We start from the raw sequence: 56904 nt of genomic DNA on the forward strand, positions 1-56904 counted from the left end.
TCCTCGCCCCGGTGCGGGCCCTGCGTTACGGCGCGGTCCTCGCGTGGGCCGTAGGCCTGGTCGCGATGGTGGTCTGGGTGGGGGAGATCGCGAACTCCTACCATCCGCGGTAGCCGACGGTCGCCGCCGAGACGAGAGGACCACGGGCGGCCGACGTTTCGCGCACGCCCGCCCTCGGGGTTCGGTTGATTTCGATGCGCACGGCGCGATCCGGGCTGCGATCCCGCACCGACAGCGGTGGATGATCCCCTCGACCATCGACCGCGCATCCGAGAACTTCCTGCCCGGACGTCCCGTCGGCTTCGGGAGCATCCCCTTGATCAACGACCACCGGGCATCGGAGAGCAACCGAAACCGCGACACGGGACCGAAGTTCCGGCCGGAACACTCAACCTTTGCCGGACACGCCACGGGGATTCCGGCCGACGGCTTCGGGTCAGGTCCGCTTGCGGCTCGCGATCTCGTCGGAGAGCCGCCGCACGTGGGCGGGGTCCGCGTCCCGGGCGAGGCAGACGTAGTGGTCCATGACGGCCGGCCGGTAGCGCACGGGCAACGTCTGTCCCGGGGCGAGTCGGGTGAGCTCGGTGATCGTGAGGTCTTCGTCCGCGATACCGCGGAAGGAGATGCCGTCGGCGGTCTCCACGTCGAACATCAGGACCACGCGTGGATTGTTGTTGACCTCCCGCCAGTCGACGAGAACGCCGAGCGCAAGCGCCCCCGTACGCAGATCCGCATTGCGCTTGCGCGCCTCACCGCTCAGGAGCGGGTTCGGGGCGACGCCCGGGAAGTCGGGCCCGACGCCGAGCGATTCCCGACTCAGATCGGGCCTGAGCCGCGCCATCAGATCGTCGAGCTTCTTCTTCTTCGAACCGAACATCCTGGCCCCTCCCTCACACCGGTGCCGGAATCTCGGCCTGGCGCTTCGCCCGCACCGCGAGTCTACGTCGCGGGTCGACGGCCGTGATCGTGCCCGTCGTACGGGCGGGCCGGATGCGAGTGGGACGACGACGGCCGTCGACCCCGAAGCCCGGTTCCCCGGTGGCGTCCTTTGTGTCCGTGTCACATTGCAGCCCATGCGCAGCGAGGAAACACCGCCACGAGGACGCTGCCGGCTTCACCCGCGCCTGGTGGTGCGACCCCGCACGCCCGCCCAAGGTCAGGGTCGCCGCCGCACTGGGATGGCTGCGCCTGGTCGACGACCCACCGCCCGAGGACCTGCGCCACGTCCTGGACGAGATCGTCACCAACGAACTCGGAGTCTTGATGGCCGAGGTGCCCTGGATACGACAGGTCGACGACCTCTCCGGCACAGGCCTGACGCGCACCCTGAACGACATGCTCCACCCCAACCCGCGCCCCACAGTCCCCACATTCCGCGACACCTGGAGAGCGCCCGAGGATTTCGCCGACCGCCTGCCCTCCTGAGGGTCGGCGGCGAGCCGTGTCCGCGACCTGCATCGCAACCCGGGCCACGCCTGACTCGGGGGCTCGCCCGGCTGTGGTCGCGCAGGTGCGGGGCCACGGACGACGCGTGGTCGTCCCATGACCCGGAGGCGTACATCGCGCCGGTCGTACGCTCGTCGGAGCGCGGGGCGGAGGACCGTGGCGGGCGTGGATCCGGTGGATGGGGCGGATCGGGCGTCGTGCATGGTGTGTTCATGGATCGGTTCGTGGGTCGGGCGCGGCTCGAGTGGTGGGCCAATGGTTCGACGTGTCTGGGGATGTACGACATCGACATCACCGTCACGGTCGACGCGGTCGGCGGGTGGCGGGGAACCGGTCGGCATGTCGAGGCCCTCGACACGACCGAACGTGAGGGCTGGGATTTCCTCATGGAGATGGATCCCCTCTTCTCCCTTGCGTTTCCCGGCGAGGATCGCGGCGGGATCGTGGTGCGAATCGTCGAGGCGGAGGACGGAGTCCTCACCTTCACGGAGGGGCTGGACGGGGAGGGCTCCGTGAACGTCACCTTCGACCTCACCTGAGTCCGGTCCTGCGACCGGGCCGCGGGGGCACGCACACGGTCGGAGCGCGTTCGGGATTCCGCGTGCCCCGGGAGCGGGGGCGGACCGCGGGGCCGACGGTCGGTCGGTGCCTGCTCCCGGGGTCCGACACGGTGTCCCCGACGGCCGGATCGAGCGCGAGCACGGTCGCGGCGACGATCGAGGCCCGCGCGTTCAGGCATTCCCGAGGATGTCGACGGTTCTCGTGTCGAGTTCGATCATCAGGTCGTCCATGCGGGCCCTCTGCTCGGTGGACAGGGCGAGTTCCCCGCCCCGGGCGAGGGCCTCCAGCGTCGCGGCGGCGAATCCTCGCGCGACGGCGCACAGGGCGTGGCACATCGCCTGCTCGCCGGCGTCGGGATCGTCACCGGCGCGATACAGCGCGATCCCGTGGGCCTCAGCCGCTTGTCGACCAGATTGGCGAAGGCCCGGGCGTGGCCGGAATCAGCCGGTACGCGTATCCCTCACGCCGCACGTGTCCGGCGGTCGGCGGCGGAAAGTGGCTGCCGAGCAGGAGGGTCGACGTATCGGCGAGCGAGTCGAGCAGCTCGTTGCGGGTCCTGGCGGCGAGTTCGGGTGCGATGTCCACACAACTGCAGAGCGCCGGATGCGACATCTGTACCGGGTGGTGGATGCTGTCGCCGGTGATCAGCGCGGTCTCACCATGGCTGCGCAGCTCGACCGCTACTTGTCCCGGCGTGTGCCCGGGGGTGGGGAGCAGGCGAAGGCCCGGTGCGATGTCCGTGCCCCCGTCCACGACGTCGACGAGGTCGAGCAGGCCCGCGTCCCGGACGGGGAGGACCGAGTCGCGGAACATCTGCCGGCGCGCCTCCTCCATCTCGACACCGGCCCAGTAGTCCCATTCGATGCGAGTGGTGAGATAGCGCGCGTTCGGGAAGGTGGGCACCCAGTCGTCGCCCTCGGCCCGCGTGTTCCAGCCCACGTGGTCGGCGTGGAGGTGGGTCAGGACGACGAGGTCCACGCTCTCCGGTGCGAAGCCCGTCGCCCGAAGTCGCGATTCGTAGTCGCTGTCCAGGTCGTGCCAGGCCGGGTTGGCGCGCCGCTTCCCGTTGCCGATACCGGTGTCGACCAGGACTCGCATGCCGTCCATCTCCACGGCGAAGCTGTGGCTCGCCAGGCGCAGGACGCCCTGTTCGTCGGCGAAGTCGGGGTGTAGCCAGGATGTCCGGGTCACGATGTCGGCGGTCGCCCCGGGCAGCAGCCACGGACCGGTCTGCGGAGGCAGGACCACCTCGTCGATGCGCCGGACGGTGTGATCGCCCACGGCCCACGAGAAAGCCCGGGGAGTGGCGGTCGGTTCGGTGTGCGAAGGCGTGAACACGGAACTGTTTCCTTACCTGTTGTGGGTCGCGAGGACGCAGGGGACGTGGGTGGCGGTGTCCGCCGGGACGGGTGCGGTGTTCTTCACCATTGGGCCATGGTGCGAGGGGCGGCCGGGTGGTGTCCGGCGGCCGCGCAGTGGCCCGGACAGCGCCGTCACCGCGATCCCGGCAAGTACCGCCACGCAGCCGGCGTAGGCCAGGGCTGCGGTACGCAGCCCGAAGCTCGCCGCGAGGGCGCCGGCCCCGATGGCGGGCAGGCTCATGGCCAGGTAGGCGAGTGCGTGATGGGAGGCGAGGGCGCCGCCCTTCCGGTGTGCCGGAACCGAGCCGATGACCGCGCGCAGCGCACCCTGGGAGACGGCTCCGAAGCCGAACCCCGCCAGCGCCGCCCCGGCGAAGAGCGGAACCGGGTCGGCGAGGTAGAGGGCGCCGAGAGACAGCCCGACCGCCGGTATCACCGCGCAGCTTCCCAGGAGGGCGGAGACATCCGCACGCATCCTGCGTGTGAAGTACACCGTCGGGGCGGCGACGGCCGTCAGGGTGAAGAAGACCATGCCGCCTGCGGACTCGGGTCCGCCGGGGGAGACGAGCCGGGTGAAGGCCGGGCCCAGGGACGAGTAGAAGCCACCGAGCGCCCAGACGGCGACCACGCCGGCACCGTTGAGCAGGAGAGCATGGGCGGCCGCGGGCGGCAGCGCCGGACGAGGCCGCATCGAGCGCAGCGCGCCCGGACGAGGGTGGGCGGTCTCGGACGTCCACGCGAGGGCGGCGGCCTGCGCGACGAACAGGGCGATCAGGGCCACGTACACCGTGATCGTCGGGTCGGGGGCGAAGCGCACCAGGAGGGTGGCTCCCAGGACGCCGGCCGCCATGCCGGTCACCGGAGCGATGCTGTTGGCCAGAGCGGAACGGCCGGGCCGAGCGGAGTTCTCCAGATCGAGAAGAGCCGCGCCTGCGGCGCCGGTGGCCGCGCCGGTGGCGATGCCCTGCAACACGCGGGCACCGATCAGGGTGGTCAGGCCGCCTGCCGTCGCGAACAGGGCCATGGAGGCGACCTGGACCGCGAGCGCGCCCATCAAGACGGGGCGGCGCCCGATGTGATCGGAGAGGCTGCCGGTCGTCAACAGCGCGATCAGCAGAGCCAGGGCGTAGGCGCCGAAGACCACGGTGATGTCGAGGGCGGACAACCGCCACTGCGCCTGGTAGCGGGAGTACAGCGGCGTCGGCGCGCTGGATGCGGCGAGCAGCGTGATCAGGATCGAAGCGTGCAACACGAAGGGCAGACGGCCCGAGGTGGGGGTGCGGGGAGATACGAGGCCCGCGGAGACGCTCTGCATGAGGGTCCTTCCCGAGCTAAAAGCAATCCATTTGCTTTTACCGACCGTATAGCCCTACTGTCGGTTAAAGCAAATGGTTAGCTTTTAGCGTCGGGTCATGGGCCGGTTCCCGCCCCGGCGCACCGCACGGATCCGGAAGGACCCCATGATCAGTGAACTCACTCCCCACGAGGCGGCCCGCGGGGCGCTGCGGGCGGGGCTCCCCCTGGGAGGCGACCGTCACGAAGGGGTGGCAACGACCGCCAACCACATCCACTCCGTCATCATCACGCTGCGCGAACTCGACTTCGGCGACATCCCTCCAGCGGCCTCCTACCGGGCCGGACGGGAGAACGTCGATGCAACCCTTTGAGCTGTCGCTCACCGAAGCCTCCCGAGCCCTGCGCGCCCGCGAGCTGTCCCCCGTCGAACTCGTCGAATCCGTACTGGACCGCATCGACGCGGTGGAAGGACGGCTCGGCGCCTATGTCACCGTCGCCGCCGACGCGGCCCGGGCCGCGGCCGTCCGGGCCGAACGGGAGATCTCCGGAAGCGGACCGCGCAGCCCGCTGCACGGAATCCCCATGGGGCTCAAGGACCTGATCGACGCGAAGGGAATGCCCACCACGGCGAGTTCCGACGTCCGGGCGGGGCATGTGGCGGAACGCGACAGCACGGTGGCCGAACGACTCGCCGCCGCCGGGGCCGTCCTCGTGGGCAAGACGCACACGCACGAGTTCGCCTACGGCCTGACCACGCCGCAGACGAACAACGCCTGGGACCACAGCCGGGTCGCGGGAGGGTCGAGTGGCGGCTCGGCGGTGGCTGTCGCCTCCGGCGGAGCGACCTTCGCCATGGGCACGGACACGGGCGGTTCCATCCGCGTTCCCGCCGCCCTCAACGGCGTGGTCGGCCTCAAACCGACCTACGGCCTCGTCCCACGCTCCGGCGTGACATCACTGTCCTGGTCCCTGGACCACGTGGGCCCACTCACCCGCACCGTCCAGGACGCGGCGCTGGTGCTGTCCGCGACGGCCGGCTACGACCCGCGCGACCCGGCGAGCGTGTCCGGCCCCGCAGCGGACCGCTTCCCAGGCGGAGGTGACCTGCGAGGACTGAAGGTCGGCGTACCGCGCAACCACTACTTCGACCGAGTCGCCCCCGAGGTGGAGGAGGCGGTGCGCCGTGCGATCGAGCGACTGGCGGAGTTCGGTGCGCAACTCGTCGACGTCGAGATCCCGATGGCCCGCTACATCCAGGCCGTGCAGTGGGGGCTGATGGTGCCCGAGGCCACCGCCTACCACGAGCGGTCGCTACGAGCCACGCCCGACCTGTACGCCCCGGACGTCCGCATCCTGCTGGAGGCCGGCGAACTCACATCCGCCGGCGACTACCTCCGCGCCCAGCGGGCCCGCACCATGATGCGCGACGCCTGGGCCCGCATGTTCGACGAAATCGACGTCCTTGCCGCTCCCACGGTGCCGATGACGGCCGCCAGGTCGGATCAGGACGCGGTCGAGTGGGCCGACGGCACGACCGAGGCCGTCTCCGACAGCTACGTCCGCCTCTGCGCCCCTGCCAACATCACCGGCGTACCGGCCCTGACCCTGCCGGTCGGTCACGACCGCGCCGGACTTCCCATCGGTATGCAGCTGATGGCACGGCCCTTCCGCGACGCGACGGTGCTCCGCGTGGGCCGGGTCTACCAGGAGGCGGCGGCCGGTACGGGGCGGCTCGCCCCGGTCGCGACGTGAGACGGCGGACGTCCCGGCCGCCACCGGTGGCACGGACGACCGCCGGCGACCCCGGTGGCCACCGGGGCCGGGACGCGTCGCGCGGCCGGTGAGCCGCACCCCCCGGAAGCTCCGGACGGGGGGACGACCTGGCACCAGAAGGCCGGTCTTCGATCCCGCGCCGAGCACCGGGACGCCCGGCGCCGCCGCCGTCCCGGTGGAACACCCGAATAGAACCACTATGCGAGCGTTTCCTCGGCGTGCCGCTACACGGCACCGGACGCCGCGGAGCCCGAGGCGGGATTGAAGACAGTCCCTGGAAGCAACTGATTCGCATTAGGGTGGATCGCATGAGCCCCAAGCCGATGGCCCGTCCCGGCGGGCGCAGCGCACGTGTGCAGGAGTCCGTCCATGCGGCGGTGCGTGAACTCGTGGGTGAGGTGGGCCGCGATGCGCTGACCGTCCCCATGGTGGCCGCTCGGGCCGGTGTGACCCCCTCCACGATCTACCGCCGTTGGGGCGACCTGCAGGAACTCCTGTCGGACGTCGCGGTCGAACGGCTGCGCCCGGAAACGGATCCGGCCGATCTGGGCAGCCTGCGCGCCGATCTCGACGCCTGGGCGGAGCAGTTCCTCGACGAGATGGCCTCTCCGCCCGGGCGCGCCTACATCAGGGACGCGCTGCTCGGCGACCCGGACGGCGCCAACGCCGGTCAGTGCTCGGCCTACGCCGCCGAGCAGATCGACGCCGTGCTGAACCGTGCGGTACTGCGGAAGGAGCCGGTCCCCGATACGGAGCTGTTGATCGATCGTGTGGTGGCGCCGATCATGTACCGCATCCTCTTCCGTCCCGGCCGGCTGGACGCCGAGTACGCGCGCGCGCTCGTGACGAACGCGCTGCACGGGTCCGAGGGGGGCGGCTCGCGGCGCACGTCGCCCGTTCGCGGTCCGGCTACGGCTTCGGCGGAAACCTGACCAGGTTCGCCGCAGAGGCGTCCCCCCTGGCGGGGTGGTGCGCGCACGACAGCGTTGCCGCGCTTGACGCGGAACTCGATCCAGGCGTGTCGTGGAAGCCCCTTGTGGTGTTGCTGAGGTCGCAGTTCAAGGCGTCGCCCCAGCGACATCACCCATCAAAGGACGAGGGCCCGCCCCGCGGCATCATGCGAAGATCACCAGTAAACGCGGACGAGCCCCTTACCCGGGTGCCCCCTCCCGACCGCCCTGGTAGCGTGCGTCGGCATGTCGGAACTGAAACGGCCTCCGCTCCAAGCGGATGAACGCACCGCGCTCATCGGCTGGTTGGACCTGCAGCGGCAGATCCTGCGTTGGAAATGCGAAGGGCTGAGCGACGAGGACGCGCGCCGCCCGGTCATCCCGACCTCACCGGACATGACGATGGCCGGTCTCATCTCCCACATGCGCTGGACCGAGCACATATGGCTGGAAGTGCTGTTCCTCGGCGGCGACAAGAAGCAGAACCCCGCATTCGACGAGTCAAGCAAGAACGCCGACTGGCACACCGACGCCCGCCCCCTCGCAGAACTCCTTGCGGAGTACGAGGCCCAGTGCACCCGCAGCAACGCGATCACTGCCGCGGCCGACCTGGACGACACAGGCCGCCACCCCGACTTCCGCGACGGCAGCGCCAACCTCCGCTGGATACTGATTCACCTCGTCGAGGAGACCGGGCGACACGCAGGGCACGCGGACATCGTCCGGGAGCTACTCGACGGCACGAAGGGCTACTACTAGCGCAGCTCCGCGAAGTGGGACTTCCCTCGGGAGCCAGGCCAACACGCCGCACGACCCATCCGGGAGAGCCCGTTTCCGGTGCTCTTCGCATGATGCCGCGCGCGGCGAACCCTCGTCTTCGCACTTCGAGACCTCGACCAGCGACATCACGCATCAAACCTCAGTAGCCGCCGGCCGGGTCGGAGGTGAGACGGCGTGCGCTGGTTCGGAAGTCGGGCATCCCGAGGTGCACGGTGGTGTGCCGGGCAGACACGTCGCGCATCGCGGTGAGCTTCTGCTCGGCGGCGGCGAGGCTTGCCTCGATCGCCGCGACCTCATCGAGCTGGCCCTGTTCCTTGGCCTCCCGGAGGCGGTCGACCAGGTTGGCGCGGATCTCCTCCAGCCCGGGCATCTGCTCGGGGTCGGGCCGCAGGACGGGGCAGAGGATGCAGGCTTCTCTGAACTGTCGGTGAATCGGGCCGTGTTCGGGCGACCTCATCCCCAGACGGCGATTTCGACGGTATCCGGCTTGGGGAACGGCATCGTTTCCCAACCCAATGGCCAGTCGCCCTCGCGGTGCAAGGATGAGCGTTCCACGTCCAAGAGGCGGGGGGACCGCACTCCATACGCAAATCCCCATTCAGAGCTTGAAGACGAAGCGGTGGCGCTTGTGCGCGAAGCCTTGGCGGTCCGCGAACATGTCGTAGGCCATGGCCTCGAGTTCTTCGGCCTCGTACGCGGCGACCGGCTTGAGGGCGCCGTCGACGGACAGAGTCTTGCGTTTGGTGTCGATGGTCTGCTCGTGTGTTTCGACTTCCGCCCGGGCCAGCTCGGCCAACCACCCGTCGAAATCGGCTTTCCCGGCGGGGCCGATGCGGTCGAGGAGGCCGATGGCGAGCGCGGTCTGCGCATCGATCGGTCTGCAATCGATGGTGAGCCGTCGGGCCGTCGCTTCGCCGACGCGCCGGGGCAGAGTGTAGGTGTGCAGTTCCGAGCCGCTCAGTCCCATGGTCGCGTAGTGCGGGTTCAACACGATGCCCGGACGGGCGACGACCACGTCGGCCCCCAGAGGAAGCATCACACCGCCCGCGCCCGCGTTGGCCTCGAACGCCGCGACGAGGACCTGTCCGGTGGTGGTGAGGATGGTGCGGCAGACGGCGTTGATGGCCGTGATGTTCAGCCACGCCTCCAACGCCGGTCGATCGGCGGCCTCGATGACGTTGAGATGGATGCCGTTGGAGAAGAACTCGGAACCGCCCCGCAGGACCAGCACCTTGGTGTCCCGGGCCGTTGCCTCGCGCAGCGCCGACAGGAGTCGTTCACACTGGCGTGTGCTCATGGCACCGTTGTAGAAGTCGAATGTGAGGTATCCGATGTCGCCCTCACGGCGGTACTCGATATCGGTGTACGGCGAGCACGTCGCTTCGGGCAGGGCCGCGACGTCCACGCCGTAATCGCCGCGCGCCAGCGTTTGCAGTGCGGGAAGCTTGCAGGCACGGGCCGTGCGTTCGGTCCTGGCGCGCATGTGTCCGATCCATACGCTGGAGTCCCGGGCCGCCACGCGCACGGCTTCGTGGTGCCGTGCCACGATCGTGCCCGGGAGTGCTCCGGCGACCGGGCCGTCCAAGCGCGCGTCGTAGAGGTAGGCGGACCCGGAACCGATGTTCGCGAGCACCCCCGGGAACCCGTCCGCCGCCGCGATCGATCGCACGATGTCCGGCCCCGGTGAGTCCCACCGGAACGCGCGGTCCGTTTGTGACATCGCCGGGCGCAGGCGAGCCGACGGCACCGCCTTCGGGTATCGCTCTGCCGGCACGGGGACGAATGCGGGATCCCCGACCTTCTCGGCGACCTCGAGAACGCATTCGACGGCCGCGTCGGCGACGAGCCCGTTGTAGACGGCCGACTTGCGTGCCGGAGGTTCGCTCATCGGGAACGTGCGCGTCGCCCAGATGGGCCCCGCGTCCATTTCCTCCACGGCCGACAGGGCCGTCACCCCCCAGAGCGGCTCACCGTCGGCGATGGCCCAGTCCAACGAGGAAGGTCCGCGATCGCCGACCGCGCCCGGGTGAATGACGACCGTGGGCCAGGCTCTCCAGACGGACGACGGGATGCGCGTCTTCAAGAACGGGCAGATGACGACTTCGAAATCCGCCGAGGCGACTGCCTGCAGAATGTCCGACTCATCGGCGACCACGGCGAGTCGCACCTTGTGGCCGGCCGCCCGAAGAGCCAGGTCGGCGCGTTGGGTCAGGCCGTTGTTGCCACTGGCGATGAGAAGGATGCGTCGCACGGCGTTTCCGTTCCATGTGTCGGATCGTCGGATCCGAACATTCGTCGAGGCCATGCGCCTGTGAACGCCCATGGCGAGCCTGTGATTCGCCGCCGCGTGCGTCCGGATGGGAATACCTCGGACGGCGGCGGCCCCCGTGAGCAGGGAGGCACCCGCGATTGCCGCAGGTCCCTGCACGGTTAACGCGAACCCCAGGGCCGTGGTCGCGGCCACCACGGCGATCTCGATCAAAAGGACGACGAACCATGGCCTTTACCCCGGGTCGCCGTCCATGCTCTCGGGGCCATGGGCGGGCTCGGTGGCGAAACTGGTCGGCATCGGCATCGGCGTCGGCACCGGCGTTGGCGTCGTCGGCGTGGTTGGCGTGGTGCCGGGATCGTGGTGATGGCAGTGGGTGCGGAGTGGGACGCGAGGTGGTGTTGTCGCGGCCCGGTCGTGGCGAGGTGCTCGTACCGCTACGTCCCGCTGCCGTGGGCGCGGGCCCGGAAGCCGGCCGGGGTCTCGCCCGTGCGATGGCGGAAGAACTTGGTGAAGACCGAAGAGTTCGGGAACCCGAGCCGGTCCCCGATCGCACCGGCGGGCAACTCGGTGTGCAGGAGCAGCCGTTTGGCCTCCAGTACGACGCGGTTGTCGATGAAGGCCTTGGCTCCCAGCCCGACGGCGGCGGTGCTCGCACGGGTCAGGGTGCGGACGCTGTAGCCCAGTCGCGCGGCGTAGTCCTCCACCCGGTGGGTGTGGCCGAAGCCCTCCTCGACGGCGCGTTGGAAGCGGCGGAAGGTCAGGTCCCCCGCGGTCGGGTTGCGCAGGCCGCCCGGTAGGTGGGCCAGCCGCAGTACGAGGACGGCGAGCAGGTGGCGGACGACGTCGACGTGCACCTCCAGCGGGAGGTTTCCCAGCCGGTGGTACTCGCTCGTGAGCATCTCCAGGGTGTCGCGCACCGGCGCCTGGGCCTCGGGTGCGGGGGCGAGCGGAAGCCGCCAGGCCCGTCGGTCGATGTGGGCGGCCGCGACGGTGGCCGCGTCCAGGAAGCCGGCCTGGAAGACGACGACCGTGCCCTGCGCAGCGGGTCCGGATCGGAGCCGGAGCACCTGTCCCGGTCGCACCCACAGCCAGGATCCGCTGTCCACCACACAGTCGGTGAGGTCCACCGCGCACGGCAGTCGACCGGTGCGCACCGTGATCAGCACGTGGAAGGCGGGGCGGACGGGCGCGTACGCCCCCACGCCGTGTCGGCCGATGCGCTCGGTCCAGCCGGGGAGGTCGAAGACCTCCACCCCGGGCGGCCCACCCGGGGTGGAGGGGAAAGGGATTTCCGCAACACCGTCGGTGTGTCCGTTTTTGCCCATGGTGTGTCCGAGACTAGCGCTTCTCGGACACCAGTGACGCCTAGCGTGAGCTGCGGAACGATCGCGAACGGGTTTTCCGGGGGCCGGTCGGACCATGACCGAAATACTCCGGCATCGGTGCGTGGCGCGCCCGGCCGGACCGAACCCAGGGAAGCGAACCGCATGCGACTGATCGTGGGAATGACGGGCGCGACCGGCGCCGTACTCGGCATCCGGCTGCTCGAGTTCCTGGCCGCCGACCCGGACGTGGAGACGCATCTGGTGCTCAGCCGCTGGGCCCGCACCACCATCGAACTGGAGACCGGCCGGTCCGTACGCGAGGTGGCGCAACTGGCGGACGTCGTACACGCCCCCGAGGACCAGGGTGCGAGCATCTCCTCCGGTTCCTTCCGTACCGACGGCATGGTGATCGTGCCCTGCAGCATGAAGACCCTCGCCGGAATCCGCGCCGGTTACTCGGAGGGGCTCGTCGGACGGGCCGCGGACGTGGTGCTCAAGGAGCGCCGGCCGTTGGTGCTGGTGCCGAGGGAGACGCCGCTGAGCGAGATCCATCTGGAGAACATGCTCGCGCTCTCGCGTGCGGGCGCAGCGATCGTGCCGCCGATGCCGGCCTTCTACAACCGCCCCGAGACGGTCGACGACATCGTCGACCACATCGCCTCCCGAGTCCTCGATCAGCTCGGCCGGTCCGCTCCCGCGGCCCGCCGCTGGGCCGGAATGCGGGCCGCGCGCACCGGCACGTCCGCCGCCTGACCCCGCTTTGGCCACCGCAGCGGGAAGCCGGCCCCCGCCGACCGTCGATCCGGTACCGGCGCACCACACACCCGATGAAGAAGGGACCTCTTCCCATGACCCAGCACGGCCCCGCGGTCGACTTCCGCGACTTCGTCGACGAACTCCTCGCCGCCGGGGACGCCGTGGCGATCGACCGCGCCGTCGATCCCCACCTCGAGGTGGGGGCGATCACCCGACGGGCATACGAAACGCGGTCGCCGGCGCCCCTGTTCGGCTCCCTCGTCGGGGCCGCCCCCGGCTTTCGGATCCTCGGCGCGCCGGCCGGGCTCGGCACACCCGGCGCACAGGAGTACGGCAGGCTCGCGGCGCACTTCGGCCTGCCGCGCCAGGCCCGCCCGCGCGACATCCTCGAGAAGCTGGTCGGCGCCATGCACGCGGCGCCGCTCCCGCCGGTCGTGGTCACCGAATCGCCGTGCAAGCAGAACATTCGGACGGGGGACGCGGTCGACCTGGAGGAGTTCCCCGTGCCGTTGCTGCACCAGGAGGACGGCGGACGGTACTTCGGGACGTACGGCTTCCACGTCGTGCGCAGCCCCGACGGCGGGTGGACCAGCTGGTCCGTCGCCCGCACCATGCTGCACGACCGCAACACCCTGGTCGGTCCCGCGATGCCGCAGCAGCACATCGGCATGATCCACGAGATGTGGCGCGCGCGGGGCGAGCACACGCCCTGGGCCATGGTGCTCGGGGCACCGCCCGCCGCCCTGGCCGCCGCCGGCATGCCCCTGCCCGCGCACGTCGACGAGGGTGGCTACGTCGGCGCGCTCACCGGCAGCCCGGTCGAAGTGGTGCGGACCGAGACGAACGGCCTGTACGTACCGGCCAACGCCGAGATCGTGCTGGAGGGATACCTCAGCCGTGACGAGACGGCGCCGGAGGGCCCGATGGGCGAATACCACGGGTACGCGTTTCCGGAGAGCAAGCCGCAGCCGGTCTTCCACGTGGAGGCGGTGACCCACCGCGACGACCCGATTCTGCCGGTCTGCGCCGCCGGCCTGCCGCCGGAGGAGAATCACACCGTCTGGGGCACGATGATCTCCGCCGCGGCCCTGGACCTGCTGCGCTCCGCGGGTCTGCCGGTCGATCTGGCCTGGTGTTCCTACGAGGCGGCCGGTTGCTGGATGGTGGTCTCCGTCGACCTGCGGCGTCTGCGCGAGATGCGCACCACGGAGGCGAAGCTGGTGCGGGCCGTGGCCGACGTCCTGTTCGCCTCGCACGTCGGCTGGCTGGTGCCCAAGGTCGTCCTCGTCGCCGACGACATCGACGTCACCGACATCGACCAGGTCGTCTGGGCCATGGCCACCCGCTACCACCCGGGTACGGGCGAGTACTGCTTCCCCGAGGCCCCCGGCATCCCGATGGTGCCCTATCTGACCCCCGAAGAGATCCGCTCCGGCAGGGGCGGCAAGTCGATCAGCAGCTGCCTCCTCCCGGAACAGTTCCACGGCACCACCCGCGGCACGACGGCATCCTTCCGCGGCTCCTATCCCCGAGAACTGCAACAAACCGTCATCGACAACTGGGCCGACTACGGCTACCGGTGATCCCGGCCGGGTCGACCGGTGCGGTGCCGGCTCGCCCTCCCGGGTCGACGCGGTGTGGTGCCGGCTCGCCCTCCCGGGTCGACGCGGTGTGGTGCCGGCTCGCCCTCCCGGGTCGACGCGGTGTGGTGCCGGCTCGCCCTCCCGGGGCCGTACGGGCCCCGGGATTCGGTGAGTTCCGTACCCGATCGACATCGGCTCCGCGACCTGCGTGCCGCCGACCAAAACGCCGGCTTGATCCTTGCGGGTCCGGGGTTCGCTGCCGGGGCACTCGACGGGCTTTCGCGTACGGCGGCCGCGATCGCGGGCGTGGGCATCGCCGGTGCGGCTCCTGCCGCGTATGGCCGGCTGGTTGGGTGGGGCCACCGACCCGGACGCCATCCTGCGCGAGCTGACGGCGGAGGAGGAACCGCGAGCTCTCGCGGCCGCTCGGTTGCTCGGTCTCGCGACGGGCGCGGCGCCGGCTTCTTCAGCGCCGTCTTGCGGATTCCGGTGATGACCCAACGTCCGTCCCGTTCGGCCAGGTCGATGGTGCGGTGCCGGGTGTAGGGGGTGTGCGGTGCCCCACGCCGCCGCGGGGGAGGTAGGTCTCGTCGGCCGCGGTGAACTCGACGGTGCTGTCCATCTCGGCTCCGGCCGTGGCACGGTCCTGGTGAACGGTGGACCGGTACCACGCGACGGCGTCCTGGCGGGTGGCCGGATGGTTCTCGCCGAACAGGGCTTCGAGCTTGGTGGTGTATCCCTGGGCGGTCAAACTCGTGGCGAATTCGGCTGAGGGCCGCCGTTGTCCCTGCGCGAGCGCATGTGCCGAAGCGGGCCCGCCGCAACGGAGTCGGCGGGGCGGGCACGGCTCCGGAGTGCCAGGGTGCCGCCGAGGAGGGCGCCGGTGAGGCAGGCGGTCAGGTGGCCGATTTCGGTGACGTTCGCGTGGGTGATGCCCTCCGGCCAGGCGAGTGCGTGCCATGCCAGGAGGGTGATCGCCGGGGCACGGGTCAGCCGTCGTCGACCGGTCAGGGCTATCGCCGCCAGGGCCGCGATCACCAGGTAGGACGGGCCGACGTCCGACATGTCGCGGAGGTCGGTCGGGGCGTCGTGGAGGGTGATCCGGGCGGCGAGCAGGCCCTGGCCGACCGCCGTGCCGGCCACGTGTCCCGTGGCCGCGATCAGGGCGGCTCGGCGATTGCCGAAGCGGTCGGTCAGTGCGGTCAGGGCGAGGCCGGTGACGGCGAGGTGCGACCAGCGTTCGGGTTCGAGTACGAATGCCGAGGCGGTCAGTGACTCGATCGGTCGGCCGCGGAGGTTGGTGAGGTTGGTCGAGGCCCAGTCGACCAGTGCGGCGCGGTCTGCCGGCCCGAGTACCCAGGTCTGGACGGCCGTGACCACACTCGCGGCCAACAGGTAGGCGATCGGCAGCAGCAGGGTGCGGGACCACCGGCCCACTGCGCGACGGAGCCGACCGGCGGCCGCCCGCGTCGGCTCGCGGATGGGCGCGGAGGCCGGGGTCACGGCGCGGCATGGGTGATCGGTCGTGACGATCGGGATCACTTCCTTCCGTGTCGGCGGGCGGGTGGCGGAAAGCCGGCGGGGTGGATGGGAAGGCGGTGGGAGGACGGCGCGGGTTCGACCCCTCGAACCTCGCAGTTCGCCGGGCCCGGGCGCGTCCGGCGGGCGACAGACCACGGCGGGTCTGTCGCGCGGGGGATGGCGGGGCCCGGCTACGACCTGAGGACGATGCGAAGGGTGGCCCGGAGACAGAAGTCACGTCCTGCTCGCGCGCGTAGCGTCGATGCGTGAACTCGACGACGCCGCAGGCGTACACCTCGAAGCAGGGTCCGCGTCGCCGGCTGCTCGTGGCCGTGGACGTGGCGATCGCCGGTGCGCTGGGCGTGGTCCTGTCGCTGGGTGTCTCCACGCTGACGTGGCACGGATGCCTGCCGGTGCCGGTGGTGTTCATGACGATCTGGCTCTTCGCGGGAGCATTCGTGCTGCGCCGGTTCGCGCCGCTCGCCGCGATGGTCGCCACGTCCGTGCTGCTGCCACCGCTGATGGCGACACCGTGGTTCCTGGCGGTGTGGATGCTCGCGGTCCTGGTCGCCTACGGGGCACAGGCTCGCTCGCGGCGGGTGGCGGCACTCGTGCTGGGGGGTTCCCTGCTGGGCGAGTTGGTGTCCAGCCTGGTGATGCAGGAGCTTTCGGATCGACCGATGATCGGCTTTCAGATCGTCATCGTGCAGTTCGCCGCGTGGGTCTGCGGGTGGGCGGCGGCCAGAGGCCGCGCGCACAACGAGGGCCTGCGCCGCCAGGCGGAGGAGCGGGCGGCGGCTCAGGTGGCTCGGGCGCGCCGTGCGGTCACCGAGGAACGCCTGGACATCGCGCGCGAGCTGCACGACGTGGTGGCGCACAGCCTGAGCGTCATCGCGGTGCAGTCCGGCGTCGGGAACCATGTCATTCACACCCGGCCGGCCCAGGCCGCCGCCGCGTTGGCGGCGATCGAAGAGGTCAGTCGGTCGGCGCTGGTCGAACTGCGCTCGCTGGTGGGGCTGCTCCGGGACGACGACGCGGCGGAGTATTCGCCCGGCGCGCTGGCCGACCTGGAGGGGCTGCTCGCGCGCAGCGCCCAGGCCGGGGTACGCGTCGACGCCACGGTGAGCGGTGGCCTCGATGAACTGCCGCACGGGCTGGACCGGGCGGCGTACCGGATCGTCCAGGAGGCGCTGACCAACGTGGCCAAACACGCGGGGACCGACCGGGCCCGGTTGACGGTGTCGGTCGAGGACGCCGGGATCGGGATCGAGGTCGTCGACGACGGCCTACGGCGGGTGGAGTCGAGGCAGGCCGAGCGGGCGTCGGTGGCGTCGGCTGCTTCCCATGGGCCGGCGACCTCGAAGGGGACGGCTGCCACGACAGCGGCGACCGCCCCGAACGGCTCGGCGATCGCCGGGAGTTCGGCCGGAGAGTGGCATCATCCGTCCGGCCACGGGCTGATCGGCATGCGTGAACGGGCCGCCCTATACGGTGGTCGGGTGAGCGTCGGGCCACGTGCCGAGGGCGGCTTCCGGGTCACGGCGTGGTTGCCGTTGCCGGGGGAACAGCCCGTTTACGCAGGCACGTTCGGCACGAGTGAGACGGGGGCGGCGTGACGATTCGGGTGTTCGTCGCCGACGACGAGAGTCTGGTGCGCGCGGGATTCGGCGTACTGATCGACTCCGACCCGGAGTTGACCGTGGTCGGTGAGGCGGGCAACGGGCGCGAGGCGGTGCGGCTGATTCGGGAGAGCCGTCCCGACGTGGTGTTGATGGATGTCCGGATGCCGCTGCTCGACGGCATCGAGGCGACCCGCGAGGTGATGGCCGACGGCGGTCCCCCCGGGCCCCGGGTGCTGATCCTGACCACGTTCGGGCTGGACGAGTACGCGTTCGGCGCGTTGCGCGCGGGCGCGAGCGGATTCCTGCTCAAGGACACCCGCCCGGCCGAACTGCTGGCCGCGATCCGGGTGATCGCCGCCGGCGAGGCGCTGTTGGCGCCGCCGGTGACGCGGCGGCTGATCGAGGAGTTCGTCAGCCGCCCCGCCGTCCGGCGGCAACCGCTCGCGAGCCTGGAGAGTGTCACCGACCGCGAGCGCGAGGTGCTGTACCTGATCGCCACCGGCCTCTCCAATGCCGAGATCGCCGCGCGGTTGTTCCTCGCCGTCGGCACGGTCAAGACGCACGTCAGCCGACTGCTGACCAAGCTGGGTGCGCGGGATCGGGCCCAACTGGTCATCGCCGCCTACGAGAACGGGCTGACGGGCGGTTCGGCGACGACTCCGGCGTGAGCGCACGGCGGTGGGGGACGCGTCGGGCCCGGTGCGGCGGACGTGCGGTGCGCGGTTTCCCGATTGGCGTCGACGCCGGCCGGCGCGCAGGGCACCCGGATGGAGCGACCGCGACGCGGTGGGCGGGCCGGCGGTCGTGAATCGGGATGTATGGCATCCCGATCATGCGGCTGGGCGACGGGCCGAGTGGGGGTTGCACCGCTGTCTGGTGCCGGCCTGGCTCGAAGACGAGGGGCCGGTGTCGACCGCGACGCCGGCGCCTGGTTCGAACTGCCGCCCGCCTACCTCAAGAAGCACGGCGAGGAGTCCGGTCGTCGGCACACCATCATCCCGGCAAGCGAGCACAGGGCCCTCATCGAGCCGTTGGAGCTTCTGCGGTCGCGCGGCTTCGAGGTCATTTTCCTGTCGCCGGGCACGAACGGCCGCGTCGAAGTGGAGGCGGTCCGCGAGCGGCTGCGGCGCCGGACCCGCTGCCGGTGTCATTGATGCACGTGAACGACGAGACCGGAACGGTGCAGCCGATCCCGGACTTGCCCCGGATCCTGCGGGAGACGCCCACGTTCCTGCACGCCGAGGCGGTGCAGGGATTCGGGAAGCTTCCGGGGGACCTCCCCGCCCCGATCGATTTGATCAGTGTCAGCGGTCACAAGATCGGCGCTCCCAAAGGGGTGGCGCGTTGCCGATGCGTCGCCGCGATGGGGATCGGATCCCGCTGACGCCCTTGATGTTCGCGGAGGGCAGGAGCGCAAGCTGCGTCCGGGGACCCTCCCGGTGCCGTTGATCATGGGTCTGGCGAAGGCCGAGGAGGTCTTCCGCGAGGGGCACGCGGTGTGGCGTGCGCTCCTGGTGCGGCCCGATTTCGTTCCTCTAAACGGGTCTCGATGGCTGAACCGGTCCCGATGGCTATGCGGGTCTCGGCTACACAGGCCTCGACGGCGTTGGCCGGAGGCGGCCAATAGCCGTCTTTTGCTTGCCGGTTGATGCCGCGGTGGTCCAGGCTTGATACAGCGTTCGGGGGTGGGAATGCGCACAGTCGCCGGTCGGTACCGGTTGGAGACACGAATCGGTTCGGGCGCCGCCGGGAGCGTATGGGCGGGCCGCGACACAATGCTGGACCGCGAGGTCGCGGTCAAGATCGTACGGGTCGTGGACGGCATCGACGACCTGCGCGACAGCCGCGCACGGTCGGAGTATCGCTTCGCGGCGCGACTCGAACACCCCAACATCGTGCGGATGCTCGACATATTCCAGACGGACGGCGAACTGTTCCTCGTCATGGAACTGCTGGACGGCGAGTCGCTCGACCACGTCCTGCTTCGACGCCGTCTCGACATCGGCCAGAGCTGCGCGGTCGGCGTGGCGCTGGGCACCGCCCTCGACGTCGCACACCGGGCCGGCATCGTGCACCGTGACGTCAAGCCGAGCAACGTCGTCCTCTGCCGCAGCGGCAGGGTGGTACTCCTGGACTTCGGCATCGCCGTGGACTCCGTGGTCGCACGCAACCGCACCGCCACCGGCCACGTGATCGGCACCCCCCTGTACATGGCGCCGGAGACGATCGCCGGGTACGACATCGGCGCCGGCATGGATGTCTACGCGCTCGGCTGCATCGTGTACCGCATGCTGAGGGGGCGCCTGCCCGAGGAGTTCGACGGACGCAACGTCGCCCGCGTCCTGATGGCCAAGGTCTCCCAGGACATCGCTCCGCTGACTCCCGCGGACGTTCCGGGCATCCCGCAGGCGCTCGTGAGGTTGGTGGGCCGGATGCTGGAGCGCGACCCGACCCGGCGTCCGTCCGCGAGCGCATGCGCGTCCGCCCTCGCCGAGTGGTCCGACGAAATCCCGCTTCGGGGTCTGCTCGTGGACATCGAACACACCACGCCGATCCCGGCGGGCGAACCCTCCTCCGTCGACCGCACGTCCTCCACGCCACGCACCTTCCTGGAGACGACAGGTCTGACCGTAACGGGCGTCAACAATCGGTCCGTCGGCGATCTGGGGGCCGTCGAGAGACCTTGGTGGGCCACACCCGGGCTCAGTCACGCACTACTCGACGAGGCCGGGCACGCGGAGGCGGGTGCGTCGCCGCACTCCACCTCACGGCTTCCTCGACAACCTTCCGTGGAGCGCATCGACAGTCGCTTCCACGAAGCGGTCGCCCTGGCGAAGCGGGGCGAGCTGTTGCCCGCCCTGCGGTTGCAAGAGGACATCGCCGAGCTGCGTGCCACACTCCTGGGCGCCGACCATCCCCTGACACTGGCCAGCCGCTTCTGGGTGGCGTGGTGCGTGGGCGCCCTCGGGGAACACGACCGCGCCGGTGCGCTGTTGCGCCGCGTCGCCGAACAGACGGAAACGAGTGCACTGACCGAAGCCACACGCACCGCGGTATCCGGGTCCCGTACCCGACGGGAGCCCGGACTCTGACCTTGCCGGATGGGGGAACATCGGATGCACCTTGAGATCATCGTCGACCACTCGGACCGGGAGGGCGAACTCCGCGCTCTGTACGCGTGGTTGCTGGCCGACGAGCGGCTCGCGACGACGGGTCCCGAGCTGGCCTCGTCGCGGCCGATCGGGGACGGCGAGATGGGGTCGGGTCTGGACCTCATCCAGCTCGGCATCGACGGGGGCCTCGGGATCGCCAACCTGGCGCTCGCCGTTGCGACCTGGCGCAGAAGCAGGGTCGAACCGCCGTCCGTGGAACTCAGGTGCGGCGAGGTGTCCGTCTTCCTGCGGGGCGCCGACGACGACGACGTCCGGCGCATCATCGCCGTCCTGGACGAATGACACGCCGGAGGAAGCCCACCGGGAACCCGTAACCATCCGGCGTTCACGACAAGGACGGGGAGAACCGGGTGCAGCAACCCCCCGACCCCGCGGCGTCCCGCGCGGTCCTGATCGGCACCGCCGGGTACGCCAACCTGCCCGAACTCACGGCGGTGACCCGGAACCTGGTCGCGATGCGCACGATGCTGTGCGACGCGGAACTGTGGGGACTGGCGGATGCTTCGTGCCGGATCATCGCGGACCCCGAGAAGCCGGCCGACATCGTCGACGGGGTGAGCGAGGCGGCGCGCGAGGCAAAGGACACCCTCGTGGTGTATTACGCGGGCCACGGACTCCTGGACGCCGACAACATCGATCTCCACCTCGCGCTGCGGCATTCGCGGGAGTTCCGCGGGTACACGGCCCTGTCCTACCACTACGTCCGTCAAGTCGTGATGCGCAGCCCCGCGAGGCGCCGGATCGTCATCCTCGACTGCTGCTACAGCGGCCGAGCGACACACACGTTGATGGGCGGCGCGACCGGCAACGACCTCGCCCAGCACGCGGTCATCGAAGGCACGTACGTCCTGACGTCGTCATCCCGCGACTCCGTCTCCCTCTCACCCGCCGGAGAGGTACACACCGCGTTCACCGGCGAGTTGCTCTCGATCGTGCACGACGGAATCCCCGACGGGCCGGACCTGATCGACCTCGAAACCCTCTACACACACCTCGACCGCCGACTGCGTGCCCGCAACCGTCCCCCTCCGCAGCGGTGCAATCACAACACCGCAGGCCTGTTGCCGCTGGTGTGGAACCGAGCCCGCCGGGCGCCCCGGAAGAACGCGATGTCGGCGGCGGACGTGGCCGCGCGCGCATGGGACGTCGGCATGCGTCTGGCCGATGTGTTGCGCGCGACCGGTCACAATCGCGAGGCCGCCGAGATCCTGACTCTCCTGTGGGACGCCCGGGACACCGACAAGCCACCCGACGATCTCCAGCTGCACCTGCACCTGTCGCAGCTGTTCAACGAACTCGGCCAAGTCGACGAGGCCGCGGAGGTTCTCCGGGAGGCCTACGTGAACCTCGACGAGAGTCACCCCCGCGACGTGCTCGCTCGGGTGTCGTTGGCCTTTGCCAGGCTCATACGCGAGCGCGGCGACTACGCGAAGGCATGCGACGTGCTGGAGTCGGCCGTCGAATCACTCGGCGACGCGCCGCCGGCAACGACCCGGGCACCCACCGCGGATGCGGGGTATCCGGGCGTCGGCGTGCATCCCGAGGTGGAGGAGACCGCGAGGCTTCGACCGCCCGCCGTCCCGAAATCGACCGACGTCCCACGTCTCCGGATGTGTGGGGCGTGCGGAGCCCCGGACTCGGGAAAACCGTTCTGCGCATCCTGCGGGACCGCGCGGGACAACGGGTGACCCCACTGCCGGCGACGGTGGCCTCGTACCGGTCAGACGCGCGGGTCGACGAGTACGGCGCGCTCGCCCGTCGGCGGGTGGGCATCATTCGCCGCCTTGGACCGGGCACCGGTTCAGGGCGATCCCCGGCACGAGCCCTACGGGCGCGGCTAAGTGTCCCGCAGGGCTCGTGCCGGGATGCTCCGCGGGGAACGCTTTGCGGCGCGGGCGAGGCGATCGCGCAGGCGGGTCAGCCGGTCGATCTCCGCGTCGAGCGCGGCAAGTCTGCGCTCGACCGTCAACGACGCGGCGGACTCCGCGCCGGGGAGTCCGTCGGGAGCGGCGCCTGCCGCGTCCGCGTCCCCACAGCGCGGCGCCGTGTCGTCCGCCAGCAGGTCCAGGCGAGACGCGAAGCCGCGCACGTCCTGCACCGTGAGCCCGAGCCGCAGCAGGTCCCGCACGACGCGGACGCGGGCGACGTCGGCGGCCTCGTACTCGCGCTGCCCCGACGCGCTGCGGGCGGGCGCGGGAAGCAGGCCGCGCTGCTCGTAGAAGCGCAGCGCCCTGGGCGTCGTACCGGCCGCCGCGGCCGCGTCCCCGATCCTCATGTCCCACCCGTCTCGTCCTCGGGTTACGGCTCCACCACGACCGTGCCGAAGTGCCGCCCTTCCAGTAGTTCCTGCAACGCCGCCGGCGCGCGGTCGATGCCCCGCACGCGAACGTAGGGGAAGCGGATCCGGCCGTCCCGCAACCAGACGCCGAACCGCTCCTCCCACTCGGCGGGCACGTCCGGGTGGTCGGCGCCGCGGTATCCGCGCACCGAGACCCCTCGGACGACGAGCCGATACGTGTCGATCTCCGCCGGCGCGCTGCCGCCCGCCCGGTCCGCGGACAGCTGCCCGGACAGCGCACCGAGCAGCGCGAAACGTGCGCCGGGACGGGCTGCGGCGACCGCGGCCGTCAGCTGCTCGCCGCCGACGGTGTCGACGACGACGTCCACTCCCTCGGGCGCCGCCTTCGCGAGCTGCTCGCCGATCGAAGCCGCCCCGCGCACCACGACCGCGTCGTAGCCGAACTCCGCCCGCAGCCGCTCCGCCTTCACCACCGAACCGGTGCTGCCGATCACGCGACCCGCGCCCGACAGCCGGGCGATCTGCCCGGCCAACACCCCCGTCGCTCCCGCCGCGCCGGTGACGAAGACGGTTTCGCCGTCGCGCACGGGAGCCAGCCGCGTGAGCGCACCGTATGCCGCCGACCCCGTCGACAGGTGCGCCACCGGGTCCGGGAGCCTGTCGCCCGCGACGGCGTATCCATCCGCGGGCAGCAACGCGAACTCCCGCCAGCCCGACAGGTGGACGACGGTCTCACCCGGTCGTGCCGACGCCCCCTCGCCCGCCGCGACGACCTCGCCGACCGCCGGGCCGAACAGCGTGTCGCCCGCGCGCAGCGGCGGCAGGGGAACGCCGTCGGTCTCGTCACCCATGAGGGTCCGCAGCCCCGGGAAGACGAGGAAGTATCGGTTCCTGACCAGGATTTCCCCGGGGCCGGGCTCCGCGACCGGCACCTCGACGACCTGGAGGTCGGCGGCCGTCGGCAGCCCCGTTGGGCGTACGGCGAGGCGGACCGCACGCGTGGTGCGGGGCAGGGATGTACTCATCGCAACTCCTCGACTTGCCGTCGTTCGATGCCGCGCCACGGCCGCTCCGCCGTGACGCCGTGGCGACGCTAAACCCTGACGTGCGGGTCAGAGGCAAGCCCGTGCGGTCGGCCCCGCGAACGCGGGATGTTCCCTCCGGTCGCGGCATGCCGAACTCGGCCGGAATGTCGGCCCCCAGAGGGGATGTACCTACGAGTCCAACGTCTGCGGCTCGCCGCACGACCGCCCCCGGGTGGTTGGTTCGTCGTGGTCCATCCGGCCGCCGGTCGCAGCGGAGCCGTGCCCGGATGAGGGCTGCCCGTGGGCGCCTCGAACAGGACAAACAATCACCTCCCGGAACTGGGCCGGACGCAGGTCGACTGCCGTGGCAGTTTCCGGGGCCTTGACGATGACGCTGCTTGCGGGTTCGCGATCGGGTCCTCGGCGACGCTGAAACTGTTCAACTTCCACTCCCGTTCCATACCGGCAACACCGCCGCGTCGCAGCTGGTGCCATCTACCTCACCGCGTCCGGCCGGCAGATCAACACGGCACAACCCGGCGGCCGCATCACGACCGATGCCTCCGCCTACGGCGGCACCACCAACGCCGAACGTCTCGAATTCGGCGGCGACTTCTGCCACGGCTGCGAAGGCATTGCCGCCGTCATCGGCGGTGTGGAAACGGGATTCGTCCGCGAACCCTCGGGCAGCCTGTAGAAGATGAGCGCTCGCTACGACCCCACTCTGGGCCGTTTCACCCAGCCCGACCCCAGCGGCCAGGAAACCGACCCCTACCGCCCACACGGCCGGCGATCCGATCAACCACGTCGATCCCACCGGGCCGGGCCTGAAGTCATGGGTGAAGAAGGGCTCGAAGATCTTCAGCAAGGCAGGTGCCGGATGCTACGTATTCCGCGCCGTGAGGGACACGGACAACCCGTGGGGCGACGAAGCCAACGATCTCAACCAATGCTTCGACCCGTACGCCGGCTACGTGGAGTGAAACAGAGATGCCCGACTCCCACAACAAGTCAGATCTGCTCGCACTGTCGGTCGTGATCTCCTTCGGGGTCACGGTCGTCCTCAACCTGGCGGAAGCGATCTGGGATCCTTCCGGCGCCGCCTGGCCCCTTCTGCGCCAGGTGTCCGCCGCCGTCTTCACCGTGCTGCTCATCGCCTACGTTGTCCATTGCGTCCGCCACCGGAGGTCGGCAACGTCCGGCGGCGGGCCGGGTGACACGGACAGAGCCAACTGAACGCATCACAAATATGGTGACCCTCGGAGTCCGGTCTTCACCCGTGCTCGAGAGGCGACCGGCACCGCAGCCCAGCGTCCGCCGTGTGTCTCCGCATCGCAACGAGGCGGAGACACACGACGGACCCGCCACGGGCCTGCGCCCACACGTCGCCACGCCTGTCTCTGCGAGGCGGGGGTCGTTCCCGGCACCGCATGGCCCCGCGTCCCGGGGCATGCCCTCGGTCCAGACTTTCGGCAACCGGACTCAGGGGGGTCGGTGGACGCTTCGACCGATGACCCAAGCGGGAACGTGCTCGCCGGCAGTATCGGCGGACCCGAGTGGATCGTGATGGCGTTCATGATCGTGTGTGTGATGGCCGCGATTGCGATCCCGTTGCACGTGAAGCGCCGCCGACGGAACTGACGGGTCTGCCCGTGGGCTTTCCGAGTTTGCACGCGCACGCTCTCTCCCGGCAGGACGATGCATTGATCGTGCGGGTCATGGAGATCGACGAACTCCGATTCACTGGCGAGCCGGGCCCGGGCGCGTCGGCCCCGCGCACGCGAGGATGTCCGAATCGGTTGCCGAAGCGGGCGTGGGCCGGGCACGCTTACTCGGTGATCGACCTTCCCGCCGCCGCGAGCGAAGCCGAGTACCGGGCGATCGCCTGGGCGACGATGCGGCGCGCCGCATGACCCCGGATCCGGCCCCGGACGGCGGCGTCTTCGAATCCGACTCCGGCTTCGAGCCGGTTCCGCTGGAACCGGGGCACCCCGCCTGGGTGTTCCCCGCCGTCGGCGGCGCCGAGGAGGAGGCCGTCCGACGCGCTCTCGACGAGGCCGACGCGCACGTGCGCGCGCTCGGCACGCACGTCGGCGTCTCCGCGTCCGTGCGCTACGAGTGCCAACACCTGGCGGACGTGACCCTGGCGAGCGTGCAGGGCGTAGTCGAACTCCCCGGCGTCATCTTCCTCGCCGCGCTCTACTTCCCCCGCCGTTGCGGGTTCGACCTGCGCTGGGGCCCACCGTGGGTGGTCGAGGCCGACATCACCCGGTACTGCCCGGCACCGGCGGACTGCGCCGGCCACCCTGTCGCCGACTCGTCCGGTGAACACGACACCCCACTCGCCGCCGCCCGGGCCTTCGCCGACATCACCCGATGGCTCCGCGACCGGGCACTCACCCGCACCCGGCCCCAGTGGCTCTCCGCCACGCCGACACCCGCGTGCCCGCCCTTCCCGGCACCATCGGCGCCTGCCGACGGTTGACGTGCGGGCGGTGCAGCATCGGACTGCTACGACCGGGAGACCGACGAAGACCGCCTCGCCCGGTGCGTAGGCGACAACGGATGCCGCCGATGCACGGCGCGGACCGACGAATACGACCACCTGGTCGTGGCCGCCGAACGCCACCGCAGCGCATGCCGACCTGACCTCCACCCCTTCGCGGTCGGACAACGGGGCGTGCACACCACCACCTGCCCCGTCGTCACCCAGACGATTCCCGACACTTACGCCACACCCACCGGCGACGCCCACGTCCAAGGCCTACGCGCCCTACGCACACACCCGCATGGACGAACGCCCCCCGTACCCGTGCCGTTCCACCCCCCCGTCCGCACCCCAGGCCCGCACCTGGATGGCGGACAGAACCGGCCCCAAAGGCGGACGCCTCTACGACCGCCGCCGGTGCGTCCCCACGCCGTGAGTCTGCGGACGGACGGACCTCGGCAGCCCCGTGGCCCGACGGTGAGCGGCTCAGTTCATGTCGATCCAGATCCGATCGTCGTCGCCGCGTGCGCGTTGGGATCACGCCGTCCACGATCGCGCCGTCGACGAAGACCACCAGGTCCTCGTCGTCGATCCACAGCACATCGTCGTCATCGGTGAACGCCGGCCGGATCACCCCGCCCGCGATCACCGGATCGAAGACGACATCCGGCTCGAACCGCGAGAACGACCGCAGCTTCGGGTAGACCGCCGAAGTCACGCCCGGGAACGGGACCCCCGGACCGGTGCGTGGTAGTAGTCGAGTTCCCACCGGGCCCGGTCGGGCGAGGTCCCGCGCGGCAGGGTGCGGATGCCCGTGGCGAACGTGACGTCGCGGTCGCCCATCAGGGCGAACACGACGCGAAGTACCCGGCCCATGGCGTCGGTCCTCTGGTCGTAGTACCACTGGGCGACCACGCCCTGGTCGTCACCGAGGAACGGGCGCTGGAGGAACTCCTGCACCTCGGCGGGCAGATTCCCCAACACCCCCGAGTTCCGCTCGTTCAGGCCCAGGTCCGCCACCACGGCCGGACGGGCCGGCGGCGGATCCCCGCCTGCGGGGCGGCGCGGTCGGAACAGGCGGGACGCCTTCGAGGGCTTGCGCTCCACCGGGTCCGAGTGGAACGACCGGTGCTCCAGGGCGTCGGGCTCGAACCGCAGGCGTTCCACCAGGTACACCCGCCTGCCCTCGCGGACGACGGACGCCGCCCGGCATGCGCCCAAGGGCCCGAACACGAAGGCCTCGGCGTACTCGTCGGCGTCCAGTTTCGCCCACCACGCCAGCTTCGAACCCGCCTGCGCCTCCAGGCGTTCGCGTGTCTTCGGGCCGAGCAGGTCCCAGCACTGCTCCCGGTCGAACCCTCCCGAGCCGACGGGCAGCTCCCCGGGCACGTGCACCTGCGGCACCTGTTCGACCGGCCCCCGGTCGAGCACCGGGCCGGCGACCTCGCCGGTGGTCCTGAGCGCGGGCAACAAACCCTGGTTCGACGGCAGCGGCGGCCGCGGATACCGCTCGGGACCCTCTTCACCACGCCACGCACCCGCCATGTCCTCTCCCCCTCCGTCGGCCCGTCCGCCCAGTCTGCGCGAAACCCCGTACGCCGCGCGTGGGTTCGACGACATAGGGTGACCATCGGTCGAAGAGGGACGCTCGTGGGCAGCTGTCAGAGGTCGACGAAGGGCAGCCGAGGCGGGAAGAGCTGCGGCAGCGATAGCAGCACCCGATCCGGCAGTCCGATCCCCTCATCGACCGGACACAGACACGTCCGACTGCCCTTCGACCATCCCTTCAACGTGCAGGCGATCATCACGATTTGTGACTTCGCACGCCGGCCGGCGGCATTCGCCGGGCGGCGCACGAGCCCTGCGGGGTCCCGGGCAGTGTGCCGAACCGACGACGGTTGTACGCGAGCCACCGGTAGGCGACCGCGACGGGACACGGCACGGGCGCGACGGACCGTTCGCTTCCGCGCGGCGTTCGCCCACCGGGGCGCGGGTCGGGCCTAGCCTGGTCGGGCCGCGTCCGGAAGTCCGGGCGCGGGTTCAGCAGTTGTCTGTGCTCTCATGGAGGTACCCGATCGTGGCAACGACCCGCACCGCGCACACCGAGTGGGAGGGCAACCTGGTCGACGGCAAGGGCCTGGTGACCCTCGACTCCTCCGGCATCGGCGAGTACCCGGTGTCCTGGCCGTCCCGGGCGGAGGCCGCGAACGGCAAAACCAGCCCGGAGGAGCTGATCGCGGCCGCGCACTCCGCGTGCTTCTCGATGGCTCTCTCCCACGGCCTGACCGGCGCCGGCACCCCGCCCACCAAGCTGGAGACCAAGGCGGACGTGACCTTCCAGCCGGGCACCGGCATCACCGGCATCCACCTGAGCGTGGTCGGCACCGTCCCGGGCCTGGACGAGGCGGGCTTCGCGAAGGCCGCCGAAGACGCGAAGGAGAACTGCCCGGTGAGCCAGGCACTGGCCGGCACCACGATCACGTTGACCGCCGACCTGGCCTGATCGACCCGGACGCGGGCCGCCGCCGAACGCGACGCCGCCCCCGCGAAACGCTCGGCCGGGAAGCCCCCGGCCGAGCGTTTCGCCAACCTCCCGGCGCCGGCCGATCGATCATCCGTGTTACGACGCCCCTGGAATTCGCCACCCGTGGCAAGGCATCGGCCTGGGGATTCGGGGCCGAGGCGCCGGGTCTCGGGGGCCGGGGGTGTCCGGGCGGGCGCGGCGTCGGCTCCTCGGACCGGATTACAGCGCCGACAGGTCGTCGGGGCGAGGGTGACGGTCGTGCGGCTGCCCGGTCGTGATCACGGGCCGATCGGCGACTCGCCCGCTGCCTGCCCGCCCGCCCGCCGGCCGGCCGGCCGGCCGGCGAGGACAGTGCCCGACGCGCATCGAGCACTTCGCCGAGCGGTTCAAGTCGGCTCGCGTCCAACCGGATACGCACGGACCAGAGACCGGAGGCGTCCTCGCCGTGGAAGGTCATACCGCCTTGGCCCGAGGCCTGCTCGGAGAACCGCACCGGCGGCGGGTCCCGCTCGGGCGCCGCGCCGACCCGTACGACGCCAGCCCTGCGGACGACAACGGGCCACTGCCCGGCCCCGCGCCGGTCGGGGCGCGATGCGCACCCGGCCCGGCGGCCGGCCCGACCATGGGTCTGCCTGGCCGAACACCGATCCGCCCCTGGGCCGGATGGGCGGTCGACATGCCCTCGACGCGGTGCATGGGTCGGGTGTGCGGTCGGGTGTGACAGCCCCATCCCGCCCGTGATCACCCCTGGAGAGACACACCGACTCGAACCCTGCTCGCCGCCCTCGTCCTGGCCGTGTCGGCCGCCTTCGCCGGCGCAGGACCCGCCGCCGCGGTCGGAGCCCACACGCCCTCGCCCACGGCCGCCGCGCCCCCGATCCCTCGATCCCTCGATCCCTCGACATCTTCAACGACGGCTACGGCGTCACGTCGGAGAAGGCGGACAACGAAGTACTGCTGATTGTGAGCGAGTCGGACGTCCTGGCGATCGTCTGGAGGTGCGCCGGTCGCGTGTGGTGCCGTGTGGTGCCGACCGGCGCCGCCGCCGACTCCACCAAACGCGGGTCAGCTCAGGGGGCGGGCCGGTGGAACGTGGTCAGGCGCTCCAGATGACGGCGAGCGCGATCGAACCGACGACCGCTGGAGCCGGGCACCACAACATGACGATTCGACTTCGGCGCTCGTCGAAGCATCGGGAGACGCGTGACATCGTGGCCCAGTAGGCGGCGAAGCCCAGGCACAGCATGAATCCGGCCCCGACGAGGTTGCCCGCGTGCCCGTGGAGCGTGGCCAGGATGAGGAAGACGTTGGTGAGGAATGCCCAGAACAGCCAATTCGTGGGCGGGCGTTTTCTCGCGTCTCCTGCGGCTCTGGCGCGGGCGGCCACCGCCTCCCAGCGGCGCGGGGGCGCGACTGCCGGCCCGGTTGTGGGGCGTTCATGTCGAGCTCTTTCGGCGTTTTCGTTTTCCTGCTCCACTCTGTTCGCGACTCGAGGTCTTGCCTGGGCCTGATGTCGCGCCGCGATGGTGACGGCGACGGCGGCAAGCCGCCGGCGCGTGGTCGCCGCGTCCGGCGGCCGGTGGTCGGGGTCCTTGGCGAGGAGATCGAGGAGGAGAACGTCGAGTTCGCGAGGGATGTGCCGATGCACTGACGCGGGTGTCGGTTCGCGGGTGAGGTGGGCCAGCGCGAGTGGCGCGAACTCGCCTGAACCGAAAGGCGGTTCGCCGGTGAGGAGTTCGTACACGACGCAGCCCAGGGAATAGAGATCGGCACGGTGGTCGCCGACCCGGCCGTTGATCCGTTCGGGGGGCATGTACGCGATCGTGCCGATGATCCGGCTGGCACTGGCGGACACCGCCTCGGTGTAACGGGCGATGCCGAAGTCGAGAATCTTGATGCGACCATCGTTCGTGCGGAACAGATTCGCGGGCTTGATGTCCCGATGTATCAGGCCCGCGTGGTGCGCGGCGCCGAGTGCGTCGCAGATCTCGGCAGCCCAGACCAGGCTCTGGTCGACACGGCAGGGGCCGTCGATCTTGAGGATGGCGGCGAGATCGCGACCGTGCAGGTGCTCCATCACCAGGAACAGAGTGCCGTCCACGTCCTGGCCGACGTCGTGCACGGTAACCACACCCGGATGAACCACAGCTCCCGCCGTGCGAGCCTCGCGCAGGAACATCTCCACCGAGCCGGGACGATCCTGCCCCAGGACGATCTTCACCGCGACTCGACGGTCGATGAAGAGATCGTGCGCACTCCACACCTGGCCCATGCCGCCGCTACCGACCAAGCGTGTCAATTCGTAGCGCTCCGCGAGGATTCTCCCGGCCGATAGTGTCATTTCCGCCCCCCTGGTGGGTGATCCTCCTCCAGTACGGGCGCGTGAGGGGAGAGAACGTCGAAACGGTCGGCGATTCGCCAGGCCCCGTGATGACGGGGGCGGAGCGAAGCGATCCGGGGGTTCGACGAACGGCGCCGCCCCGAGGCTCGCGCCGCCGGTGCCGGCACCCGGTGGTCGACGGCGGTTGTTTCGGCCGCGTCGGCCGACATGGATGACGACGATGGTCAATCTGGTGTCGGTGATCTCGTACATCACCCGATACCGGCCCACCTGCATGCCGCCGCAGGTCGGGGGAGTCGTACTCGAAGGTGCCCTCGGGGCGGGGCTCGTCGGCCAACAGGTCGACGGCGTCCATGCGTTGACGTAGGCCGTCCGCGTCGTCCTCGAGGAAGCGGGCGGCCGTGTCGATGGCGGTCTCGTCCCAGACGATCGCGTGCCTCAAGCGCGGTCCAGTCCGAGCCGGGCGCGCACCTGGTCGTGCGGGACCCCGGCGGTGGCCTGCTCGGCCTGCCGGGCGCGGTAGCGGGCGAGGGCGAGTTCGTCCTCGAGGTCGGCGGGCTCCTGGGGGGTTGATGAGCACGGCGGCGGCTTGGCCGTGGTCGGTGATGGTGTGATGCGCTCGCGGGCATGGGACGCGCGGCGCACCAGCGATCCGAACCTGGCACGAACCTCGGTGATCGGCAGCGTCTCACTCATGTACGGAACTGTGCACTTCACGCCGGTTCCCTGGGTGAGTTCTGTCGACCGAGCCGGTGTGAAAAATCCGGCCCGGCCGGTGGGACGCGGATAGCCGGCGGTGGTGACCGCCGCTCCGAAATGTCGGTCGACGTCATAAACCGGACGTGGACATGAATCAGACCGGCCCCACCCCACCCCGCCCCCAGCCGCCGCGCCCACGCAGGTGCCGCCCGGCTACCGCGACCACGACGTGTTGCGGAAGTTCCCGGTGATTCCGGCCCGGATGGCGCGCCGGCATGTGAGCGCGGCGGATTCGGGTTCGTCGGGTTCGCTTCCGGCACGCTGCCTCTCGCTCGGCCCGAGTGGGTCGAGCACCGGTGGAGGTGGTCGACCGGAACTTCGGACAGGCTCGTGCACGGGCCGGCCGTCGTCGTGCGGCAGCACGGTGGGGACGGCTCAAGGGCCGGTTCTCCGGCTCTTCGCTAGGGCAGACGGTCCAGGACCCAGAGGGCGATCTCCACGGTGATGGATGCGTGCGCGGTGGTGGTGGAGGAGAGCAGGAAGTCGTCCAGCTCGCTCTCGTCCGGGGCCAAGGCGTCGATGTCGGTATACACGTCCTCCTGCCGGTCGAGGTCACGGATCGCGACCGCGCTGACCGAGGGGACGAAGCAGATCGACTCGGCACCGGGTTCGAGGTCGACCTTGCCGGTCCGCCGCAGCTTCTCGGCGACGATGCCGAAGGTCTCCAGCGTGCCGCCGGGGGCGCCGTCGAGCTCGGGCAGGTTGTCGGTGACGACGCGCTTCTCGGAGAGCAGGCCCTTGAGCCGGGCCGTCTCCTGCTCCGAGCCGCGGGACTGGGTGCGCAGGGTGGTGCCGGTGAACCAGCCGGAGGTGACCTTGACGGCGTCGATGCCGGCTTTCACGCCGTTGCCGGTTCCGTTTCCGGTGCCGTTGGCGACGCCGATCTTCCGCGGCCGCATCGGCCAGTGGCCCACGCGCTGGAGGGCGTGGAGGAACTCGGTGCGCAGCACGTTTTCGCGGGGGGTGTCCTCGGTGCCTTCGATGTGGCGCCACAGGAGCTGGCGGGCAGCGGGGCTGTTGATCTGCTGCGACAGGGCCGGTGTGGCCTTGAGGAAGTGGGCCAGGGCCTGGAGCGAGATGGGGATCCAGGCGCCGCGGTGCGGGCTGTCGAAGGAGACGTACACAGCGGTCTGGTGGTCGATGCGCTGGATCTCCAGTTCCGCGAGCGCGTAGCGGGTGACCAGGCCGCCCATGCTGAATCCGCCGACCGTCAGCGGCTCGTCGCCCTGCCGTTCGGCGGTCGTCCGCATGATGCAGGCCGTGGCCGCCTTGGCGTTGTGCAGGATGGAGGCGCTGCGGTCGTCGTAGCCGATCAGGATCAGGTCGTAGCCGCGCTTGCGCAGTTCGCTGATGAAGGGGAAGGCCCGGCGCTCCAGGCCGTCCCACAGGACGTTCAGGTCGCTGGGGCCGGTGTTGAAGCCGTCGGACAGGATGACCGGCTTGGTGAGCGCGGACTGATTGTCCGCGTGGTACACCCAGGCCGTGCCGCCCGGCAGTTCCCACGTGGCGTCGGGTGCCGGGGCTGCCGGGATCTGCGGCGGCACCGGCGGAGCGAGGAAGCCGAACGGCTCGAGTACGGGCTCGGGCTGCGTGGTCAAAGTCGATCCCTTCATGGGTGGTTCAGACTCGGGAACGCCGACCGGCTGACCGGGCGGTGCTGCCTGCGGATCTGTCTGGTCGGTCGTCCGGCCCGGACCTACCCTCCGCCACTGCTCGTAATCGATCAGTCATCCCATCGGAGGACCCCGGATACCCGGCCCGATATGGGATGTTCCATCGACCCACGTGGGCCCCTGGGATGTCGAAAAGAACATCGCAGGGGCCCACGTCGGCACTGTCCTGCCTCGTAGGCTTCGGAGCGTCGGCGGCGGGGGGTGTCCCATGCGGCGTCGTACCGCGACCGAACCGACCCGAGGGGGACCGGCTCATTCGCGGTTGGCCGGCCAATCGCCGGCTCGGCAGGTTGGCACATGACACGCGACGACCTCCGCGAGACGCTCGCCGGGCAGACGCCGGCCTGTGTCCCGGCACGCGAAGCCCTGCGTACGGGGGTTGCACGCGCTCGGGTCGAGGACGACGACGGGGGCGTCGGTGTCGTCCGACATACGGCTCAGCGTCGCCTCGGCGCCCTCCCGTTCGCGATCGGTGAGATGCGGGGTGAGGTTGGTCCGGGAGTCGTGCGTGTCCGGGGTCGGCGGGGTCGGCGTGGTGTGGGCTATTGGTGGCGTAGTGCGGCGGCGAAGTGTTCGGCGGGGTCGACGAGGTGGTTGTGGTCGTCGTCGCCGAGGTCGACCTGGGCCCAGTTGATGGTGGCGGTGAAGGTGCCGTGCGGGTCGGCGTACTCCTCGTAGACGGGCATTCCTGTGTCGCGGCCGACGTCGAGGCCCTCGTCGAAGGAGAAGTAGAGCGGGTGGGTGCGTTCCACGCGCCCTTCGGCGAGTCGGGTGCCGTCGAGGTGGAGGGTGACCTTGCCGCCCTTGCCGATGCCTCCGCCGTCGTAGGCGAATTCGGCACGGACCTGATGGGTTCCGGCGGGCAGCGGGTCGGGTGCGGTGGTGGTGCTGCGCAGCAGGCCGCAGTAGTTGTAGTGGAAGGCGAGCCTGCCGTGGTCGGCCATGAGGACCCAGCCGCCCGTGCGGCCGCCCTGGCAGACGATGACGCCCTCGGCGCCGGTGTCGGGGATGGTGATCTCGGCGGTGACGTCGAAGGACTTGTTCTTGATGTTCAGGGCGACGTTCTCGCCGATCCGGGTCATGCCCGGGTACAGGCGGAGCGTTGTGCCCTGGAAGAGGGTGGGGCGTCCGGCGATGTCCGGGTTCATGCGCTCGGCGGCGCGGTCGTCCATCGGCAGGACGTTGTGCCGGACCGCCTCGATGAGGAAGAGTTGCTGGAGTGCGGCGAGTTTGTCCGGGTGCTCGGCGGCCAGGTCGTGGGCCTGGGTCCAGTCCTTGGTGGTGTCGTACAGCTCCCACTTGTCCGAGTCGAAGTCGGTGCCGTGGGCGAACAGGTCCCAGGGCACGCGGTGTTTGGTGACCGCCGTCCAGCCCTTGTGATAGATGCCGCGGTTGCCGGCGAGTTCGAAATACTGGGTGTGGCGGACTTCGGGAGCGTCCCGGTCGGTGAGGCTGGCGGAGAACGAGGTGCCCTGCATGGGGACCTGGGTGACGCCGTTGACGGTGTGCGGTTCGGCGATGCCTGCCAGTTCCAGGACGGTGGGGGCGAAGTCGATGACATGGTGCCACTGGTGGCGTACCTGGCCGCCGTCGGGGACGCGGGCGGGCCAGTGCACGATAGTGCCGTTTCGGGTGCCGCCGTAGTGCGAGGCGACCTGCTTGGTCCACTGGTACGGGGTGCACATCGCGTGGGCCCAGCCGACCGCGTAGTGGTTGTAGGCGTGCGGGCCACCGACCTCGTCCAGGTGCTCGCTCCAGAACTCGGGCGTCTCGAACTCGGCGCCGCCGTTGGCGGCGTTGGTGACCATGTACGCGCCGTGCATGCCGCCTTCGGCGGAGGCGCCGTTGTCGCCGATGATGTACATGACCAACGTGTCGTCCAGGACGTCGAGTTCCTCCAGTGCGTCGATGACGCGGCCGGTGTGGTGGTCGGCGTATTCGAGGTACGCGGCGTACACCTCCATCTGCCGGGCCAGGATCGGCTTCCAGGAGGGGTCGAGGTCGTCCCACGCGGGAATCTCGGCCGGGCGCGGGGTCAGGGTCGCGTCGGCGGCGACCACGCCCAGTTCCTTCTGGCGGGCGAAGGTGGCCTCACGCACCGCGTCCCAGCCCTGGTCGAACTCGCCGCGGTATCTGGGGATCCAGTCTTCGGGGACGTGGTGGGGGGTGTGTGTGGCGCCGGGCGCGAAGTAGACGAAGAAGGGCTTGTCGGGGGTGAGTGACTTCTGCTGCCGGACGTAGGCGATGGCCTTGTCGGCGAGGTCGGGCATCAGGTGGTAGTCGGGGTCGTCCGGCGGCTCGATCGCGGTGGTGCCGTCGACCAGCGCGGGGGACCACTGGTTGGTTTCGCCGCCGATGAAGCCGTAGAACTTCTCGAAGCCGCTGTTGACCGGCCAGCGGTCGAATGGCCCGGTGGGGCCGGACTCCCAGGTGGGCACCTCGTGGCACTTGCCGAACTGCGCGGTGTTGTAGCCGTTTTGGCGCAGGATCTCGGCGAGCGGTGTCGCCGAGTTCGGGCGGGCCGAGGTGTAGCCGGGGGCGGCGGTGGCGGTCTCGGTGATGTGCCCCATCGCGACCGAGTGGTGGTTACGGCCGGACAGCAGGGCGGCGCGAGTCGGCGCGCACAGCGAGGTGGTGTGGAATCGCGAGTACTTCAGGCCGCCGTTCGCGAGTCGTTCCGCGGTCGGGGTGCGGACCGGTCCGCCGAACGCGCCGGCGGCCCCGAAGCCGACGTCGTCCAGGAGGATCAGCAGGACGTTGGGGGCCTGTTTCGGCGGGCGCTTGACCGGGATCGGCGGCAGCGGCTCGTCGAGGTCGCGGACGTCCACCGCCAACGGCCCCTGGTAGGGCCGGTCCGGCACCGGGAGACTCGTCAAACGTTCGTCGGCCATGGCGTGCCGTCCTTCTGTGCCTGACCCCGCAAGGTCGTAGTCGATGGACTCATTCCAAAAGAACATTAGCCATAAGTCCGACAAAACCTGGGGAAGTGTGTGCGGCGTGGCAAGCCCACCCGGGCCCGGCGGCCCGGGGAGCATGGCCGTCATGACGCCGAGCACCGCCGACGCCGACACGCCGATGGCCGTCGCCCCCGTGACCGTCCACGGGCCTGTCAGGGCGGTTTCCCAGGGCATGGCATGGATCCCCGGAGGAACCTTCGCGATGGGCAGCGACGACTTCTATCCCGAGGAGCGGCCGGTTCACCCGGTCACCGTGAACGGCTTCTTCCTCGACGTCCACCCCGTCACCGTCGCGGCGTTCCGCCGCTTCGTGAAGGCCACCGGGTACGTCACCGTCGCCGAACGCCCGCTCGACCCCGTGCTCTACCCGGACGCCGACCCGGCACTGCTGGTGCCCGGCTCCCTGGTGTTCCGCCGGACGCCGGGGCCGGTGGCGCTGGACGACTACCGCCGCTGGTGGCACTACGTCCCGGGCGCGAACTGGCGGTTGCCCGAAGGCCCCGGGTCCACGCTCGACGGCCGCGACATGCACCCCGTCACCCAGGTCGCCTTCGAGGACGCGGCCGCCTTCGCGCATTGGGCCGGCAAGGATTTGCCCACCGAGGCCGAGTGGGAGTACGCCGCCCGTGGCGGCCTCGACGGCGCCGTCTACGCCTGGGGCGACGACTTCACCCCGAACGGCCGCCGCATGGCCAACACGTGGCACGGCGACTTCCCCTGGCGGGCCGACACCCCCACCGGCCGCCCGGGCACCACCCCGGTCGGCCGCTACCCCCCGGGCGGGTACGGCCTGTACGACATGACCGGCAACGTCTGGGAGTGGACCCGCGACCACCACACCGCCCGCCACCCCGACGCCGCCGCCCGCTCGTGCTGCATCCCCCGCGACTACCGCGTCGAACACCGTCACCACCTCGACGCCGGCTTCGCCCGCCGCACCATCAAGGGCGGCTCCCACCTGTGCGCGCCCACCTACTGCCTGCGCTACCGCCCCGCCGCCCGCCAGGGCGAAACCGAGGACACGGCCACCAGCCACCTCGGTTTCCGCTGCATCCGACGCCCGTAGGCCGAGGTGACCGAGTGACCGCCGCCCTCCCGGCCCGCGCGACCGTGATCGACCCGATCTCGCCAACGCCGGGCTCTCGCGCACGGGTTCGTTGCTTGCGTCACCGAGCTCGAGATGCGCACGAGCGGGAGGTGGGCGGGCAGTTCGCCCGAGAACGCTCGGGTGCCGCGTGCGCCCGAGCGTGAGCAGTCGGGGTGTGCGAGTCGGCTGCGGGGGTGGCGAGCGGAAGGTCGTCGCCGGCCATGGGCGGATCGTGCGCCTCGACGTCCGCCCGTCGCACGGTCTGCCGCGGCTCAGTTTCCACTGATGGGTGCGTGCCGACACGCGGTGACCGCGGCGGCGACGGAGAGGTGGACGGCGTCCGGTCCAAGGGCGTGGCCGAGGGGGCTTGCCGCGACGGCGGCGCGCACCTCGGGGTGGATGTGCGCGAGGTGCAGTGCGCAGTCGCGGTGGGCGAGTTCGGCACGGAGTTCCTCGAGGGTGTCCAGGACGGGCAGGCCGAGGCGGTAGCTGGAGACCAGGTTGAGCACGACGCGGCCGGCGGGCGGGTCGGTGCGGGCGACCAGGTCGAGGACGCCGAGTTTCAGGCGTTCCGCGTTGCCGAAGAACAGCGCCCCGTCGGGCCGGACCAGCAACAGGCCCGGGACGGTGGCGGCGCCGGGTTGCTCTTCGGTGTCGCCGTAGCGGTCGGTGGCGGGGATCCTGCCGAGGACCGCGATGCGTGGGCGGGAAGCGCGGGCGATGAACAGCAGGAGGGACAGGGCGACGGCGATGAGCAGTCCGGGCAGCAGGTCCAGGGCCAGGACGCCGACCAGCGCGGCCGCGGCGACGGCGAAGTTGGGCTTGTCCCATTGCCAGTAGCGGCGTAGTTCGGCGACCTTGAGGAAGCTGCGGACCGCGACGACGACGATGGCGCCGAGCACGGGTTCGGGCAGATCGGTGAACAGCGGCGTGAGGAACGCGCCGGTGATCAGGATCAGGACGGCGGCGACCACGGACACCATGGGGGAGGAGCCGCCGGAGGCCTCGGCGGCTGCGGAACGCGACGCGCTGCCGGAGACCGCGAAGCCCTTGAACAGTCCGGCGGCGAGGTTGGCGGTGCCCATCGCGGTCATCTCGCGACTGGCGTCGACGGTGTCGCCGTGTTCGCGGGCGAAGCGTCCGGCGATCGAGTAGCTCTCCGCGAACACCACCAGCGCCAGGCCGCATGCCCCGGCGAGCAGTGCGAGCCAGTCGGCGGCGGGGATGTTCGGCCACCCCGGCACCGGCACCGCGCCGGGGATCTCGCCGACGGTGTCGATGCCGTGGTCGTCGAAGTCGAACGCGGCGGAGACGGTGGTGCCGGCGGCCAGCACGATCAGCGAGGCGGGCAGCCGGGGCAGCCGGCGCTCCAGCAGCAGGAGCGCCGCCAGCGCCGCGGCACCGACGGCGATCGTCGCGCCGTGCCAGTTCCCCGCATGTCGCACGAGTTCCCAGGCGCGTTCGAAGAAGTTGCCGTCGCCGCCGGAGAGGCCCAGGATCTTGGCGAGTTGGCGGATGACGATGGTCAGCGCCATGCCGAACAGGAACCCGACCAGCGCGGGTTCGGACAGGAAGTTCGCTACGAACCCCAACCGGGCGAGCCCCGCGACGGCCAGGACCGCGCCGGCGACGATCGCGAGGGCCGCCGACAGCGACACCGCCGCCTTCGGGTCGGCGGACACGTCGGCGACGGTCGCCGCGGACAGCACCGCGGCGGCGGAGGTGGCGCCGACGACGAGGAAGCGCGAGGTGCCGAACAGCGCATATGCCACCAGCGCGACGGGCGCGGCGTAGAAGGCGTTCTGCGGCGGCACTCCGGCGATCTGCGCGTACGCGACACACTCGGGCACGATGAGAGCCCATGCGGTCAGTGCCCCGATCGTGTCCTTCCCGAACCGCGCGCGGCGGTACGTCCGCAACCACGGTGCGACCGGCCATGCCCGGGTGCGGAAGGTCATGCGCTCAGTCCGGCGATGCCGTCGCCGAGAAACTTCGCGCCGAGCACGACCAGGACGACGGTCATGATGGCGGCGTTGTGGCGGGCCATCCACGTCTTCCATCCCGCCAGAACGTCGGCGGCGCCGGAACCGCCGAACACGAACACCGCGAGCGGGACGAGCGCACACAGCGACGCCACGGCGACGAATACCGCGGCGGCGACGACTCGGTCGACGGTGCCGCCGGCCGCGCCGGCCACGGTGACGCCCGCCGCGACGACCAGGGCGAGGTTTTTCGGGTTCACCACCGCCAGCACCACCGCGAGACCCGCGGCCTTGAGCGGGGTGAAGGTGTCGACGGCGCGCATCCACGACGGCAGCGCGGCGTCGTGGCCGTCGCGAGGCCGGCCGCGCCACTGCCTGGCGGCCAGCAGGACGAACAGCACGCCGACGGCGAGCTTGACCCACCAGGTCCACGTTGCGGGTGCTGCCTCGTCCCGGCCGCCCGCTCCGGCACCGACGGCGACCAGCACGGCGATGGCGGCGGTCAGGGCCGCCACCCACCCGACGGTGAAGGCGATGCCGTTGGCTCGGCCGTGCGGGGTCGCCAGCATCAGGATCACCGCGATGAGCGGGATCGGGCTGATCGCGACACCCACGGCCGGGCTCAGGACCTGCCCGATCGCCTCACCCATGCCGAGTCCTTCCCCGATATGCGACTGCCGCGGCCGCCCGGGCGCCGGCCACCGCGGCGACAGCGGCCACCGCGGCCGGGCGACCTTCTCCACACGCCGTCGCGTGACGGACGGGACGTCGGGAGCGAGGGTTTCCACGAAGGCGGCGAGCCGGGCGAGCACACCCGGCGTGTGCGGCCCGGCGAGAGCGGGTGACGGGTCCGTCGCCCGGCCCCGGTGCTCGGCGGGAGCCGCCGAACACGTCGACGGCCAAGAACGCGTACGCGCCACCGTCCCGGTTCATCAGCCCTTCGTCGGTGCGCACCACCGCAATCGGCAGCGCCTCCGAACCCTGTGCGGCGTCCTCGAACTTCGACGCGTCGGAGAAGGGGGGATCAGTCATGCTTCCCCGGTTAACCGAAATGTCGCTGAATCACACAAATAACGGCAGGGCAGTCGCGGTGCGCCGCCCACCGCCACGCCGCGGCGACGTCGGGTTCGGCGTCGCGTCCCACGTACCGCCGGGGCGAGCGTGCACGCCCGGCTGGGCGGCGTACTGCGCGTGGGCGAGGCCTTCGTGGGGGAGCCGATCCCCGTCCCGCAACTCGACCTCGCCGCCGAACTCCTCCAACCGCTGCCGCTCGCCGACGCGTTGGCGCTGTTCCTGCCGAGGCCCAGGTACCCACCGGGACGGCCGAGGCTTCACCGCCCGGATCGGCGTGCGGTCGACGGAATACGGCGTCGAACCGGACGTGGCGGGCCCCTGGGAGATCGGGGACCTCTTCGCACTCACCGGCATCAGGCTGTCCGTCCGGGGGAGCGGCACCGGCCGCCCCGGCGCCGGGCCGGCCGCGGAGAGCTGAAGATCGAGGCCGGCCACGACGACGGCGTGTGGCGATTCGCCGGCAGCGCCGCGAACCTGGTCCCGGCCGACCTGTTCGCCCTCTTCGGGGTGACGCCGCCCGCACTGCTCGCCGACTTGACGGTACGTCGGACCACGGTGTCGTTCGACAGCACCGGGCGCGAGTTCGATTTCCGCCACCGCCCTCCGGCCGCGCGACCAGGAACACCTGTCCCTGCGCGAGATCGCCTCCCGCCTCGTCATCCGCACCGACAAGAAGCGCGGCCGCCACCCAGCCCCGACCACCGTCGTGCGCATGCTGCGCGAACACGACGAGCAGAAAGTCACAGCCACTCCGAAGCCCACAGCCTGACCCGGGGCTCAAGTCCTTACCGTAGGGCGGCGTCGGGCGCCGCAGGACACGGTCCGAGCGCATCCGCCCGAGCACTTCGATGGGTAGGTCCGCCGGCGGATGAGCAAACCCGCGGATCCGTCGGGTGGTTGACGGGGCCGCCGGCACCACCAGAGGGTGCGGGGACTCGCAGGCGTTCACGTCCGCGTCCGGCAGGAACCGAAGGTTGACGCCGGATGCGGTACGAACCACGCGCGTCGAGCGAGTGCGTGGTGATCCGGTACGCCTCCCGCCCGGCGGCGACGAAGACCTCGGCGGGCCGGTCACGTTCGAGGCCATCACCGGGTCCTGGAGAACGGCGAGCACTGTACGCGCGAGATCTCCACCCACTCTCGGGAGAGCGAACCCGTCCGCCGCTCCATCACCGACCCGATCGGCATGGACCCGTGCCGCATCGGTTCATCGCGCCGAACCGTCTTCCGGACCGGCGACCGCGCGCGGACACTGCTGCCGTCGAGCACCTTCCCTCACCTGGGCCGGCCCGTCACGCGGCGCCGCCGGCCGGAGCGGACCGCCATGCCGAGGACACCCGCCCGCACCCGCACCTCCGCCCGTCACCCGCTCGTCCGCGCCCTCGTCGGCGCAGCCCTGGCCATGCCCCTGGCCCTTGCCGGACCCGCCGTCCTGCCGGCCGGGGCGGCCCCAGGTGTGCCGGACATCGGCCCCGACAGCGCGCCCGGTTTCGGCGTCCAGTGCGTCCAGGCGATGTACTACTCGACCGGCTTCGGCACGTACTATCCCGACGGGATCTACGGCCCCGAGACGACCGCTGACACCCGACGCCTGGAGCACCTCCTGGGCCTCCCGGAGGACGGCGTCGTGGATCCGATCGTGGGCGAAGTGCTGTACCTGGTCATGGAGGTCGGATCGGGCCCCGGATCGTGGCACACGATCGGCTGCTGGGACGTCGTACCGTCGCTGCACTGAGCCACCGCGATACCGCAGTGCCGTCGCCGGCGACCGCGCGTCGTCCGGCGTGCGGCGGACCCGAAGCGGCGATGCGCACGTCGTCCCGCTGCGCCGGCCCCGCCGCGAGCGGTCCGACAGCCGGCGCACCGAACGCGGGGCCGACCGCCGTTTCCTCGTTCGGCTGCCCGCGGGCAAGGTCGGTGACGGCCTCGACCAAGCCGCGCACACCCCCGCAGTCCACCCGCGCCGACTTCGACGTCCGAGGCTGAACCCCAGGTCAACCCGGAAGATGCCACCGTTTGCACATCAGGACGAACACGCCCGGGTCGTTCAGTCGATCAGAGCGTCGTTGCGGTAGCGGCGCACCAGGTGGCCGTCAGGTGTCGAGTCGGAACGGCCGCAGTTCGGTCGGATCGGTGTCCACGGCGTCGGGTGTGTCGTGGACGGTGCAGTGCTGGGCGAGCCATCGGGGCGCCACCGCGCGATCCGGGCCGAACGCCACGTACGCGTTGACGTATCCCGCTTCGCCCAGCTGTACCTCCAGCACAGTCATGATCTGCCCGTACTCCACGGGGTTTTGGCATCGAGGGCCGCGGACCGTGGCGGCCACGCATGGCAGCAGGTGCGGATCCTCCGGCGCGATCCACAGGCGCCTGCCCAGTACCACGAGTTGGCTCACGGCAGATCCTCGAGGGTGCAGTGCTCGGCAACCGGGCAGGCATCGCAGCCCTTGGCGTCGACCCACTCGGTGGCGACGACGGCGTCGACCAGGTCGCGGGCCTGCCGCTCGGTGAACTCGTCCGGGCGGGCGAGGAGTTCGCGGACCGCGTCCTCGGGGTTGCGGGTTCCGGGATGGCGCAGGATTGCCAGAGCGGCCAACTGCTCGACCGACAGTTCGTCGGCGGCCTGCGTCAACTCGCCGACGCCACTCGGAGGTCGGCGAACCCGGAGATGACGCGTCGCGGCGCTGCCCGGCGGTGGGGTCAGGACAAGCCAAGGTGCCTGGCGATCATCATCTGTTGTACCTCGGTGGTGCCTTCGCCGATTTCCAGGATCTTGGCGTCGCGGTAGAAGCGGCCCACGGGGCTGTCGTTCATCACGCCGGAGCCACCGAAGATCTGGGTCGCGTCCCTGGCGTTGTCCATCGCCGCCCTGGAGGAGACCAGCTTGGCCATCGCCGCCTCCTTCGAGAAGGATTCGCCGCGCAGCATCGAGGCCGCGGCCGAGTAGTAGGCCAGGCGTGCGGTGTGGGCGCGCGTCTCCATGTCGGCGATCTTGAACTGGATCGACTGGTACGCGCCGATGCGCTGCCCGAACGCCGTCCGCTCCTTGGCATGGCGCACACACTCGTCCACGCAGCCCTGGGCCATCCCCGCTCCGACGGCCGAGATCGCGATCCTGCTCTCGTCCAGCACCGACATGAACTGCGCGATGCCCAGGCCGCGTTCGCCGAGCAGGTGCTCGGCCGGCACCCGGCAGTCGGCGAAACCGAGTTCGTGGGTGTCCGAGGCGCACCAGCCCACCTTGGAGTACGACGGTGCCACCGTGAAGCCCGGGGTGCCCGACGGCACGACAAGCGCGGAGATCTCCTTGGCGCCGTCGGCGCGGGTACCGGTCACCGCCGTCACCGTGACCAGGCTGGTGATGTCGGTACCGGAGTTGGTGATGAACGCCTTGCTGCCGTTGATCACCCATTCGTCACCGTCGAGTTCCGCCTTGGTGCGGGTCGCCGCCGTGTCGGTCCCGCCGCCGGGTTCGGTGAGCCCGAAGCCGGCGATCCGCTCGCCCGTGCACAGGGCGGGGAGCCAGCGTTCCTTCTGTGCCGCGGTGCCGAACCGATGGAGGGGGATCGCGCCGAGCGTCACGCCCGCGGACAGTGCGACGGCCACCGAGCAGTCCACTCTGGCCAGTTCCTCGATGGCCAGACACAGGGTGAACACATCCCCGCCCATGCCGCCGTAGCGTTCCTCGAAGGGCAGTCCGAACAGGCCCATGCGGCCCATGGCGGCGACCAGTTCGTAGGGAAACTCCTCGCGTCGGTAGATATCGGCGATCACCGGAGCCACCTTGGCGCGGGCGAAGTCGGCGACCGTCTCGCGCAGCAGCCGGCGTTCCTTCGACAGGCGTGAGAGTGTCATCGTGCTCCTTCGGGGGGATCGGACGTGGACCCGGAGCCGGACCCGGCGACCGCCCGTCGGGCCGTCGACGAGAGCACGCCCGGTACGGGTCCGCGGTGGGGGTACAGGGCGTGCGCGCAGGCCGACGCCAGCGCGTCGACGCTGGACACCTGGAATTCCGCCGGCAGCCCGCTGTGCGCGTAGGCGAGCGGGAGTTCGGTACAGGCGCTGATCACCGGCAGGCACCGAATGCGCAGCAGCTCGTGGACCGCCGAACCCAGGGTCGCGCCGGCAGCCGGCAGCCGGTTCGCCTTCACCAGCACGGTGGCGGCGTGGATGCGCTGCTGGAGCGCCTCGTCGGGGAGCAGGAGTCGGTATCCCCGGTGCTGCGCATAGCGCTGATAGATGCCGCCGGCGACGGTACCCGCGGTCGCCGTCAACCAGGCCCCGTCGGGACTGGCGACCTCGGCGGCCCGCACGCTCGCCTCCACGATGTGCACCAGGGGCACCGGCAGTCGGCTGCGGAATCGATCGATGTAGACGTGCGCGGTGTTGCAGGGCACTGCGAGCAGCTCCGCGCCCCAGCCGGCAAGGGTGAACAGCGCCTGCCGGATCGGCAGGAGCGGTGCGTCGTCGCCCCTGAGCAGCGCGGCGGTCCGGTCCGGGATGCCCGGCTCGGACAACATCAGGATCCGGGGGTGCTCCTGGTCGCTGCCGGCCGCGACGCGCACGGCCAGCAGCCGCAGGAACTCCGCCGTCGCCGCCGGTCCCATCCCACCGAGCACACCGAGGGTGCGTGAGCGCGCCACCTCAGCCGGCCTGCTCCCCGATCAGCCGCCGCGCGACGCGCTCGGGGATGTGGGCCGCCGCCAGCCGCGTGCCCACGGAGGCGGGACACCACCAGGTGAGCACGAGCTCGCCGGCGTCGACGACACCGGTGATCGTCGCATCGGTGTCGCCCGGGTGCCCCGGCCCGGCGAAGTCCCGCCACACCGTGTCGCGCAGCGTCCAGGCCACCCCCGACGGGAGCAGCGCGGCGGCCGGATCGCCGAAGTGTTCGTAGCGCACCCGGGCCGGCTCGGCCGCTCTCGCGACCCGTACGACGCTCGCTCCCCGCGCGAGCGGGGTCACCACCCAGCGGTCCGCTTCGGCCAGCGGACCGATCACCCGTGCCGCGGGCCTGCGCGTGGTGTGATCGAGGACGTCCGCGACCAGTCGCCCGCCGCCGAACTCCTCGACCAGCACGTGCGCGATCGCAGCGGCGACGTCGCGGGCCGTCGCCGCGCGCACCGGGCAGCGCGCTTCGAGCGGCTCCTCGGCGATCGGCTCGGGTGCGGGCGAACCCGGGAGGACACAGCCGGCCCCGGCGACCTCCGGGCCCGCCTCGTCCTCGACGCCGGCGGGCTCGGCCGGGTGGTCCAGGAACGACGCGGCAGGCGGCAACCGCACCTCCGAGCCCGCCTGGAGCTGTCCCAGCCCCAGGGCCAGGTCCGCCAACAGCACCCGCCAGGACTCGACATCCGCGGCCAGTTCGTGCACCACGATCAACAGACCCGCCGGCCGGGTGCCCCGGTCGACCACCGCGGCCCGCAGCAGCGGACCCCGATCGACGTGCAGCCGGGCCCGCATCCGGTCGGTGAGCCGACGCAGCACCTGCCCCTGCGCGCCCGGGTCCTGGCCGGTGAGGTCCACCCGCGAGACGTGGACCGCACCGCCGAGGCCGCCCCGGGACTGCCGCCAGCCCTGATCCCCGTGGCCGAACCGCAGCCGCAACGCCTCGTGGTGCAGCAGCAGTTGCAGCCACACCCGCTTCAGGTCGGTGACCGGGAAACCAGACTCCGAGGTCAGGAACAGGGTTCGGGCCCGGTGCGCCGCCCGGCCCGGATCCCGATCGAGAATCCGGCGCTGTACCGGACGGACCGCGACCGAGCGATCGGAATCCGCGTCCGCGGTGACGCCCCCGCCCCGCGAGCCCGGGGCCTTCGGGCGGTGCATCCCGCGCAGAGCCCACTGATCCACGGCGCCCGCGACCCTGGGGATCTCCGCCACCTGCACCCACTGTGCCGGTACCAGTGCGGGCGGCAGGGCATCGGCCACCGCTGCCGCGAGCCGGTCGCTCGACGCGCTTCGGTCGGCGACGTAGTAGACCGCCAGTCGGGCGCCCGTCCGGTCGGCGTCGGCCGGGTCCGGATAGCCGATCCTGGCCAGCATCCGTTTCACCTGCGCGGTCTCCACCGGGGCGCGCAGCTCCGCGTCCGCCTCGGCGACGTCCAGATGCCCGAGCCGTACCTCCCAGCGGGTCGGCGCCTCGTAGTTGTGGAAACCGCGCTCCGCGGCGTGAACGTAGGTGCCCACATCGTTGATCATGCAGTTCGAGCTGCAGAACCCCGTATCGGTGGGCTGCGCCCAGAACGACGAGCGCTCGCGCAGGAAGGCTCGCACCTCCTCCTTCGTCACCGCCGAGTAGCGGAAGTAGTCGACGACCTGGACCGCGTTCACCGCGGCGGCGTCGACCGTGCCCGCGGCCTGGTGGTACACCTCCCGGCCCAGCCGCAGCTTCTCCTCGATCTCGGCCACGTCGAAGATGCCCTGCTCGTGGAACCAGGACAGCCGCTCGTCCATGATCTGGCCGCGGGAGAGCCCGGTGACCACCGTGGGGATGTCGCGTTGGTGCGCGAGTTCGGTGCTCAGGTCCAGGAGGGAGCGAAAGCACCCGTTGCACACGCTCTTGTGCTCCTGGAGCGAGTTCAGGAAGATCCGCTTCTGGTCGGCGTGGGTGGCGGTGACGTGTTCGATGCCCAGTTCGGCGGTGACGGTCTCGACGTTGCGCAGCGCGGTCCGCGAGATGAACCCGTTGTCGAAGGTGAAGGTCATCACCCGCAGACCCAGTCCCACGAGCTGGTAGAGCACATACGTGCTGTCCTTGCCGCCACTGAACAGCAGCAGGCAGTCGTAGTGCGATCCGCGCCCTCGCGCGGCCTCGCGCAGCCGCGGCGCCAGCTCCTGCGGGTCACGGAAGTAGGCATGCATCGCCGATCGATGGGCGGCGTAGCGCGCGCACAGCGAACAGACCCCGTCCGGGTCGAAGCGCAGTCCCGGGTACGCGGCGCTGATCCCGCACCGGACACAGGCGCGGGCGCCGGCCGCCGCGGGGTCGGCCTCGTTGAACACGACGGCGCAGTCGAGGACGCCGTCCTGGTCCAACACGGCCGTCCGCACCCGGCGTTCGACGGACTCGATCTGCTGGGCGTCCAGCGGCTGGTCGGTCATGTCAGCTCCCGAAGAGGTCGTCGTCGGCGTCGTCGTCGGCGAGCAGCAAGCGCTCGATCAGGTTCGACAGGCCCTCGATCGTCTGGTTCGCCAGGAAGTCCGCCAGCGGGACGGACACCCCGAACTCCTCGGTCAGCCGCGCCAGTACCGAGATCACGGCCAGCGAGGTGCCCACGTCGAAGAACCGGGTGTGCACGTCGTCGACCGGGGCCGGCAGCGTGCGCGCCCAGATCCCGGCGATCGTGCGTTCGGTGGCGGTGCGCGGTGCGACGGCGTCCGCGTCGGGTCGGGCGGGGGACCGCACGGGCACGGTGAGCGCCTTGCGGTCGATCTTGCCGCTGATGGTGCGCGGGATGAGCTCCAGTGGCACGATCAGCGCCGGGATCGCGCCGTCCGGCAGGTGCGCGCGCAGATGCTCGCTCAGCCGAGTGCGCAGTTCCTCGGAGTCCGTCCCGGTGCCGGTCTCGACGAACGCGCACAGGTACGGCGGGGCGTCGTCCGGCTCGACCGACACGACGGCCGCCTCGGCGACCGACGGGTCCTCGCGCAGGAGCTGCTCCACCCCGTCCAGCTCCACCCGCACGCCGCCGACCTTGACCTGTCGGTCCCGGCGGCCGAGGAAGTCGAGCGTGCCGTCGGGCAGCAGGCGGGCGAAGTCCCCGGTCCGGTAGACGACTTCGTCGTCGTCGGGCCGGGTGGGGTCGGCGATGAAGGCGCGTTCGGTCTCCTGCGGCCTGCGGTGGTACCCGAGGCTGCGGTAGGCCGTACGCAAGTGAACCTCGCCGACCCGCCCCGGTGGTACCTCCCGGCCGCGTTCGTCGAGCAGCAGGACGACGGTGTTGGGCATCGGGCGTCCGATCGGGACGGACCTGCCCCGGGCATCGGCGGCGGTGACGAAGTGGAAGGTCTTCGTCATGGTGGTTTCCGAGGGCCCGTAGAGGTTCAGCAGCCGGATCCGCTCGCCGAAGCGGTCGAACCAGCCGGCGGCGTCGGTGGGCAGCACGCGCTCGCCGGACAGGGCCACGCACTTCAGCGCCTCGAACCCCGGCCGGACCGTGTCGATCGCGCCCGCCAGGGCGCGAAAGACCGAGGGCACGCAGTGGATCAGATCGATCCGTTCCCGGTCCAGCCACCGGCACAGGGCGACCGGGTCGAGCCGGACGTCCTCGGCCGGCACGCATACCGTCGCGCCCACGCTCAACGGCAGGAGCAGGTCGCGCAGCACGGCGTCGAACGCGGGCGAGATCAGCTGGCCCACCCGCCATTGGGGACCGGCGCCGAGCAGCTCCGCCTCCCAGCGGATGTAGTGGTCCACCGCGCTCAGCCGGCCCAGGATCCCCTTGGGCCGGCCGGTGGAGCCGGAGGTGAAGAACAGGTAGCAGGGATCGTCCGGCGCCGGCACGTGGGGCGGGTAGTCGTTCCCGGGTCGGTCCTTGACCGTGCCGAGATCGACCAGGCCGGCCCGGTCGCACGTGTCGCGCACGTGCTCCGCGAGGTCGCCGTCGTCGGCGCCGACGACCAGGAGATCGGGGTCCGCCTCGCGCAGCATCCAGCCCAGCCGATCCGGCCGGGTGCCCACGTCGAGGGGGACCACCACACCGCCCAGCCGCAGGACGGCGAGCAGGGCCGCGGTCAGCTCGGCCCGGTCGCCGGCGAGGACCGCGACGACGGAGGCGCCGCGTGCTCCGCACCGATACAGCTCGGCCGCGACGGCGTCGACGCGTTGGTCCAGTTCGCGATAGCGCAGCGAGCCGTGCGTGGTCTGTACGGCGACTCGGTCGGGGAAGCGGTCGATCGCGCGGGCGACAAGCGACTGGATCGGTTCGAACGCCATTGCGGTTTCCTTTGCTCGACCCGCGTTCACACGTGACCGGGAAGGTTGAAGGTGTCCAGCAGAATTCCGAACGTCAGGACGACCAGCAACAGATCGTCGTCCAGGTGCGGATGCAGGTCGAAGCCCGCGTCCAGGCTGCGCGAGCGCAACTGCTCCACGACCGCCGGATCGAAGTAGCCCTGACGGGCGATGCGCGCCGGGGACAACAGGTCGTCGACCCATTCGACGTTGCGCCGGAGCAGCCGAGGGCTCGCGGGCGCGCGGAACCCGTACTTCTCCCGGCGGATGATCTCCGGCGGAACCAGTCCCTCCGCGGCCTGTTTCAGCACGAGCTTCTCGCCCCGCGTGCCCACCTTGAGCCGGTTGGGAATCCGCGTGGCGAAATCGAGCACGGCGCGGTCGAGGAACGGGTAGCGGGCCTCCACGGAATTGGCCAGGGCCATCCGGTCCCCGTGGTCGGTCAACAGGTGGTCCGACAGTCGCAGGGTGAAGTCCAGATAGGAGCGCTGGCTGAGCCGCGGCCTGCCCACCAGGCGCTCGTGGTCGACGACCGGGTGGTGCAGACAGTCGAACTCCTCGAAGGCGGCCCGGGCCTGCTCGGAGTAGAGCTCGAACTTCGCGTCCCGCCACGCGTGGTACCGGCGCTCGTAGAAGAGCTCCGGGTCGCCCCACAGCCGGGCGCGAAGGTCGTCCTCGAAGGCGTCCTCCAGCGGATCGCCCGACGCCACCGGGCCGCGCCCGCCCGCGTCGAACCGGTACCCGGGATACCCGCCGAAGAGTTCGTCGGCCCCCTCGCCGGTCAGGATCGCCTTGACGCCGTGTTCTCGCGCGAGCGCCGACAGGACCAGCGAGCAGGTGTTGTAGGTCTCCTTCACCGGGCACTCGGCATGGCGCACCATGCGCTGGAGTTCGGCGACGGTGTCCTGCTCCGTGAAGACCGCCTCGTGGTGCACGGACCCCACCTTGGTCGCCATCAGGCGCTGATACCCGGACTCGTCGATGGCCGCGTCGGGGAAGGTGATGGAGAAGGAGTGGGCGGGGGGTCCCGATTGCGACGCCAGCGCGCCGATCAGCGAGGAGTCGAGGCCGCCGCTGAGATAGAAACCGACCTCGACGTCGGCTCGCATCCGGAGCCGAACGGCCCGGGTGAGCAGTTCACGCAGGTGTTCCGGGTAGAACTCGTCGGGCCGGTGCGCGACGTCGTCGCGGGGGTAGTCCAGGGCCCAGTAGCACCGGTCGGTGACGACACCGTCCCGCACGATCAGGTAGTGGCCGTTGCGCACGCTCTCGATGCCGCGGAACATGGTGCGCGGACTCACCAGCCCGGGGAAGGTGAGGACCTGGTCCAGACCGGTGAGGTCCACGTCGCGCGGTACCCCGGGGTGTTCCAGGATCGACTTGATCTCCGACCCGAAGACGAAGTGTCCGCCGGTGTCCGTGTAGTACAGAGGAGCGATCCCGGCGTGGTCGCGCGCGAGGAAGAGCTGTCGCCTGCGCCGGTCGTGGATCGCGAACGCGAACTGGCCGTTGAGGCGCGCCAACAGCTCGGGCCCCTCGTCCTCGTAGAGGTGCAGGATCACCTCGACGTCGCAGGACGACCCGAATCGGTGGCCCCGGGCGAGCAACAGGGCGCGCAGCTCGACGTGGTTGAAGATCTCGCCGTTGCACACCATCGTGACGCTGCCGTCCTCGTTGGACATCGGCTGCCCGCCTCCGGCGAGGTCGACCAGACTCAGCCGGCGGCAGGCCAGCGCCACGCCGTCCCGGATCAGGGTGCCCGCCGCGTCCGGGCCGCGGTGCGTCAACGTATCGCTCATCCGCTCCAGTACCTCGGCCGTCGTCGGTCGAGCGTTGTGCAGGACCATGGACCCGGTGATGCCGCACATGTCAGATCCGCTCCTTGATCGCCGGCGACAGGGGCATCGTCGAGCGCAACGCCCGGGCGAGGACCGGTCCGATCACGCGCAGCGCCGCGGGGCGCATCATCCGCAGGTGCTCGCTGTCCACCGGCACCACCGCGATGTCCCCGCCGACGCAGGACCGCCACCGTTGCCCGGCCTGTGTTCCTCGGCCGCCGGGCGCGGCCTCGAAGAGCAGCAGCGAGCCGTCGAAGAACTCCGGGACGATCCCCGGATCCTGCAGGAGGCGGATGTTGTTGTCGGTGGCCCGCAGCAGCGCGGCCACCGACTCCTCGTCCAGGGCCGCCATCGCCTCCCCGCCGTCGAAAGCCACCAGCCGGACGTCGGAGGGCTCTTCGGTGTCGCGATCGGTATGGACGCCCGCCGGCCAGGCGTCGATGGCGGCGAGCAGAGCGACCGCATGCCCCGACGCGCGCAGTCGGACCGCGACGGCATGGGCCGCGGCTCCCCCGAAGGACCAACCGGCAAGCAGATACGGCCCGTTCGGTTGGATGTCGACGATCCGCGCGCAGTAGTCCCCGACCAGCTCGGGGAAACTGCCGGCCAGGGCGGTGGAGCCGTCTAGGCCGCGCGCCTGGAGGGCGTACACCGGGTGTCGGGCCGGAATGTACGGCAGCAGGCCCGCGTAACTCCAGCCCAGGCCACTCCCCGGATGGATGCACCACAGCGGCCGACCCGTTCCGCCGCGTAGGCGGATCAGCGGGCCGAGCAGGTCCGCCGTCGCGGGCTGGTCCCGGAGCAGCTGCGCCACGGTGGGTCGCACGAACAACTGCTTCAGGGTCAGTTCCAGCCCCAGGGCCTCCTTGGCCCGGGTGAGCAACCGCGGCATGAGCAGCGAGTGCCCGCCCAACTCGAAGAATCCGTCGTCGATGCCGACCGTGTCGACGCCGATCACCTCGGCGAACACCTGGCACAGCGACGCCTCCGCCGGGGTACGCGGCGCCCGCCGGTCACCGACCGGTGCGTCGGTCTCCGGCAGCGGAAGAGCGGCACGGTCGAGCTTGCCGTGTGGCGTGACCGGCAGTTGGGCAAGGACCACGACGGCCGAGGGGACCATCGGCGCGGGCAGTGCGTCGGCGAGGGCCACCCGGACGGCTGCCGGGCTCACGCTCGCGACCGGACCGGTCGGCACGACATACCCGATCAGGCGTCTGTCGTCGGAAGAACGCTCGTGGACCACGACCGCGCACCGGGAGATCCCGGGCAGGGCCAGCAGCGCGGCCTCCACTTCGCCCGGCTCGATGCGGTGGCCGCGCAATTTGATCTGGTGGTCCGCCCGCCCGACGTATTCGAGTTCGCCGTCGGAGCGCAGGCGGACCAGATCACCGGTGCGATACATCCGGGTGCCGGCCCGGCCGAACGGATCCGCCACGAAACGCTCGGCCGTCAGCGCGAACCGGCCCAGATAGCCTCGCGCGAGGGCCGGACCCGCCACGTACAGTTCGCCCGCGACGCCGCTGGGCACCGGACGCAGCCGCTCGTCCAGGACATACATGCTCAGGCCGTCGTGGGGGCGGCCGATGGGAACCGGTCCGGGCGGTGTGGGCTCGCCCGGGTCGAGCCGGAACCGGGCACAGTCCACGGTCGCCTCGGTGGGGCCGTAGAGGTTGTGGACCACGACGTCCGGGTGTTGCTCCCGCCACCCGGCCAGCGACTCCCCGCGCAACGCCTCACCGCCGATCAGCAGGCATCGGGTCGGCGACGGATCCACCGGCATCGCCGCCATCAGGTCGAGATGGCTCGGCGTGACGTCCAGGAGGGAGGGGCGGAGCGGGCCGGTGTGGGGCCCGGCCAACTCGTCCAACCGCACGTGCCCGCCGCTCACCAGCGGGGTGTACAGGGCGGTCACCGTCAGGTCGAAGGACAGCGAGGTGTGGACCAGGCTCGACCCGGCCGCGCTCGGATACGCCGCCCGTGCCTGTTCCACATAGGCGGCCAGGGAACGGTGTTCCACCACCACGCCCTTGGGGCGGCCGGTGGAACCGGAGGTGTAGATCACATAGGCGGCGTTCGCCTCGTGCGGCACACCGGCCCGCGCACTGCGGGTCGGTCCCGCTTCGGGTGGCATATCCGCCGCCTCGTGCCGCCAGGCGGCGATGTCCAGAACGGGGACGGTGCCCGCCCCGGCCGGGCCGGCCGCGCTCCCCGTGGTGACGAGCAGCGTGGGCGCCGAGTCCGTGAGCATGAAGGCGATCCGGGCGGCCGGGTAATCCGGGTCCACCGGCAGGTACGCGGCGCCGGCCTTGAGCACGCCGAGCATGGCGACGACCGCGTCGATGGAGCGGGGCAGCAGCAGCGCCACGACGTCCTCGGCGCCGATACCCCGGCCGGTCAGCCATCGGGCCAGCCGGTCGGCCCGCGCGTTCAGTGCCCGGTAGGTCGTCCGTGCCTGCCCGGCAATCAGTGCCGTCGCCTCCGGAGTACGCGCCACCTGCGCCTCGAAGAGCCCGGGGAGCAACTGCTCCCGGGTTCGAGCCGGGGCGGGGCGGCACGCGCCGAGGAGGGCGCCGCGCTCACCGGGCCGGAGAATCTCCACGTCGCCGATGCAGCGGTCCGGGTCCGCGGCCATGGCCGCGAGCACCGACTCCAGCCGTTCGACCATGTGTTCGGCGGTGATCGAGTCGAACAGATCGCGGGCGAACTCCAGGCCGCCTTCCAGGCCGTCGGGGCTGCCGTCGTCGGTGAGTCGCTCCCGGAGGTGGAGCGACAGGTCGACTTTCGAGTCCGGGTTGTCGATCGGTTCCTCGGTGGCCGGCAGGCCCGGGAGGTACGGGAGGTTCGTGGTGCGGTCCTCCAGGACGAGCATGACCTGGAACAGCGGGTTCCACGCCGCCGAACGGGAGGGGGCGAGCACGTCGACGAGCCGTTCGAACGGCACGTCCTGACGTGCGTACGCCGCCAGGTCCGTCTTCCGTACCCGGGCCAGGAGTTGCCGGAACGACGGATTGCCGCCGGTGTCGGTGCGCAGCACCAGCGTGTTGACGCACATCCCCACCAGATCGTCCATCGCCTCGTCGGACCGGCCGGCGACGGCCGAGCCGATGGGGATGTCGGTGCCGGCGCCCAGCCGGGTCAACAGGGCGGCGAGCCCGGCCTGCAACACCATGAAGAGACTGACCCGCTCCTGTCTGGCCAGCTCGATCAGGGCCAGGTGCGTTCGCGGTGCGATCAGCATCGGGATCGTCTCGCCGCGATGGGAGGCCGCGGCCGGCCGAGGCCGGTCCACGGGCAGCGGCAGATATTCCGGGATGCCGGCCAAGGCGGCGCGCCAGTAGGCCAGTTGCTCGCTGATCAGACTGTTCGGATCAGCCTCGTCGCCGAGCAGTTCACGCTGCCACAGGGTGTAGTCGATGTACTGGACCGGCAGCGGATCCCAGCCCGGCGCCCGCCCCGCGCACCGCGCCCCGTAGGCGGTCGCCAGGTCGCGCAGGAGTGGTTCTCGCGACCAGCCGTCCGCCGCTATGTGGTGCAGGAGGATCAGCAGGACGTGCTCGTCCGGTCCGAGCGAGAGCAGGGTGAACCGCACGGGCGCTTCGGTGGTGAGGTCGAAGACGTGCGCTCCCGCGGCTCGAAGGACCGCGGGCAGTTCCGGCGGCCGAATTCGTTCGACCGCCAGGACGGGCCAGGCCGCGGGGTCCTCCAGGACCACTTGGCGGGGGGCGCCGTCGGACTCGGGAAAGACCGTGCGCAGGCTCTCGTGTCTGGCCAGGACATCGGTGAACGCGGCCCGCAGCGCCGCCACGTCCGGCTCCCCGACGAGTCGGTACACCAACGGGATGCGGTAGCCCGTCCCGTCGTCCAGCTTGTTGAGGAACCAGATCCGGTGTTGCGCGTACGACAGCGGAATCATCAGCGGTACCCCAGGTGGGTGCGGTCCGAGTGGATCACGAGCCGTCGCTCCGTTCTTCGGCCGCGGGCCCCGGGCGGGGCATCCGCCGCAACGCCGGCCGGCGCGAACGTTTCGTGCCCTTGATCCGGGCGGCCAGCGCCGCCGGCGTCGGCGCCTCGAACACCGCGCCCACCTCGACGTCGATGCCCAGCACGGTCCTGATCCGGCTCGTCAGTCGGGTGGCCAGGAGCGAATGACCGCCGAAGTCGAAGAAGGAGTCGTCCGGTCCGACCCGCTCCAGTCGCAGTACGTCCGCGAACAGCGCACACAGGGCCTCCTCTTCCGGCGTAGCCGGTGCCCGGGTCGAGGCGAACTGCGCGAAGTCCGGGGCGGGCAGCGCCCGGCGATGGACCTTGCCGCTCACGGTCAGCGGCAGGTCGGCCAGGATCAGCACCGCGGTGGGCACCAGGAAGTCCGGCACCGACTCGGCCACGAAGCCGCGCAGCGCGACCGGGTCCGGACGGGTGTTCGCGGCGGGCACGACGTAGGCGACCAGCCGCTTCTCTCCCGCCTGGTCCTCGCGCACGACGACCGCGACCCGGTCGACGTCCGGGTGCCGGCCGAGTACCGCTTCCACCTCTCCGGGCTCGATCCGAAACCCGCGCACCTTGACCTGATCGTCGACGCGGCCCACATAGTCCAGCCGACCGTCGCCGGACCAGCGCACCAGGTCGCCGGTGCGGTACATGCGCTCGCCGGGGCCGTCGAAGGGGTTCGGCACGAACCGGTCGGCGGTCAGGCCGGGACGATTCCAGTACCCGCGGGCCAGGGCCGCGCCGGCGATGTACAACTCACCGGTCACCCCCGGCGGAACCGGCCGCAGGGTCGGATCCAGCACATACATCCGGGTGTTCCAGATCGGCGTTCCCAACGGCGCGGTCGAGGACTCCCAGTGCGTCAGGTCCGCCGGCAGCGAGAAGGCGGTCACCAGATGCGTCTCGGTGGGTCCGTAGAGATTGTGCAGCCGCACCTTCGGCCGCGCGGACAGGAACTCCCGGACCCCGGGGGTCAGTCGCAGCACCTCGCCGCCCTGTCCGATGTCGCGCAGTGCCGGCAGCGCCAACCCCTGGGCCAGGGCCGCCTCGCACACCGCCTCCACCATCACGTTCGGCGCGCAGAACTGCTCCACCTCGTGCTTGTCCAGCCATCTGGTGAACGCCGCCGGGTCGCGCCGGACCTCGTCGTCGGGGACGACCAGGTGCCTGCCGGAGGTGAGGGTCTCGATGATCTCCCAGGCCGAGACGTCGAAGCTGATCGCCGCGAACTGCGCCACCGGGCCGCCGATGCCCGTCCGCCCCCGCCGGACCCACCGGGCGTGCGCCTGCACCAGGTTCACCATCGCACCCGTACCCATGGTGACGCCCTTGGGCCTGCCGGTCGAGCCGGACGTGTGGATCACATACGCCGGGTGCAGCGCCGACAACGGCCCGGTCCGTTCGTCGTCGCGCAGGTCGTCGGCCGACTCGGCGGCCGCCGCGGCGCCGGTCCGCGGCTCGTCCAGGAGCAGCCGCGGGACGCCGGGCGGCAGTT

Annotated in this window: 49 protein-coding genes and 2 pseudogenes (2 of these 51 only partly in view); 25 read left to right on the forward strand and 26 right to left on the reverse strand. The window is 71.0% G+C overall.

What is annotated here, in order from left to right; genetic code table 11:
* Positions 1-113, forward strand: the final stretch of a protein-coding gene (locus tag ACIBM5_RS16670; RefSeq protein ID WP_396007514.1) for a hypothetical protein. Its footprint begins 148 nt before the window's first position; only the last 113 of its 261 coding nucleotides appear in the window; the start codon falls outside the window, past its left edge; its stop codon occupies positions 111-113.
* Positions 114-436: 323 nt separating this feature from the next.
* On the opposite strand, the gene ACIBM5_RS16675 is transcribed toward ACIBM5_RS16670, so the two are convergent.
* Positions 437-877 carry a hypothetical protein gene (locus ACIBM5_RS16675; RefSeq protein ID WP_396007515.1) on the reverse strand — a complete coding sequence of 147 codons (441 nt, stop codon included), beginning with the start codon at positions 875-877 and terminating at the stop codon, positions 437-439.
* Positions 878-1056: 179 nt separating this feature from the next.
* Here ACIBM5_RS16675 and ACIBM5_RS16680 point away from each other — a divergent pair, with 179 nt between their 5' ends.
* Together ACIBM5_RS16680 and ACIBM5_RS16685 are read left to right on the forward strand one after the other, a co-directional pair.
* The gene (locus ACIBM5_RS16680) at positions 1057-1425 is read left to right on the forward strand and encodes a hypothetical protein (RefSeq protein ID WP_396007516.1); all 369 of its coding nucleotides are present in this window, start codon (positions 1057-1059) and stop codon (positions 1423-1425) included.
* A gap of 233 nt (positions 1426-1658) precedes the next feature.
* A complete protein-coding gene (locus ACIBM5_RS16685) occupies positions 1659-1985 on the forward strand; it encodes a hypothetical protein (protein WP_396007517.1) in 327 nt (108 codons plus the stop codon).
* 192 nt (positions 1986-2177) lie between these two features.
* Here ACIBM5_RS16685 and ACIBM5_RS16690 read toward each other — a convergent pair whose 3' ends face one another.
* From ACIBM5_RS16690 to ACIBM5_RS16700, 3 genes are read right to left on the reverse strand one after another with little or no spacing between them, the layout of a single operon-like run.
* Positions 2178-2342, reverse strand: a complete 165-nt coding sequence (locus tag ACIBM5_RS16690; RefSeq protein WP_396007518.1) for a hypothetical protein — start codon at positions 2340-2342, stop codon at positions 2178-2180.
* 58 nt (positions 2343-2400) lie between these two features.
* Positions 2401-3345 (reverse strand): MBL fold metallo-hydrolase, encoded by a 945-nt coding sequence (locus tag ACIBM5_RS16695; protein WP_396007519.1) that lies wholly within the window; start codon positions 3343-3345, stop codon positions 2401-2403.
* A 12-nt stretch (positions 3346-3357) separates the two neighbouring features.
* Positions 3358-4683, reverse strand: coding sequence for an MFS transporter (locus ACIBM5_RS16700; protein ID WP_396007520.1), 1326 nt, complete (start codon positions 4681-4683; stop codon positions 3358-3360).
* A gap of 145 nt (positions 4684-4828) precedes the next feature.
* Between ACIBM5_RS16700 and ACIBM5_RS16705 the strand changes: the two genes are divergently transcribed.
* From ACIBM5_RS16705 to ACIBM5_RS16720, 4 genes are all read left to right on the forward strand, one after another.
* Positions 4829-5035, forward strand: a complete 207-nt coding sequence (locus tag ACIBM5_RS16705; RefSeq protein WP_396007521.1) for a hypothetical protein — start codon at positions 4829-4831, stop codon at positions 5033-5035.
* Positions 5022-6416, forward strand: a complete 1395-nt coding sequence (locus ACIBM5_RS16710; protein ID WP_396007522.1) for an amidase — start codon at positions 5022-5024, stop codon at positions 6414-6416. Before ACIBM5_RS16705 ends, ACIBM5_RS16710 begins: the two co-directional genes overlap by 14 nt.
* 329 nt (positions 6417-6745) lie before the next feature.
* A complete protein-coding gene (locus tag ACIBM5_RS16715) occupies positions 6746-7369 on the forward strand; it encodes a TetR/AcrR family transcriptional regulator (protein ID WP_396007523.1) in 624 nt (207 codons plus the stop codon).
* A gap of 264 nt (positions 7370-7633) precedes the next feature.
* Positions 7634-8146, forward strand: a complete 513-nt coding sequence (locus ACIBM5_RS16720) for a DinB family protein (RefSeq protein WP_396007524.1) — start codon at positions 7634-7636, stop codon at positions 8144-8146.
* A gap of 160 nt (positions 8147-8306) precedes the next feature.
* Here the strand turns inward: ACIBM5_RS16720 and ACIBM5_RS16725 are convergent, their stop codons facing one another.
* The 3 genes from ACIBM5_RS16725 to ACIBM5_RS16735 all read right to left on the reverse strand — a co-directional run bounded on the left by ACIBM5_RS16725 (position 8307) and on the right by ACIBM5_RS16735 (position 11764).
* Positions 8307-8537, reverse strand: a complete 231-nt coding sequence (locus ACIBM5_RS16725; RefSeq protein WP_396007525.1) for a hypothetical protein — start codon at positions 8535-8537, stop codon at positions 8307-8309.
* Positions 8538-8765: 228 nt separating this feature from the next.
* Positions 8766-10649, reverse strand: coding sequence for an enoyl-CoA hydratase-related protein (locus ACIBM5_RS16730; RefSeq protein ID WP_396007526.1), 1884 nt, complete (start codon positions 10647-10649; stop codon positions 8766-8768).
* Positions 10650-10873: 224 nt separating this feature from the next.
* Positions 10874-11764: a helix-turn-helix domain-containing protein gene (locus tag ACIBM5_RS16735; RefSeq protein ID WP_396007527.1), complete on the reverse strand. Its 891-nt coding sequence runs from the start codon at positions 11762-11764 to the stop codon at positions 10874-10876.
* 162 nt (positions 11765-11926) lie between these two features.
* Between ACIBM5_RS16735 and ACIBM5_RS16740 the strand changes: the two genes are divergently transcribed.
* On the forward strand, positions 11927-12517 hold the full coding sequence (locus ACIBM5_RS16740; protein ID WP_396007528.1) for a non-oxidative hydroxyarylic acid decarboxylases subunit B: 591 nt from the start codon (positions 11927-11929) through the stop codon (positions 12515-12517).
* Between the two features lie 95 nt (positions 12518-12612).
* Positions 12613-14103 carry a UbiD family decarboxylase gene (locus ACIBM5_RS16745; RefSeq protein ID WP_396007529.1) on the forward strand — a complete coding sequence of 497 codons (1491 nt, stop codon included), beginning with the start codon at positions 12613-12615 and terminating at the stop codon, positions 14101-14103.
* A gap of 747 nt (positions 14104-14850) precedes the next feature.
* Here ACIBM5_RS16745 and ACIBM5_RS16750 read toward each other — a convergent pair.
* Positions 14851-15540 (reverse strand): rhomboid-like protein, encoded by a 690-nt coding sequence (locus ACIBM5_RS16750; RefSeq protein WP_396007530.1) that lies wholly within the window; start codon positions 15538-15540, stop codon positions 14851-14853.
* A gap of 350 nt (positions 15541-15890) precedes the next feature.
* On the opposite strand from ACIBM5_RS16750, the gene ACIBM5_RS16755 reads away from it, so the two are divergent.
* The 6 genes from ACIBM5_RS16755 to ACIBM5_RS16780 all read left to right on the forward strand — a co-directional run bounded on the left by ACIBM5_RS16755 (position 15891) and on the right by ACIBM5_RS16780 (position 22107).
* Entirely contained in the window at positions 15891-17240 is a 1350-nt protein-coding gene (locus ACIBM5_RS16755) for a sensor histidine kinase (RefSeq protein WP_396007531.1), read from the forward strand.
* A complete protein-coding gene (locus ACIBM5_RS16760; protein ID WP_396007532.1) occupies positions 17237-17914 on the forward strand; it encodes a response regulator in 678 nt (225 codons plus the stop codon). The genes ACIBM5_RS16755 and ACIBM5_RS16760 overlap by 4 nt, the downstream gene beginning before the upstream one ends.
* Before the next feature lie 491 nt (positions 17915-18405).
* Complete coding sequence (locus ACIBM5_RS16765; protein ID WP_396007533.1) at positions 18406-18630, forward strand: aminotransferase class V-fold PLP-dependent enzyme; 225 nt, start codon at positions 18406-18408, stop codon at positions 18628-18630.
* Between the two features lie 307 nt (positions 18631-18937).
* The gene (locus ACIBM5_RS16770; RefSeq protein ID WP_396007676.1) at positions 18938-20338 is read left to right on the forward strand and encodes a protein kinase; all 1401 of its coding nucleotides are present in this window, start codon (positions 18938-18940) and stop codon (positions 20336-20338) included.
* Between the two features lie 24 nt (positions 20339-20362).
* A complete protein-coding gene (locus ACIBM5_RS16775) occupies positions 20363-20701 on the forward strand; it encodes a hypothetical protein (RefSeq protein WP_396007534.1) in 339 nt (112 codons plus the stop codon).
* Between the two features lie 68 nt (positions 20702-20769).
* The gene (locus tag ACIBM5_RS16780; protein WP_396007535.1) at positions 20770-22107 is read left to right on the forward strand and encodes a caspase family protein; all 1338 of its coding nucleotides are present in this window, start codon (positions 20770-20772) and stop codon (positions 22105-22107) included.
* A 149-nt stretch (positions 22108-22256) separates the two neighbouring features.
* On the opposite strand, the gene ACIBM5_RS16785 is transcribed toward ACIBM5_RS16780, so the two are convergent.
* The gene (locus tag ACIBM5_RS16785; protein ID WP_396007536.1) at positions 22257-22694 is read right to left on the reverse strand and encodes a MerR family transcriptional regulator; all 438 of its coding nucleotides are present in this window, start codon (positions 22692-22694) and stop codon (positions 22257-22259) included.
* Positions 22695-22717: 23 nt separating this feature from the next.
* On the reverse strand, positions 22718-23743 hold the full coding sequence (locus ACIBM5_RS16790) for an MDR family NADP-dependent oxidoreductase (protein ID WP_396007537.1): 1026 nt from the start codon (positions 23741-23743) through the stop codon (positions 22718-22720).
* 697 nt (positions 23744-24440) lie between these two features.
* Here ACIBM5_RS16790 and ACIBM5_RS16795 point away from each other — a divergent pair.
* From ACIBM5_RS16795 to ACIBM5_RS16815, 5 genes and pseudogenes are all read left to right on the forward strand, one after another.
* A pseudogene (locus ACIBM5_RS16795) lies at positions 24441-24564 on the forward strand (RHS repeat-associated core domain-containing protein); the annotation flags it as partial.
* A gap of 169 nt (positions 24565-24733) precedes the next feature.
* Positions 24734-24979 (forward strand): hypothetical protein, encoded by a 246-nt coding sequence (locus tag ACIBM5_RS16800; protein WP_396007538.1) that lies wholly within the window; start codon positions 24734-24736, stop codon positions 24977-24979.
* 258 nt (positions 24980-25237) lie between these two features.
* Positions 25238-25384, forward strand: a complete 147-nt coding sequence (locus tag ACIBM5_RS16805; RefSeq protein ID WP_396007539.1) for a hypothetical protein — start codon at positions 25238-25240, stop codon at positions 25382-25384.
* A gap of 77 nt (positions 25385-25461) precedes the next feature.
* The gene (locus tag ACIBM5_RS16810; protein ID WP_396007540.1) at positions 25462-25656 is read left to right on the forward strand and encodes a hypothetical protein; all 195 of its coding nucleotides are present in this window, start codon (positions 25462-25464) and stop codon (positions 25654-25656) included.
* Positions 25653-26228 carry a hypothetical protein gene (locus ACIBM5_RS16815; protein WP_396007541.1) on the forward strand — a complete coding sequence of 192 codons (576 nt, stop codon included), beginning with the start codon at positions 25653-25655 and terminating at the stop codon, positions 26226-26228. Before ACIBM5_RS16810 ends, ACIBM5_RS16815 begins: the two co-directional genes overlap by 4 nt.
* 717 nt (positions 26229-26945) lie before the next feature.
* Here ACIBM5_RS16815 and ACIBM5_RS16820 read toward each other — a convergent pair.
* Positions 26946-27776 carry a hypothetical protein gene (locus tag ACIBM5_RS16820; RefSeq protein WP_396007542.1) on the reverse strand — a complete coding sequence of 277 codons (831 nt, stop codon included), beginning with the start codon at positions 27774-27776 and terminating at the stop codon, positions 26946-26948.
* 532 nt (positions 27777-28308) lie between these two features.
* Here ACIBM5_RS16820 and ACIBM5_RS16825 point away from each other — a divergent pair.
* Positions 28309-28734 carry an OsmC family protein gene (locus tag ACIBM5_RS16825; RefSeq protein WP_396007543.1) on the forward strand — a complete coding sequence of 142 codons (426 nt, stop codon included), beginning with the start codon at positions 28309-28311 and terminating at the stop codon, positions 28732-28734.
* 1117 nt (positions 28735-29851) lie between these two features.
* Here the strand turns inward: ACIBM5_RS16825 and ACIBM5_RS16830 are convergent.
* Positions 29852-31096: a serine/threonine-protein kinase gene (locus tag ACIBM5_RS16830; protein ID WP_396007544.1), complete on the reverse strand. Its 1245-nt coding sequence runs from the start codon at positions 31094-31096 to the stop codon at positions 29852-29854.
* Between the two features lie 220 nt (positions 31097-31316).
* Between ACIBM5_RS16830 and ACIBM5_RS16835 the strand changes: the two genes are divergently transcribed.
* Positions 31317-31463 (forward strand): hypothetical protein, encoded by a 147-nt coding sequence (locus tag ACIBM5_RS16835; RefSeq protein ID WP_396007545.1) that lies wholly within the window; start codon positions 31317-31319, stop codon positions 31461-31463.
* 71 nt (positions 31464-31534) lie between these two features.
* Here ACIBM5_RS16835 and ACIBM5_RS16840 read toward each other — a convergent pair.
* The 3 genes and pseudogenes from ACIBM5_RS16840 to ACIBM5_RS16850 form a co-directional block, all read right to left on the reverse strand.
* A pseudogene (locus ACIBM5_RS16840) lies at positions 31535-31792 on the reverse strand (type II toxin-antitoxin system Phd/YefM family antitoxin).
* 464 nt (positions 31793-32256) lie between these two features.
* On the reverse strand, positions 32257-33453 hold the full coding sequence (locus ACIBM5_RS16845; protein ID WP_396007546.1) for an esterase/lipase family protein: 1197 nt from the start codon (positions 33451-33453) through the stop codon (positions 32257-32259).
* Between the two features lie 617 nt (positions 33454-34070).
* Positions 34071-36419: an arylsulfatase gene (locus ACIBM5_RS16850; protein WP_396007547.1), complete on the reverse strand. Its 2349-nt coding sequence runs from the start codon at positions 36417-36419 to the stop codon at positions 34071-34073.
* A gap of 151 nt (positions 36420-36570) precedes the next feature.
* On the opposite strand from ACIBM5_RS16850, the gene ACIBM5_RS16855 reads away from it, so the two are divergent.
* Positions 36571-37551, forward strand: a complete 981-nt coding sequence (locus tag ACIBM5_RS16855; RefSeq protein ID WP_396007548.1) for a formylglycine-generating enzyme family protein — start codon at positions 36571-36573, stop codon at positions 37549-37551.
* A gap of 293 nt (positions 37552-37844) precedes the next feature.
* Here ACIBM5_RS16855 and ACIBM5_RS16860 read toward each other — a convergent pair whose 3' ends face one another.
* The gene (locus ACIBM5_RS16860; protein WP_396007549.1) at positions 37845-39530 is read right to left on the reverse strand and encodes a SulP family inorganic anion transporter; all 1686 of its coding nucleotides are present in this window, start codon (positions 39528-39530) and stop codon (positions 37845-37847) included.
* Positions 39527-40204, reverse strand: a complete 678-nt coding sequence (locus tag ACIBM5_RS16865) for a GAP family protein (protein ID WP_396007550.1) — start codon at positions 40202-40204, stop codon at positions 39527-39529. Before ACIBM5_RS16865 ends, ACIBM5_RS16860 begins: the two co-directional genes overlap by 4 nt.
* A 698-nt stretch (positions 40205-40902) precedes the next feature.
* On the opposite strand from ACIBM5_RS16865, the gene ACIBM5_RS16870 reads away from it, so the two are divergent.
* Both ACIBM5_RS16870 and ACIBM5_RS16875 read left to right on the forward strand, forming a co-directional pair.
* Positions 40903-41046 (forward strand): hypothetical protein, encoded by a 144-nt coding sequence (locus ACIBM5_RS16870; RefSeq protein ID WP_396007551.1) that lies wholly within the window; start codon positions 40903-40905, stop codon positions 41044-41046.
* Between the two features lie 906 nt (positions 41047-41952).
* Positions 41953-42363 carry a peptidoglycan-binding protein gene (locus tag ACIBM5_RS16875; RefSeq protein ID WP_396007552.1) on the forward strand — a complete coding sequence of 137 codons (411 nt, stop codon included), beginning with the start codon at positions 41953-41955 and terminating at the stop codon, positions 42361-42363.
* 358 nt (positions 42364-42721) lie between these two features.
* On the opposite strand, the gene ACIBM5_RS16880 is transcribed toward ACIBM5_RS16875, so the two are convergent.
* The 9 genes from ACIBM5_RS16880 to ACIBM5_RS16920 form a co-directional block, all read right to left on the reverse strand.
* Positions 42722-43024, reverse strand: a complete 303-nt coding sequence (locus ACIBM5_RS16880; protein WP_396007553.1) for a hypothetical protein — start codon at positions 43022-43024, stop codon at positions 42722-42724.
* Positions 43021-43260, reverse strand: a complete 240-nt coding sequence (locus ACIBM5_RS16885) for a hypothetical protein (RefSeq protein ID WP_396007554.1) — start codon at positions 43258-43260, stop codon at positions 43021-43023. Before ACIBM5_RS16885 ends, ACIBM5_RS16880 begins: the two co-directional genes overlap by 4 nt.
* 68 nt (positions 43261-43328) lie before the next feature.
* A complete protein-coding gene (locus ACIBM5_RS16890) occupies positions 43329-44483 on the reverse strand; it encodes an acyl-CoA dehydrogenase family protein (RefSeq protein ID WP_396007555.1) in 1155 nt (384 codons plus the stop codon).
* The gene (locus ACIBM5_RS16895) at positions 44480-45271 is read right to left on the reverse strand and encodes an aspartate/glutamate racemase family protein (protein ID WP_396007556.1); all 792 of its coding nucleotides are present in this window, start codon (positions 45269-45271) and stop codon (positions 44480-44482) included. Before ACIBM5_RS16895 ends, ACIBM5_RS16890 begins: the two co-directional genes overlap by 4 nt.
* Before the next feature lies 1 nt (position 45272).
* Positions 45273-47732 carry a condensation domain-containing protein gene (locus ACIBM5_RS16900; RefSeq protein ID WP_396007557.1) on the reverse strand — a complete coding sequence of 820 codons (2460 nt, stop codon included), beginning with the start codon at positions 47730-47732 and terminating at the stop codon, positions 45273-45275.
* Between the two features lies 1 nt (position 47733).
* Positions 47734-49566, reverse strand: coding sequence for an amino acid adenylation domain-containing protein (locus tag ACIBM5_RS16905; protein ID WP_396007558.1), 1833 nt, complete (start codon positions 49564-49566; stop codon positions 47734-47736).
* A gap of 26 nt (positions 49567-49592) precedes the next feature.
* The gene (gene asnB, locus ACIBM5_RS16910) at positions 49593-51452 is read right to left on the reverse strand and encodes an asparagine synthase (glutamine-hydrolyzing) (protein WP_396007559.1); all 1860 of its coding nucleotides are present in this window, start codon (positions 51450-51452) and stop codon (positions 49593-49595) included.
* Position 51453: 1 nt separating this feature from the next.
* A complete protein-coding gene (locus ACIBM5_RS16915) occupies positions 51454-55335 on the reverse strand; it encodes an amino acid adenylation domain-containing protein (protein WP_396007560.1) in 3882 nt (1293 codons plus the stop codon).
* A 34-nt stretch (positions 55336-55369) separates the two neighbouring features.
* Positions 55370-56904: the 3' portion of an amino acid adenylation domain-containing protein gene (locus tag ACIBM5_RS16920; protein WP_396007561.1), read on the reverse strand. Its footprint extends 4885 nt past the window's final position; 1535 of the gene's 6420 nt are visible here — the last part of the coding sequence; its start codon lies beyond the right edge, outside the window; its stop codon occupies positions 55370-55372.

The organism is Embleya sp. NPDC050493 (genome assembly GCF_044458105.1).
Classification (GTDB): Bacteria; Actinomycetota; Actinomycetes; order Streptomycetales; family Streptomycetaceae; genus Embleya.

Bases quoted from the DNA above. Each gene is read 5' to 3' on its own strand.
- ACIBM5_RS16675 (WP_396007515.1), bottom strand. From the start codon at position 877: ATGTTCGGTTCGAAGAAGAAGAAGCTCGACGATCTGATGGCGCGGCTC.
- ACIBM5_RS16685 (WP_396007517.1), top strand. From the start codon at position 1,659: ATGGATCGGTTCGTGGGTCGGGCGCGGCTCGAGTGGTGGGCCAATGGT.
- ACIBM5_RS16690 (WP_396007518.1), bottom strand. From the start codon at position 2,342: ATGTGCCACGCCCTGTGCGCCGTCGCGCGAGGATTCGCCGCCGCGACG.
- ACIBM5_RS16700 (WP_396007520.1), bottom strand. From the start codon at position 4,683: ATGCAGAGCGTCTCCGCGGGCCTCGTATCTCCCCGCACCCCCACCTCG.
- ACIBM5_RS16705 (WP_396007521.1), top strand. From the start codon at position 4,829: ATGATCAGTGAACTCACTCCCCACGAGGCGGCCCGCGGGGCGCTGCGG.
- ACIBM5_RS16710 (WP_396007522.1), top strand. From the start codon at position 5,022: ATGCAACCCTTTGAGCTGTCGCTCACCGAAGCCTCCCGAGCCCTGCGC.
- ACIBM5_RS16715 (WP_396007523.1), top strand. From the start codon at position 6,746: ATGAGCCCCAAGCCGATGGCCCGTCCCGGCGGGCGCAGCGCACGTGTG.
- ACIBM5_RS16720 (WP_396007524.1), top strand. From the start codon at position 7,634: ATGTCGGAACTGAAACGGCCTCCGCTCCAAGCGGATGAACGCACCGCG.
- ACIBM5_RS16725 (WP_396007525.1), bottom strand. From the start codon at position 8,537: ATGCCCGGGCTGGAGGAGATCCGCGCCAACCTGGTCGACCGCCTCCGG.
- ACIBM5_RS16735 (WP_396007527.1), bottom strand. From the start codon at position 11,764: ATGGGCAAAAACGGACACACCGACGGTGTTGCGGAAATCCCTTTCCCC.
- ACIBM5_RS16740 (WP_396007528.1), top strand. From the start codon at position 11,927: ATGCGACTGATCGTGGGAATGACGGGCGCGACCGGCGCCGTACTCGGC.
- ACIBM5_RS16745 (WP_396007529.1), top strand. From the start codon at position 12,613: ATGACCCAGCACGGCCCCGCGGTCGACTTCCGCGACTTCGTCGACGAA.
- ACIBM5_RS16770 (WP_396007676.1), top strand. From the start codon at position 18,938: ATGCGCACAGTCGCCGGTCGGTACCGGTTGGAGACACGAATCGGTTCG.
- ACIBM5_RS16775 (WP_396007534.1), top strand. From the start codon at position 20,363: ATGCACCTTGAGATCATCGTCGACCACTCGGACCGGGAGGGCGAACTC.
- ACIBM5_RS16785 (WP_396007536.1), bottom strand. From the start codon at position 22,694: ATGAGGATCGGGGACGCGGCCGCGGCGGCCGGTACGACGCCCAGGGCG.
- ACIBM5_RS16790 (WP_396007537.1), bottom strand. From the start codon at position 23,743: ATGAGTACATCCCTGCCCCGCACCACGCGTGCGGTCCGCCTCGCCGTA.
- ACIBM5_RS16800 (WP_396007538.1), top strand. From the start codon at position 24,734: ATGCCCGACTCCCACAACAAGTCAGATCTGCTCGCACTGTCGGTCGTG.
- ACIBM5_RS16810 (WP_396007540.1), top strand. From the start codon at position 25,462: ATGGAGATCGACGAACTCCGATTCACTGGCGAGCCGGGCCCGGGCGCG.
- ACIBM5_RS16815 (WP_396007541.1), top strand. From the start codon at position 25,653: ATGACCCCGGATCCGGCCCCGGACGGCGGCGTCTTCGAATCCGACTCC.
- ACIBM5_RS16820 (WP_396007542.1), bottom strand. From the start codon at position 27,776: ATGGCGGGTGCGTGGCGTGGTGAAGAGGGTCCCGAGCGGTATCCGCGG.
- ACIBM5_RS16830 (WP_396007544.1), bottom strand. From the start codon at position 31,096: ATGACACTATCGGCCGGGAGAATCCTCGCGGAGCGCTACGAATTGACA.
- ACIBM5_RS16835 (WP_396007545.1), top strand. From the start codon at position 31,317: ATGGTCAATCTGGTGTCGGTGATCTCGTACATCACCCGATACCGGCCC.
- ACIBM5_RS16850 (WP_396007547.1), bottom strand. From the start codon at position 36,419: ATGGCCGACGAACGTTTGACGAGTCTCCCGGTGCCGGACCGGCCCTAC.
- ACIBM5_RS16855 (WP_396007548.1), top strand. From the start codon at position 36,571: ATGACGCCGAGCACCGCCGACGCCGACACGCCGATGGCCGTCGCCCCC.
- ACIBM5_RS16860 (WP_396007549.1), bottom strand. From the start codon at position 39,530: ATGACCTTCCGCACCCGGGCATGGCCGGTCGCACCGTGGTTGCGGACG.
- ACIBM5_RS16865 (WP_396007550.1), bottom strand. From the start codon at position 40,204: ATGGGTGAGGCGATCGGGCAGGTCCTGAGCCCGGCCGTGGGTGTCGCG.
- ACIBM5_RS16875 (WP_396007552.1), top strand. From the start codon at position 41,953: ATGCCGAGGACACCCGCCCGCACCCGCACCTCCGCCCGTCACCCGCTC.
- ACIBM5_RS16890 (WP_396007555.1), bottom strand. From the start codon at position 44,483: ATGACACTCTCACGCCTGTCGAAGGAACGCCGGCTGCTGCGCGAGACG.
- ACIBM5_RS16900 (WP_396007557.1), bottom strand. From the start codon at position 47,732: ATGACCGACCAGCCGCTGGACGCCCAGCAGATCGAGTCCGTCGAACGC.
- ACIBM5_RS16905 (WP_396007558.1), bottom strand. From the start codon at position 49,566: ATGGCGTTCGAACCGATCCAGTCGCTTGTCGCCCGCGCGATCGACCGC.
- asnB (WP_396007559.1), bottom strand. From the start codon at position 51,452: ATGTGCGGCATCACCGGGTCCATGGTCCTGCACAACGCTCGACCGACG.
- ACIBM5_RS16915 (WP_396007560.1), bottom strand. From the start codon at position 55,335: ATGATTCCGCTGTCGTACGCGCAACACCGGATCTGGTTCCTCAACAAG.